General features: G+C 48.6%; 45 protein-coding genes and 4 pseudogenes (1 of these 49 running past the window's edge). 24 read left to right on the top strand and 25 right to left on the bottom strand.

From position 1 onward, the window contains the following. The 3 genes in view from B5D40_RS02475 to B5D40_RS02465 are tightly spaced (at most 15 nt apart) and all read right to left on the bottom strand, a layout consistent with a single transcriptional unit that may run on beyond the window. Positions 1-104, bottom strand: the 5' portion of a protein-coding gene (locus B5D40_RS02475) for a hypothetical protein (protein ID WP_078775637.1). Its footprint begins 832 nt before the window's first position; only the first 104 of its 936 coding nucleotides appear in the window; the start codon lies at positions 102-104; its stop codon lies beyond the left edge, outside the window. Then, positions 104-718, bottom strand: coding sequence for an STAS domain-containing protein (locus B5D40_RS02470; RefSeq protein ID WP_078775636.1), 615 nt, complete (start codon positions 716-718; stop codon positions 104-106). The genes B5D40_RS02475 and B5D40_RS02470 overlap by 1 nt, the downstream gene beginning before the upstream one ends. Before the next feature lie 15 nt (positions 719-733). Further along, the gene (locus B5D40_RS02465) at positions 734-1,915 is read right to left on the bottom strand and encodes a PorV/PorQ family protein (RefSeq protein ID WP_078775635.1); all 1,182 of its coding nucleotides are present in this window, start codon (positions 1,913-1,915) and stop codon (positions 734-736) included. 3 nt (positions 1,916-1,918) lie between these two features. Between B5D40_RS02465 and B5D40_RS02460 the strand changes: the two genes are divergently transcribed. Beyond that, positions 1,919-2,842, top strand: a complete 924-nt coding sequence (locus B5D40_RS02460; RefSeq protein WP_304529085.1) for a tyrosine-type recombinase/integrase — start codon at positions 1,919-1,921, stop codon at positions 2,840-2,842. A gap of 235 nt (positions 2,843-3,077) precedes the next feature. Here B5D40_RS02460 and guaB read toward each other — a convergent pair whose 3' ends face one another. The 4 genes from guaB to B5D40_RS02440 all read right to left on the bottom strand — a co-directional run bounded on the left by guaB (position 3,078) and on the right by B5D40_RS02440 (position 7,298). Beyond that, complete coding sequence (guaB, locus tag B5D40_RS02455; protein WP_078775634.1) at positions 3,078-4,529, bottom strand: IMP dehydrogenase; 1,452 nt, start codon at positions 4,527-4,529, stop codon at positions 3,078-3,080. Between the two features lie 108 nt (positions 4,530-4,637). Then, positions 4,638-5,360, bottom strand: a complete 723-nt coding sequence (locus B5D40_RS02450; RefSeq protein WP_078775633.1) for a hypothetical protein — start codon at positions 5,358-5,360, stop codon at positions 4,638-4,640. Positions 5,361-5,447: 87 nt separating this feature from the next. After that, positions 5,448-6,002 (bottom strand): aminoacyl-tRNA hydrolase, encoded by a 555-nt coding sequence (gene pth / locus B5D40_RS02445; RefSeq protein WP_078775632.1) that lies wholly within the window; start codon positions 6,000-6,002, stop codon positions 5,448-5,450. A gap of 12 nt (positions 6,003-6,014) precedes the next feature. After that, positions 6,015-7,298: a bifunctional folylpolyglutamate synthase/dihydrofolate synthase gene (locus B5D40_RS02440; RefSeq protein WP_078775631.1), complete on the bottom strand. Its 1,284-nt coding sequence runs from the start codon at positions 7,296-7,298 to the stop codon at positions 6,015-6,017. A gap of 30 nt (positions 7,299-7,328) precedes the next feature. On the opposite strand from B5D40_RS02440, the gene B5D40_RS02435 reads away from it, so the two are divergent. Next, complete coding sequence (locus tag B5D40_RS02435) at positions 7,329-8,192, top strand: radical SAM protein (protein WP_078775630.1); 864 nt, start codon at positions 7,329-7,331, stop codon at positions 8,190-8,192. Between the two features lie 9 nt (positions 8,193-8,201). Here the strand turns inward: B5D40_RS02435 and B5D40_RS02430 are convergent, their stop codons facing one another. After that, positions 8,202-9,707, bottom strand: coding sequence for a carbohydrate-binding domain-containing protein (locus B5D40_RS02430; RefSeq protein WP_078775629.1), 1,506 nt, complete (start codon positions 9,705-9,707; stop codon positions 8,202-8,204). Between the two features lie 386 nt (positions 9,708-10,093). Then, entirely contained in the window at positions 10,094-12,274 is a 2,181-nt protein-coding gene (locus B5D40_RS02425) for a carbohydrate-binding domain-containing protein (RefSeq protein ID WP_158222133.1), read from the bottom strand. Positions 12,275-12,481: 207 nt separating this feature from the next. Between B5D40_RS02425 and B5D40_RS02420 the strand changes: the two genes are divergently transcribed. Together B5D40_RS02420 and B5D40_RS02415 are read left to right on the top strand one after the other, a co-directional pair. Next, entirely contained in the window at positions 12,482-13,621 is a 1,140-nt protein-coding gene (locus B5D40_RS02420; RefSeq protein ID WP_073303293.1) for a glycosyltransferase, read from the top strand. 5 nt (positions 13,622-13,626) lie between these two features. Beyond that, positions 13,627-16,104: a DNA topoisomerase III gene (locus tag B5D40_RS02415; protein ID WP_078775627.1), complete on the top strand. Its 2,478-nt coding sequence runs from the start codon at positions 13,627-13,629 to the stop codon at positions 16,102-16,104. Positions 16,105-17,026: 922 nt separating this feature from the next. Here B5D40_RS02415 and B5D40_RS02405 read toward each other — a convergent pair. Continuing rightward, positions 17,027-18,118, bottom strand: coding sequence for a 3'-5' exonuclease (locus B5D40_RS02405; RefSeq protein ID WP_078775625.1), 1,092 nt, complete (start codon positions 18,116-18,118; stop codon positions 17,027-17,029). Between the two features lie 12 nt (positions 18,119-18,130). Further along, positions 18,131-18,685, bottom strand: a complete 555-nt coding sequence (locus B5D40_RS02400; RefSeq protein ID WP_078775624.1) for a hypothetical protein — start codon at positions 18,683-18,685, stop codon at positions 18,131-18,133. A 316-nt stretch (positions 18,686-19,001) separates the two neighbouring features. On the opposite strand from B5D40_RS02400, the gene B5D40_RS15850 reads away from it, so the two are divergent. The 3 genes and pseudogenes from B5D40_RS15850 to B5D40_RS02385 all read left to right on the top strand — a co-directional run bounded on the left by B5D40_RS15850 (position 19,002) and on the right by B5D40_RS02385 (position 21,746). After that, a complete protein-coding gene (locus B5D40_RS15850) occupies positions 19,002-20,273 on the top strand; it encodes a carboxymuconolactone decarboxylase family protein (RefSeq protein ID WP_095849545.1) in 1,272 nt (423 codons plus the stop codon). 61 nt (positions 20,274-20,334) lie between these two features. Beyond that, positions 20,335-21,154 (top strand): annotated as a pseudogene (locus B5D40_RS02390) (aldo/keto reductase). 31 nt (positions 21,155-21,185) lie between these two features. Then, positions 21,186-21,746 carry a flavodoxin gene (locus tag B5D40_RS02385; protein WP_143394428.1) on the top strand — a complete coding sequence of 187 codons (561 nt, stop codon included), beginning with the start codon at positions 21,186-21,188 and terminating at the stop codon, positions 21,744-21,746. 9 nt (positions 21,747-21,755) lie between these two features. Here B5D40_RS02385 and B5D40_RS15845 read toward each other — a convergent pair whose 3' ends face one another. Both B5D40_RS15845 and B5D40_RS15840 read right to left on the bottom strand, forming a co-directional pair. Next, entirely contained in the window at positions 21,756-22,118 is a 363-nt protein-coding gene (locus B5D40_RS15845; RefSeq protein ID WP_233134275.1) for a type 2 periplasmic-binding domain-containing protein, read from the bottom strand. Further along, complete coding sequence (locus tag B5D40_RS15840; RefSeq protein WP_198951031.1) at positions 22,115-22,645, bottom strand: LysR family transcriptional regulator; 531 nt, start codon at positions 22,643-22,645, stop codon at positions 22,115-22,117. Before B5D40_RS15840 ends, B5D40_RS15845 begins: the two co-directional genes overlap by 4 nt. Positions 22,646-22,758: 113 nt before the next feature. Here B5D40_RS15840 and B5D40_RS02375 point away from each other — a divergent pair, with 113 nt between their 5' ends. Both B5D40_RS02375 and B5D40_RS02370 read left to right on the top strand, forming a co-directional pair. Next, positions 22,759-23,637: a glutamate--tRNA ligase family protein gene (locus B5D40_RS02375; protein WP_078775622.1), complete on the top strand. Its 879-nt coding sequence runs from the start codon at positions 22,759-22,761 to the stop codon at positions 23,635-23,637. 17 nt (positions 23,638-23,654) lie between these two features. Beyond that, entirely contained in the window at positions 23,655-27,743 is a 4,089-nt protein-coding gene (locus B5D40_RS02370; RefSeq protein WP_078775621.1) for a DUF3320 domain-containing protein, read from the top strand. 319 nt (positions 27,744-28,062) lie between these two features. On the opposite strand, the gene B5D40_RS02365 is transcribed toward B5D40_RS02370, so the two are convergent. Beyond that, a complete protein-coding gene (locus B5D40_RS02365; RefSeq protein WP_143394429.1) occupies positions 28,063-32,388 on the bottom strand; it encodes a fibro-slime domain-containing protein in 4,326 nt (1,441 codons plus the stop codon). Positions 32,389-33,358: 970 nt separating this feature from the next. Here B5D40_RS02365 and B5D40_RS02355 point away from each other — a divergent pair. The 10 genes from B5D40_RS02355 to B5D40_RS02310 all read left to right on the top strand — a co-directional run bounded on the left by B5D40_RS02355 (position 33,359) and on the right by B5D40_RS02310 (position 42,145). Continuing rightward, positions 33,359-34,264, top strand: a complete 906-nt coding sequence (locus B5D40_RS02355; RefSeq protein ID WP_078775618.1) for a GGDEF domain-containing protein — start codon at positions 33,359-33,361, stop codon at positions 34,262-34,264. 33 nt (positions 34,265-34,297) lie between these two features. Then, positions 34,298-35,143, top strand: a complete 846-nt coding sequence (purU, locus tag B5D40_RS02350) for a formyltetrahydrofolate deformylase (protein WP_073303259.1) — start codon at positions 34,298-34,300, stop codon at positions 35,141-35,143. Positions 35,144-35,153: 10 nt separating this feature from the next. Then, on the top strand, positions 35,154-35,684 hold the full coding sequence (locus B5D40_RS02345; protein ID WP_078775617.1) for a hypothetical protein: 531 nt from the start codon (positions 35,154-35,156) through the stop codon (positions 35,682-35,684). A gap of 1 nt (position 35,685) precedes the next feature. Next, a complete protein-coding gene (gene pyrE, locus B5D40_RS02340; protein WP_078775616.1) occupies positions 35,686-36,354 on the top strand; it encodes an orotate phosphoribosyltransferase in 669 nt (222 codons plus the stop codon). Continuing rightward, complete coding sequence (locus B5D40_RS02335) at positions 36,355-37,041, top strand: hypothetical protein (protein ID WP_078775615.1); 687 nt, start codon at positions 36,355-36,357, stop codon at positions 37,039-37,041. Beyond that, positions 37,038-38,315 carry a hypothetical protein gene (locus B5D40_RS02330; RefSeq protein ID WP_078775614.1) on the top strand — a complete coding sequence of 426 codons (1,278 nt, stop codon included), beginning with the start codon at positions 37,038-37,040 and terminating at the stop codon, positions 38,313-38,315. The genes B5D40_RS02335 and B5D40_RS02330 overlap by 4 nt, the downstream gene beginning before the upstream one ends. A 120-nt stretch (positions 38,316-38,435) precedes the next feature. Next, positions 38,436-39,722 (top strand): serine--tRNA ligase, encoded by a 1,287-nt coding sequence (serS, locus tag B5D40_RS02325; protein ID WP_078775613.1) that lies wholly within the window; start codon positions 38,436-38,438, stop codon positions 39,720-39,722. A gap of 128 nt (positions 39,723-39,850) precedes the next feature. Continuing rightward, the gene (locus tag B5D40_RS02320) at positions 39,851-40,441 is read left to right on the top strand and encodes a DUF1007 family protein (protein WP_078775612.1); all 591 of its coding nucleotides are present in this window, start codon (positions 39,851-39,853) and stop codon (positions 40,439-40,441) included. 21 nt (positions 40,442-40,462) lie between these two features. Continuing rightward, positions 40,463-41,374, top strand: coding sequence for a nickel/cobalt transporter (locus B5D40_RS02315; RefSeq protein WP_078775611.1), 912 nt, complete (start codon positions 40,463-40,465; stop codon positions 41,372-41,374). A 30-nt stretch (positions 41,375-41,404) separates the two neighbouring features. Continuing rightward, positions 41,405-42,145, top strand: a complete 741-nt coding sequence (locus tag B5D40_RS02310; RefSeq protein WP_078775610.1) for a ZIP family metal transporter — start codon at positions 41,405-41,407, stop codon at positions 42,143-42,145. A 229-nt stretch (positions 42,146-42,374) separates the two neighbouring features. Here B5D40_RS02310 and putP read toward each other — a convergent pair whose 3' ends face one another. After that, entirely contained in the window at positions 42,375-43,907 is a 1,533-nt protein-coding gene (putP, locus tag B5D40_RS02300; protein WP_078775661.1) for a sodium/proline symporter PutP, read from the bottom strand. A 114-nt stretch (positions 43,908-44,021) separates the two neighbouring features. After that, positions 44,022-47,459: an SNF2-related protein gene (locus tag B5D40_RS02295; protein WP_078775608.1), complete on the bottom strand. Its 3,438-nt coding sequence runs from the start codon at positions 47,457-47,459 to the stop codon at positions 44,022-44,024. Between the two features lie 898 nt (positions 47,460-48,357). Between B5D40_RS02295 and B5D40_RS02290 the strand changes: the two genes are divergently transcribed. Beyond that, positions 48,358-49,899 carry a YDG domain-containing protein gene (locus B5D40_RS02290; RefSeq protein ID WP_078775607.1) on the top strand — a complete coding sequence of 514 codons (1,542 nt, stop codon included), beginning with the start codon at positions 48,358-48,360 and terminating at the stop codon, positions 49,897-49,899. A gap of 1 nt (position 49,900) precedes the next feature. Here the strand turns inward: B5D40_RS02290 and B5D40_RS02285 are convergent, their stop codons facing one another. The 4 genes and pseudogenes from B5D40_RS02285 to B5D40_RS16405 all read right to left on the bottom strand — a co-directional run. Further along, the gene (locus tag B5D40_RS02285) at positions 49,901-50,395 is read right to left on the bottom strand and encodes a DUF2798 domain-containing protein (RefSeq protein WP_198951032.1); all 495 of its coding nucleotides are present in this window, start codon (positions 50,393-50,395) and stop codon (positions 49,901-49,903) included. A 376-nt stretch (positions 50,396-50,771) separates the two neighbouring features. Next, on the bottom strand, positions 50,772-51,338 hold the full coding sequence (locus tag B5D40_RS16640; protein WP_233134278.1) for a hypothetical protein: 567 nt from the start codon (positions 51,336-51,338) through the stop codon (positions 50,772-50,774). Positions 51,339-51,453: 115 nt separating this feature from the next. Beyond that, complete coding sequence (locus B5D40_RS16635) at positions 51,454-51,606, bottom strand: hypothetical protein (RefSeq protein WP_233134361.1); 153 nt, start codon at positions 51,604-51,606, stop codon at positions 51,454-51,456. A gap of 192 nt (positions 51,607-51,798) precedes the next feature. Next, positions 51,799-52,439 (bottom strand): annotated as a pseudogene (locus tag B5D40_RS16405) (ATP-binding protein); the annotation flags it as partial. A gap of 557 nt (positions 52,440-52,996) precedes the next feature. On the opposite strand from B5D40_RS16405, the gene B5D40_RS02270 reads away from it, so the two are divergent. Both B5D40_RS02270 and B5D40_RS02265 read left to right on the top strand, forming a co-directional pair. Next, positions 52,997-53,269, top strand: coding sequence for a hypothetical protein (locus tag B5D40_RS02270; protein WP_073306446.1), 273 nt, complete (start codon positions 52,997-52,999; stop codon positions 53,267-53,269). Position 53,270: 1 nt separating this feature from the next. Continuing rightward, positions 53,271-53,699, top strand: coding sequence for a PIN domain-containing protein (locus B5D40_RS02265; RefSeq protein WP_159446917.1), 429 nt, complete (start codon positions 53,271-53,273; stop codon positions 53,697-53,699). A gap of 250 nt (positions 53,700-53,949) precedes the next feature. On the opposite strand, the gene B5D40_RS02260 is transcribed toward B5D40_RS02265, so the two are convergent. From B5D40_RS02260 to B5D40_RS02245, 5 genes and pseudogenes are all read right to left on the bottom strand, one after another. Further along, on the bottom strand, positions 53,950-54,189 hold the full coding sequence (locus B5D40_RS02260) for a hypothetical protein (RefSeq protein WP_078775604.1): 240 nt from the start codon (positions 54,187-54,189) through the stop codon (positions 53,950-53,952). Between the two features lie 147 nt (positions 54,190-54,336). Next, on the bottom strand, positions 54,337-55,065 hold the full coding sequence (locus tag B5D40_RS02255) for a metallophosphoesterase family protein (protein WP_078775603.1): 729 nt from the start codon (positions 55,063-55,065) through the stop codon (positions 54,337-54,339). A gap of 2 nt (positions 55,066-55,067) precedes the next feature. After that, positions 55,068-55,568, bottom strand: a pseudogene (locus B5D40_RS02250) (type II toxin-antitoxin system death-on-curing family toxin); the annotation flags it as partial. Between the two features lie 29 nt (positions 55,569-55,597). Continuing rightward, the gene (locus tag B5D40_RS15520; RefSeq protein ID WP_158222136.1) at positions 55,598-55,762 is read right to left on the bottom strand and encodes a hypothetical protein; all 165 of its coding nucleotides are present in this window, start codon (positions 55,760-55,762) and stop codon (positions 55,598-55,600) included. A 190-nt stretch (positions 55,763-55,952) separates the two neighbouring features. Next, the gene (locus B5D40_RS02245; protein WP_078775601.1) at positions 55,953-56,519 is read right to left on the bottom strand and encodes a hypothetical protein; all 567 of its coding nucleotides are present in this window, start codon (positions 56,517-56,519) and stop codon (positions 55,953-55,955) included. Between the two features lie 549 nt (positions 56,520-57,068). On the opposite strand from B5D40_RS02245, the gene B5D40_RS02240 reads away from it, so the two are divergent. After that, positions 57,069-57,392, top strand: coding sequence for a hypothetical protein (locus tag B5D40_RS02240; RefSeq protein ID WP_078775600.1), 324 nt, complete (start codon positions 57,069-57,071; stop codon positions 57,390-57,392). A gap of 76 nt (positions 57,393-57,468) precedes the next feature. After that, positions 57,469-57,671: pseudogene (locus B5D40_RS02235) on the top strand (hypothetical protein); the annotation flags it as partial.

The following is a 57,671-nucleotide window of genomic DNA, read 5'->3' as shown; positions in this document are numbered from 1 at the left end:
CCCGCATAAAGCAAAATCAAGACGAAAAGAACCCGCAAAATAGGGATCCGTTTTTTCGACTTCCATTCCGACTTAAAAGATTTGTATTCGCGAAACGAATCCATTAGCGCAGAACGATATAAACAACAACGGCAGCAACAGCCGCAATTCCCAGCAAAGTCCAAGTCCACACAGAAGAACCGCGTTTTTCTTCTTTGAACGGATTGTCCATACCCTTGATGGTCGTATCCTTATGAATCGCATTGAAACTTTTGGTGAAGCGTCCCGTCACACGGCGACGAACCGAATGCATCGATCCGGAAGGACGACGATTTTCGCTCTTGACCTCCGCAGCCATCTTCACTTCGCCTTCCTCATTTTTCAACATATCCTCTTTCATCGAGAACGCCATCATGTCGGCCTCTTTCCGAAAGATGGTCAAAGTCTTGTCCAAACCGGCTTTTCGCAAGCAATCTTCCACAATATCGTGATCGGTAAGAACCGCAAAAACGCCGTTTTTTTTGGCAAGTTCCTGACGGACAATGTTAAATGCACTGCAAGCGTCGCTGTAAAGAAAATCCAGGCCGCTCAAATCAACGGCAATAAAAGCCGATCCTTTTTCCAATAAAGGCTCCACATCTTTCTTGAATTGTTCCGCATCAAAAGCGCCGATAGGCGTAACAGGCGCAGAAAGCAGATCAAATAGACCGGCAGCACGATAATTATTCAATTCGCTCATAGTTCTAATATACCTCTATTCTTCCCAATAAATTCCACCAGCGGAATCTTCTTCTGGCGTTTCCTCTTCGGGAATCGGTTCCAATTCCGAAATCGCTTCCTTTTCTTCCATCGACTTTTCTTCTTGAACAGGCGCTTTCGCCGTTTTTTTCTTGGGGAAAAGAAACAGTCCCGGAGAAACTTCCAAACTGACGCGATGCACCGCGGAAAGTGTCGGATGGGATTCAAACGCATAATCTACGCGGAGCCAGTTCGACAAAGCAAATCCAGCGCCTGCAGTCCAACTTTCCCATTCCGAAAGGCTTGAAAGCCCTGCGCGAAGCGACAAACCAAAATCAAACCGGAATTCCAAACCGGCACGCCCTCCGCCCAACCAATCCAACGGATGTTCCCAAAATCTTCCGCCGCGAACGCCGCCATCCCAATCCTCGTCCCGATTTTCCCGATGCAAAATGCCGGCACTTTGCCAATAAGCACCAAAAGTCCCGTAAAAATAGGAGACGGGCTGCTCAAAGCGCAAGCCCAAATACCATTCGGGGGAGCTGTATTCAAACGTTCCTTCTTCCCAGGTCGTTGCCGACGAGGTCCAGCCTTTCAAAAAAGACGAAACGACAAATCTCGGTAAAATGCGATAGCTTGCGCCCAAATCTCCACGAAAGCCCCAACCGCTTTGATCCAGTTCCCGATAGAGCCCGTGAAAGCCCACGCCGACATTCAAGCGTCCATTCAAAAAATGCCGTCCCCACGCCAGCGAAAAAACATAATCGGCAATCGAAAGCGTCTTATAGTCCGAACCTTCGGGAATCGGATCGCCTTCCGCAATCCAAGGAATATCGTCCGCCCCGAATCGGGAAAACGCGATGCCCAAGCCGCCCAACTCCCCTAAAGGAAATTGCACCGCTCCATAATCATAGCGAGTATCTTCATAGTAAGCAACGTGGCTAAACGCTACCCAGGAATTTTCCGCATTCGAGAGCTGCTGCGGATTCGACGTCAGTTCCAGCAAATCCTCTTCCAAAGCGATGGAAGCCCCACCCAAAGCGGCAGAACGCGCGCCCGCATGAATGTCCAAAGAAGCATTCGCTCCAACGACACGATCCATGGACCACGCATCCAAAACAGCGAACAGGCAAGCAAGCAAAACCGTTTTCAAAATTTTGCGGAACATCTTCCACAAGATAAAATTTTCGTTAAACATGGAGTGAAAAAACTTGTAGATTTAAACGGAATGGCATTGCTTTCGGAACACGCAGAAAATTTCATCCGGTATATTTTGCTCGAACGCCGGTTTTCCCCTCGCACGGCAAACACCTATCGGGAATCCCTCGCCAAATTTCTTGTGACATTGCCCCCCAATGCCGATTTGCATTCCTTCACAGCCCATGCAATCCGCACTTATGTTTGGAATCTGCGGCAACAGGAAGCTCTGAAAATTTCCAGCATCGATTTGCACATCGCCTGCCTGAAGAGCTTTGGGCACTATCTGGTGCGCAAGCATCTTTTCGACAGCAATCCGGCAGAATCCGTTCCCATGCCCAAGCAGCCCAAGCGACTGGTTTCTTTCCTTTCTCAAAAAGATTTGGCCAAAATCAACTTTCAGGAGATTGAAAATCCACCACTACCGATAATCAGGGCGCGCGTTCTGCTGGAACTTATCTACGGTTCCGGACTGCGCATTTCGGAATGCCAGAGCCTTACTTGGTTGCGCTTGGATTTTCAAAATCGCACCGTCCGGGTTATCGGAAAAGGCAACAAAGAGCGGGAAGTTCCCCTGACGCGAGAATCCATCGACTGGTTTAATACGTACAAATTAAAACTTGCCGAAGCGGGTCGCCTTGTTTCCGCAAAAGGAGCCGTATTTTTGAATGAGCAGGGAGAAGCGCACAATGTCCGCACTCTGCGTCGGGACATTCACGATTTACTTCGGAGCATCGGTTGGGAGGGAAAAGCGAGTCCTCATGTACTGCGCCACAGCTTTGCTACGCACCTGCTCGAAAACGGAGCCGACCTGATGAGCGTCAAGGAGATGCTCGGGCACGAAAGCCTTGCCACCACGCAAATTTATACGCATATTTCCGCAGAACGACTCAAGGAAAGCTTTAAAAAGGCGCACCCGCGGGGGTGATGTTAGGGATTAGAGCCCTTCGATAAACTCAGGGACCGGTTGTCGAAGCACACTAACCGGCGGTCGCTGAGCTTGTCGAAGCGTGATTAGTCAGAACTGAAAACTGATAACTGAATTCCCCTTGTGAAAAAAATTCCCGCATTGAAAAAAACTTACGATGACTATGCCATTTCATACAAACAAAAACAGCCCGCATTGCTGCGAACTGTTTTAAATCCCGGCAGCTTCCCGCTGACTAGGCGTGATAGTTCGGAGCTTCCTTCGTAATCGTCACGTCATGCGGATGCGATTCCCGAAGACCCGCACCCGTAATGCGCACAAAGGTCGCCTTCTTATAAAGCTCGTCCAGATTTGCAGCTCCAGCGTAACCCATTGCCGAATGGATGCCACCGATCAACTGATAAATCGTATCGCGAAGCGGTCCCTTGTAAGGAACGCGGCCTTCAATGCCTTCGGGGACGAACTTCTTCTCCTCGGTCACGCTGCCCTGGAAATACCGGTCCGCAGAACCCGCTTTCATCGCGCCAAGAGAACCCATTCCGCGATAACTCTTGTAACTGCGTCCATCCGCCAGAATCACTTCACCCGGGCTTTCTTCAGTTCCGGCAAAGAGACTGCCGAGCATCACCGCATTACCGCCCGCCGCCAGAGCTTTCACGATATCGCCGGAATACTTGATCCCTCCGTCGGCGATAATTTTCACGCCCGCTTTGCGAGCCGCCTTAGCGCATTCCACGACCGCCGAGAACTGGGGGTAGCCCACTCCTGCCACAATGCGAGTCGTGCAAATGGAACCCGGACCGATTCCCACTTTAACCACATTGGCTCCACATTTGGCAAGTTCCATCACCGCTTCCGGTGTGCACACATTGCCCGCACAAATCGTGAGTTTCGGATATTTCTTGCGAACCGTTTTCACCATATTGCGAACGCCGATATGATGTCCATGGGCGGTATCGATAACCACCATGTCCACGCCCGCATCGACAAGAGCGTGAATGCGATCCAGCGTATTCGCCGATGTGCTGACCGCCGCCGCCACCAGAAGCTGTCCGTTTTTGTCTAAACTCGCATTCGGGTTGATTTCCCGTTTCTGAATATCCGTCATGGTGATAAGGCCTTTCAAAACGCCATTCGCATCGACCAGTGGAAGTTTTTCAATCCGGTTCTCGTTCAAAATTTCCTTCGCCTTGGCAAGACTGATTTTCGGCGAAGCGGTGATGGGATTTTTCGTCATCACATCTTTAATTTTAGCATTGCGGTCCGAAATCATGCGAAGATCCCGGCTCGTGAGCATACCGACGACCTTGCCCTTGGAAAGAATCGGAAATCCGCTTACCTTGGTTTCCAAACGTTTCTGATAGGCGTCGCTCAACGGCTGATCCGCATCGAGAGTCACCGGGTTCAAAACGATTCCGGACTGCCAGCGTTTCACTTTACGAACTTCTTCCGCCTGGGCGTCTATCGACATATTCTTGTGAATGACGCCCAAACCGCCCTGCAAGGCTATTGAAATGGCAAGGGGCGCCGTCGTTACCGTATCCATCGCGGCACTGATAATGGGAATATTCAATTTGATATTGGGCGCAAGCTGCGTCTTGATTTCCGTTTGGGTAGGCAAGACCGAGGATTCCGCAGGGACAAGAAGAACATCGTCAAATGTCAAAGCTTCGGGAAGTAGTTTCATAAGGACCTCTTTTTGCACAAAAAAGATAGAAAATTTTGTCGCTGGAAAAAAGTAAAACGAGGAACGCGGCCAAAAGGAAGCGGAATGTCTCGTTTCTGTGGGAAGGAATTACTGCATCACTTTGAAAATGCCCGAAGCCACATCGAGATAGCCACGATGATTCTCCAAAAGCGCAGAGCCCAAAATGCCGTTTACCGTTCCTGCCGGCAAATGATTCAGGCTTTCGATTTTTTTCCGCAAGGCATCGGACAATACGCTGTAGCGAATGGGAAATGTAAATCCCGCGATTTTTGAAAGAGCCCGATAAACGGAAGCCGTTTCATCGCCAGACAGCAAATGAAAATCCTGACGATCCGCTTTGCGTACACAAGCGTCCAACCATAAAGAATCCGCAAAAGAAGTCGGCGTTCCCGAATCCAGAAGAAGTTTACGAGGAACTCCATTCAGCCAAATCGAAACAAATAGGCATCCTCCCACCATTTCTATTTCCACAGAATGCCAGTCGTGGGAAAGCGATATTTCTTCGGTATCAAATTGAATGCGATGCGCCGATGCATCGACAATGATTTTAAAAGGAGAAAGCCCAGAAAGTCCCAAAATTCGATCTACCGCCACACCGTCTAAAATCCGAGAAACGATTTCCGGATTCCTTCCACAAAGCGGCAATTCCGAAAAATCACGTTGAAAAGGAACCGTCACACCGCAAATTTCCAGCGGCGCATTCGCTCCGCCAAAAGAATCCGCCAAACCCATATCAACCAAAATCGTCTGTCCGTCTTTCTGGAAAGCGATAAGTCCGTCCTTATTCGGCAAAAGCTTATAAATTTCCATGAAGATTCTCCTTTTTAAAGTTCGTCCTCATCCGTATTTATAAGCATACATCCTTTTTGACAAAAAAGGACAAATAGCACAAAAAAATCACTTTCCGTTATAGCGTTCCATGCACTTTCCCATGCCGAAACGGAAATAGCATTCCACAAGAGCGGGAACTTTTGAAATCGCTTCTTCAAAAATCGGTTTATCTTCGGGAGGAAATTTAGAGAGCACCCAATTCGCCAAATCCCATTTGGGCGGACACTTGCCCACTCCAAAACGCACTCGCGGAAACTTGTCGCCAATATGTTCAATGATATTTCGCAGTCCGTTTTGCCCGCCATGGCTGCCATTCGCGCGAATCCGAATCCGCCCCACATCCAAGTTCACGTCATCGCTAAAGACCAGCAGATTTTCGGGCTTGATTTTATACCAAGTCATCAAAGCCTGCACCGCTTCTCCCGATAGATTCATAAACGTCTGCGGCTTGGCAAGGATGACCTCTTCCCCCGCCACGAGCACTTTTTGCGTCAGTGATTTATGTTCCGATTTCCATTCCCTGCTGGCATCGGCCAATTTTTCAACAGCGGTGAAGCCCGCATTGTGATGCGTATTCAAGTATTGCGTTCCCGGGTTTCCTAATCCTAAAATCAGATACATATCAAATCCTTTTCAAAGTGCTTTCGTTTTTTGTTTTCCATGCGCTTCGCTTTCGGTCAGTTCCATTCCCCGAAAAAAGGAAAGATCTTCAAAATCATCCCTGAGTTGATATATTGCACTTCCAATCATATAAAGCGATCCCGTGATTAAAACGGGCCCATCTGAAATTTCTTGTACCTTGTCCAAAAAAGGACGGGACATCTCTCCCGAATATCCCACTTGGCAGCCTCGGGTTTGCAATTCCGACGATATATCCCCTACTTCGCGAAATCTTTCGTATGGCGTTCTGGTAACGTGCCAAACAGAAATATGGGGAGCAAGCAAATTCAGCATTTCATCCAAGTCTTTATCGCGGAGAGCACCGAAAACGCAAGCGAGTTTCTGCTTCGGGAATTCCAGTTCCAAAGTTTCCGCTAGCCGTTTTACCGCATGGGGATTGTGCGCCCCATCCAAAATCCAGCGCAGCTTTCCCTCTAGCGTCCGCAATTTTTGCATTCTGCCAACCCAAAGCGCATGGCGAAGCGCATCGCGAGCCTTTTCTTCATCAAAAGCGATGCCTAAAAAATCGCAGGCAACAGCCAAAGAAAGAGAAGCATTTTCCGCATAATGATGCCCGACATTCGGGACTTCCAAATTTTCGACAACCGGGGGAAACACAACTTTGGCAGAAAGCGATTTTGAAAAATTCTCGGCATCCCGCACAAGTTCTGGAGAAATTCCGCCGGCAAACAAAGTCGCCCCCGCAGAAAGGATTCCCATTTTTTCATGGAGAATTTCCCGTTCCGTGTTTCCCAAAATTTCCGTATGCTCCATCCCGATGCTCGTCAGCACAGCCCTTTTGCCGCAAGCCGTCCGAGTCGAATCCAGACGTCCGCCAAGCCCCGCTTCTATTACCGCGACTCCCACATTTTTTTCGGCAAAATACAGAAAGCTAGCCAGAGTCAGGGCTTCAAAAAAAGAAATCCGGGTTTGCGTTTGTTCGGCGACATCCCTTACCTGCAACAGCAAGCGGTTCAAATCCTCTTCAGAAATGGGCGCATTATCCAACCGGATGCGTTCCCGCACATTCACCAAATGCGGGCTCGTGTAAAGCCCCGCCGAAATGCCATGCGCAGAAAGAATCCGAGAAAGGTAAAAAGCCGTCGATCCCTTTCCATCCGTTCCGACAATATGAATGGTTTGAAATTTTCGCTCGGGATGTTCGAACACATCCAGCAGACGTTCCATATTCTTCAAATCTCCCGTCATCCCAAAGGGAGCGAGAGCTTGCAGGTATTTTAAACCGGCGCAATTCATGCTTCTAAATTAGTTAATATTTCCCTGCCTATGAATCAGAACGCTTTGGAAAAAGCCTGGAGCGAGCATTCCTTGCTCTGGGACAAAAACCTTTGGGTCTATCCCGTTATCAGCCGCCGTGCCGGCGGTCTTTCCATCGGCATCAATTTGAATCCCGATAAAAAGTGCACGTTCAACTGCGCCTATTGTCAAGTCGATCGTACCATTCCCGGTTCCCCGCAAGAAATCGATGTAAATACTATCGAAGCGGAAATCGTACGGATTTTTGCTGCTTACGAAAAAAATGGGCTTTCCGATTTTGCCTTATTTCGAGATGTCGCTCCCGAAAAACGCCGGATCAAAGACATTTGCCTTTCTGGCGACGGCGAAAGTACTCTTGCCACACCCTTTGCCGAAATTTGCCAAATGATGCGCCGTTTACAAGACAGATACTCTCGCTATCTATTGCAGCTGACCTTGATCACAAATGCCACTTGCTTGAACCGTCCCAACGTGCAAAAAGGACTGGAAGCTCTGACAGAAAAGCGAGGCGAAATCTGGGCGAAGCTCGATGCCGGAAGCGAACGCTGGTTTCAAAAAATCGACCGTTCCCGAATTTCGTTGGAACAGATTCAAAAAAATCTGGAAAGCGCCGTTCAAAAATTTCCTCTGCGCATACAGACCATGCTGTGCAAAATACAAAACGAATTTCCCGATGAAGAAGAAATCCGTTTGTATATCCAGCGTCTGCAAAAAATTTACGTTCAAAATCCCAGCAACTTTTTGGGCGTTCAACTTTATGGCGTAATCCGGCGAACGGCTATTCCCGAAGTATTTCCACTGGAAAAAGAATTCTTTGAAATGGTCGCTCAAAAAATCCGAGAAACCATTCCCGTCCACGTCGCCATTTTCTGAACAAAGCTTTTACTGAACAGCTTCGCAAGACGTTGCGATTTTATTTGCGGAATCCCAGCTGAACGAACATACAGCACTTTCTCCGGCATAAACCGTGTAAATTCCTGCGGAAAAATCAGGAGACGCTGCAAATAGCGACTGGATATTTTTTTCCGCTTCCAATGAGAACACCGAAGAACCTTCGGCATTGCGAATGGACACCATCGAACCTTCGATGATTTCTGTCGGAAGAATTGTTACAACCGCATAAATATCCGCATTTCGGGGAACCATGGTGGAATCATGCCCTCCACCCAGTCCTACCCAAGTTCCACCGGAAACCGACAGTTCCTGCGTTCCTATAAACGGTTTGGAGCTTTTGGTTATTTTCGCATTTCCATTTATCAGCTGCAATTTTTCCGTCGCGCAAAAGCCTTCATCCCCAGCGAGAATTTCAAAATTGCCGTCAAAGACTTGGAGAGTAGCCGCATGGAAAGCATCCCCGTTCACCGTCCGAATTTTAAAATTTCCGCCAGCAATGGAATCGACATAAGCCGCTTTGACTCCCGCATTCCCTACATCCATAGTAAATGTCCCCGCCGAAATGGCGACCCTGCCTTTGTCCAACGGACGCGTTGCCTTATCCGAAGAAATTCCCGACCCGTCCCCCGTGCGCAAGTAGTAATTGCCGCCATCTTTCACTCGGACGGAACCTTTGCCTTTAAGCGCGTTGTTCAGCGCATTCACATAAATCGTCGGCGAATCTTTAATCACAAGGTCCGCTTTTGTATGGATTCCGTTATTGTAATTTCCCGTAACATACAAAGTACCATTTCCTTCAATCGTCAAATCTTCACGAGCATACAGGCAAGCTTTGGGAACCGAATCCAATTCCGTATAAGTGCCGACAGTCATAAACGCATATTTTCGGGCATCCGAAAAGATGTTTGTCGAACCATCAGCCAGATGGATTTTCATCTTGTCGCCAGCGACAAAGAAAAGCGGCGCATTTTCGGAATGGTGCAATTTCACGCCATTGAGAACCAATTCCACAGTTGCCGTTTCCGGCACATTAATCAAAATCTGCGCATCCGAGCAAGAACCGCTCATCACATAAAGCCCGGCACTTCCGATGACAAGAATATTTTCCGAGACCGAAACGGATTTGGTTCCCGCGTTCAAAACCGAAATTCCCGCATCGCTAAAAGTCACCAGCACTGCCGAATCCGGAGCCGCATACACACCCGCCGAAGGCGCCTCGGGAACTTCCCACGAAAGCCAAGTACTTGTGCTCAACGTATCGGTGTCGGTATTTTCGACATCCGGATTATCGCCGTCCAAATCTCCCGATTCCGAAGAAGAAAGCGTGCTAAATTGAGAGGAAGAGCTTTCCGCCAAATTTTCGGAAGAAATCCCAGAAAATTCCGAACTGCTGGAATCCGTTTCCGACGCATTTGAAGAAGAATCCGAGGAACAAGCGACAAAAATCGCAGCCACTACACAAAACCATTTTAAAGTAAACGTAGAATGTTTCATCAATCAACCTCAACGTTTTGAATATATATTAAACGATTCAATTCCATTTGCAAAAAAAAACTCACAAGGGGGGGGGACTGTTTTTGCAACCCATGTTTCTTATTCGCAGAATCCCTGCTATTAGTGATTAGCGACTAGTGGCGAGTACCCTTCGATTAGTTCGGCAAACGGCTGCTGTGCTTCGACAGGCTCAGCAACCGGTTGGAAGTTGGAACTGAGAACTAATAACTGATAACTGATAACCGAGTTCATCTTGAGAAAAAGAGTTCTCAGTCACGAAAAAAGTTCGCACTTTGAAAAAATTTTAATTGCAAATTTATCGCCATTTCCGGCAAAAGAAGTCCCGCCGAAAAGCGGGACTCCCTGTTTTGGTTTGGAGGATACAGTTATTTGTAATAGTAGCTGAGACCGTTCAGGAACGTCACTGAATTCATTCCCGAAACATCCACCGTCGAAACGGAAGAAATCGATCCACCATAAAGAATCATGCTGCCAGAACCCTGCGGTTTGAATGCCGCATTTGACGAACCGTAATAATTCGTATTCGTGTAAGAAGTCGCCGTGCAATTCGGGTATTCCTCAGTCTGGCTGCCGAACGCCAGCATCACGCCGCCTGAAATCGTATAGCCGTTATCCGTGTCAATAAGACCGCCGGTAACATTTGTAGAACATCCTCCGCTGGAGCTTCCGCCACCCGGCCCGGCAAAAGGCATAGAACCGCCCCCAGAGCTGCTCGTCGGGATTTCCAGAATCAGAACGCCGCCCGTTTGCGTTGCGGTGCCGTTCGCATCTAATACGTCGATATCACCTCCCGAAGCGCTCACATAGTGATAGCCCCCACGAATGCAAAGATATCCGGTTGAATTAGACTGCATTCCCCCACCCGGACCGCCCCAACCCCCGGTATTCGTAGAACCCGAAGTCAGACCCGCCGCATTCCAGCCGTCGTCTGTCCCATAAGTCGATGTCACACCACCGTCGAAGTACATATATCCGGCTTCCATTCCTTCGACTGCTTTGACAACATTGATATAGCCGTTATTCACATGGAGAGCCGAATCCGCATGAATACCGTCATCGCCAGCGGAAACAGTCGTTTGCCCACCATTGAACACAATGCTTAAATTGGAATGGATGCCGTCATCGCTCGTTGAAGTCACGTTCAGGATGCCCGCATGAATAAACAGCATCGAATCCGAAACGATGCCCTTCCCTGCGGATGCGTTGACCGTAATCGAAGGAGTCGTTGCGCTATCGGCGATCACGATGTAATTGGAAGCCTGGATGCCATCATCTTTGGAAGTGATAGTAATCGTTCCGCCGAGAATCGCAATATAGCCCTTGCCTTCAGCGAGTTTTGTCGCATCATCTTCATCCGCCTTAATGCCGTCACCGCCCGCTGTCAAATTCAAGGTTCCGCCCTCGACTTCCACAGAACGCTTTCCCTTGATGGCGTGCTTTTTCGCCGAAATCGTAATGTTCGGAGCATCCTTGATTTTCAAATCCTTGGTCGTATGGATGCCGTTTCCGCAATAACTCGTATCTGCGCAGGAAGCGGTGACCGTCAATGCTCCCGAACCCTTGATGGTTAAATCCTTTTTGGAATAGACGGCCGCTTTGGTGGTATCTGTCTTGTATTCGCCATCATCGGTATAGCTCCACGTTTTGGTCCGGGAACTGGCATCGCCCAAAGTATTGCTTGTCCCGTCGACGAGCATTAGAAATACTTTGTCTGCATTTTGCGCATAAATGGCGGCATCGTCCGGGCTTGTCAAAGAAAGGTTGTTCAAATAGAGATAAACCTTGGCGGAAGTATCTGCGCTCACGAAAATTTCATAATTCGAAGTCGTTCCCGTCAAAGTGTATTCTCCGGCGCAAAGAATTTTCACCAATGTTCCCGCCGTGTCCACGCAATTATTGTTATTCTCCACCGTCAGCGCGCTGCCGTTAAAAGAGAGAAGGGGTGCGGAACCATTTGAAATAATCACTTCCACCGAAGAGGAGCTTCTCAAGACATCGGCAAAGCTTGACGAGGAGTTCAGAGGATTTTCTGCCGAAGAGGAAGAAGCGAAAACCGTATCCGATGGAAGTTCTACAGAGGAACTGGAAGAAACCGCGGCGCTAAGATAAATCTTGGTGCAGCTGGCATCGTTAATATCATAATAATACATGCCCAAGGCATCGCGATAGAAATACTTGCTACCCAAAACGTTCAAAGGTGCCGTCGTCTCACCGCAAATGTAAGTTTCAATCTCTCCGCTCGAAGAAGAAAGTGCCGGAAGCAGGGAGTCGCCCTCCACCGAACTGCTAGAAACCGCCGGCGTTTCCGGATAAAGAATCGTCCCATCCGCTGCAACGAAATAAACGAGATTGCCAAAATCGTCCAAACAATAGGTGTTGCCTAAACCGTCTTCTAAAGGTTGATAATCGCCGCAAACCGAATTCACCGGTTCCAGGATATCCGCCTCTTCGGGCCCGCTCGAAGAATCGCTGTCGCTACAGCCGAAAAGGACCACCGACCCCGTGCAAAGCAGCGGGAAACCGATTTTTTGGAAAAAAGATTTCATAGAGGACTCCTTTTTTGGAAAAAAATAGATGCCGAATCCTTTCTTTTTTCGTAAAAGCGGCATTTACAGTTTTCGTTTTTCGGGAAGAAAATTCCCAAAGCAAGCAAAATGGGAACAATCTTCTCCATATTTGATTTTTTGAAAAGGCGGCCTTTTTCCCGACAGACGGATAACCGTCAAAAGAATCTTGAATTACATTTACGGAGCATGATTTTGACCCTTTTGGAAACCGCCTTTGTTTCGCTACTCGTCGTCACGGCGTTTTTTTACGCGCTATTTGAATGGCGAATGTTCCGCGCTTTAGGGAAAGTCCATATCGGTCATTCCATCCGAAATCCGTTGCCATCCGTCAGCATCCTCGTTTCTGCCCGGAACGAAGAAGCGGGAATTTCGCAAACCCTTGATTCGCTGATGAAGCAGCTTTATAAAGGGCGATGGGACATTTGGGTGGCCGACGACCGTTCTACGGACCGCACCCCACAGATTCTCGCCGAATACGCCGAAAAATATCCCGATCGCATTCATATTTTGACCATTTCGGAACTTTCGCCGGGAGAAAGCGCCAAAAAGAACGCCATCGCCAAACTGGTCAAAGCTTCCGCCGGGGAAATTCTCCTTTTGACCGACGCCGACTGCATTGTTCCGCCGACCTGGATCCGCGCAATGATGCAAGAGTTCGAGCCGGGAATCGACTTTGTCGCCGGCCACTCCTATATTGAACTTCCAAAAGACCGATTCAACTGGCTTTTAAATATGCAAGCCGTCGAAACGATGGCCTATCGCATTGCCGGAACCGCGGCCCTCGCCATGGGAACGCCGATCACCAGCACCGGAAACAATCTGGCATATCGCCGTCGCTTTTTTGAAGAAGTGCACGGGTTTGAAGGCGTCTCTAAAATCCAGAGCGGCGACGATGACCTGCTGCTGCAGAAACTCGCCCGCGAAGCCCCCTGGAAAGCGCATTATTCCATCGACCCGGAAGCCTTTGTTTCAACGCAAGGCAAAGAAACTTTCCCCGAACTTTGGGAACAGCGCAAACGCTGGGCGTCCAAAACCACTTATTACGCTCCCAAAACGGTTGCCATTTTGACAATGGTCTTTCTCTTTTTCTGCCTGCTCTTTGCCGGCTACATTCTTTCCTTTTTCAGTTTTCCCATTTTTCTCGCCACCCTTTTCGGTTTCCTGATCAAACTGGTCGGCGACACCTGCGTGGAACTCCGCGGACTCCGCATCTTCCAGCAGCAAGAACTTTTCAAATGGTTCCTCCCCGTAGAAATCATTCACGCCCCATTTACTGTATTCGCCGTGCTTTTTGGAATAGCCGGTCATTTTAAGTGGAAAGGTTGAACTCCATGGTCAAAAAAACAGCAACAGACGAAAATAAATTAATTCTGGTCATCGCCGAAAAACCGAGCGTCGCCGCCGATTTGGCACGAGCAATCCCCGCCGGTGGTAAATTCAAAAAAGAAAAGAACTACTACGAAAACGACTGCTATATCATTTCCTGGGCGTTGGGTCATCTGGTCACTCTCTGCGACCCGAAAGAAATTAGCGACAAATACAAAAGCTGGGCAATGGAAACCCTTCCCATTTTGCCAAAGGAATTTGCGCTTAAAGCGATTCCCGAATCCAAATCCCAGCTGACCGCACTTGGCAAACTCATCCGCCGCAAAGACGTCGGCACCATCATCAACGCTTGCGATGCGGGTCGGGAAGGCGAACTGATTTTCCATTATATTCTGGAATTTGAAAAAGGAAAGACCGGACTCAAAGGGAAAAATATTCTGCGCCTATGGATGCAAAGTATGACCCAGGCTTCCATCCGAGACGCCTTCGAGCATCTGCGGACCCAAGAGGAAATGCGGAACCTGCTCGACGCCGCCCTTTCCCGTTCCGAAGCGGATTGGCTCGTGGGCATCAACGGTTCGCGCGGACTGACGGCCTACAACAACCGCTTTGGCGGATTCCAGCTGACTCCCTGCGGTCGCGTTCAAACGCCGACCCTTGCAATGATTGTAAACCGGGAAGAAGAACGGAACAACTTTGTTTCCAGGCCCTATTGGACAATCGAAGGAACGTTTCTGTCAGGGAAATCGGAATATAAGGGCAAATGGATTGACCCGGAACTGAAAGCGGACAAAGATCGAATCTGGGAAGAAGATCGGGCGCAAGAAATCGTCCAAAAATGCCAGAAAAAAACGGGAACCGTTTCCGAAACGACCAAACCCAGCTTTCAAAAATGCGGACCGCTTTACGACTTGACAACTCTCCAACGAGAAGCGAACAATCGCTTCGGATTCAGCGCCAAAACGACGCTTTCCATCGCCCAGGCGCTTTACGAGCGGCACAAGCTCACCTCTTATCCGCGAACCGACAGCCGCGCCCTCCCCGAAGATTACGTCGGCACCGTCAAAAAGACCCTCACCACGATGGAAGGGAATCTCGCTTCCTTTGCACACAAAGCGCTCGACAACAACTGGGTAAAAAAAGATCCGCGCATTTTCAACAATGCCAAAATTTCGGATCACTTCGCCATCATCCCGACGGGAAATAAAATGAAATCGCTCTCCGAAGCGGAACTTAAAATATACACGATGATTTGCCAGCGTTTCATCGCCGTATTCTACCCGCCCGCGGAATACCTGAACACGACCCGCATCACGGAAATCGAAGGCGAAAAATTCCTGACCGAAGGCAAAATCCTCAAAAATCCGGGATTCAAAGAAGTCTATGGAAAAACATCGGACGACGAAGCGAACATCTCGCCCATCGATTCGAGCGGCAAGGCGCAAGCCAAGGAATTCGAAATTTCCGCAGAGCACACCAATCCGCCGCCGCGCTACACCGAAAGCACATTGCTCTCCATGATGGAGAATGCGGGAAAATTCGTCAAAGACGACGAACTCGCCGATGCGATGAAAGACCGTGGCATGGGAACTCCAGCGACTCGGGCGGCCATCATCGAAAAGCTCATCTCGGACAAATACATGGTTCGGGACGGCAAAGAACTGATTCCGACCAGCAAGGCGTTTGGCCTGATTCAAATCGCCCGCGCGATGAAAATCGAGAACCTGACCAGTCCGGAACTTACCGGCGAATGGGAATACCAGCTTTCCCAAATTGAAAAAGGCAAGGAAACCCGTTCCGCTTTTATGCAGGGAATCGAAGAGCTGACGACCAAAATGGTGCACAACATCCGCAGCTTCAAGGAAGAGGACACGCGAAAAGAAGCGGCTTTCAGCCCGGTGAACGGCAAAAAAGTGTACGAAAGCGTTTCCCGCTTTGAAACCGAAGACGGCATTCTCATCCGCAAAATCCTAAGCGGACGTAAAATGAGCGACGAAGAAGCCGTGGAACTTTTGACCCAGCACAAAATCGGGCCCTTGACCGGATTCCGCTCCAAACGAGGCATGGAATTTTCAGCAGGACTCGCCATCGAAGAAGGCAAAGTCAAATTCGTCTTTGACAACGCCGAAAACGAAGAAATCGAATTAGGCGAAGAACTCGGCAAATCGCCCATCGACGGCAGCCCTGTTTTCGACACCTTGACCGCCTACGTTTCGCAAAGCTACGTCGATAAAAAAGAATCCGGATTTCACTTGAACAAAATCATCCTCGGCAAAGAAATCTCCACGGACAATCTAAAGCGACTGCTCACCGGTGAAAAAACGACGCTCATCCAAGGGTTCCGTTCCGCCAAAACACGCCGCCTCTTCGACGCCTATCTCATGCTCGAACCCAAAACGGGAAAAATCAAATTCGACTTCCCGCCGCGCGTGCCCGGCAAAGGTAAGCGATTCTTCAAAAAGAAAAAAGAAGAAACCGCTTAACGGCGAGCGTGCCCCGGCTAAACGGCAACGCCAAAAAGAATTTTCGCCGGGTCGGGCTATATTGCACTAGGCTGCAAAGCCGCAAAATAAGAGCGAAGCAGCTTTGCCGCCAAGAGCAACGGAGCCGCGCAAGCCGCGTCTCCGCCCGTTCGGGTCACTATCCCTCACGCCATTTCCAAAATTCCTCCCAATTCGCCCCTAATCGTTTTTCCAAGGCAGTCGAGTTTTGACACTTCGCGTCTCCCAAAGAGCGTGATAAGGCATCCCTAAAGCAAGGCCGTAATTAGCGGATAGTTGGAAGGGACAATTCGCCTAAAGGAGCGAAGCTCCCAAGACTCATGGGGCTTTGCACAATTCGTCTAAGGGAACAAGTTCCCAAGACTCATGGGTCGCTTTGTTCCTCGCTGGGACGGATTGTGTACAGGAGTCTGCTCGCTTGCGTTCCTTGAGCTGGCGGTTGTTTTTACGTCACCCCGAACCCCAAAGGGGTTATACGACACTTGTCAATTTATTGACTTAGTGGAGTTATCCTCTATGTGGATATACGACACTTGGTAACTTTGTTACCTTAGTGGAGTTATACTCGAAGTGTAGAAGCAATCCTTTTCACGCAGCCAAGATTGCTTCGCCTTGCTCGCAATGACGGGATGCCCACAAGGATTGCCACGGCTGCGCATCCCTGAAACTGGGAATCTCCGATTCCATAGTTGAAGTATCTCTGGAAGAGACAATTCGCCTAAAGGAAGCAGAGCTTCCAAGGCTCATGGGGCGAGCACCTCGCAGTCTGCGAGAAGAAATTCATCTTGTGAAAGAAAGTTCCCTCTTTGAAAAAAAGTTCACCCTTTGAAAAATTTTTCAATTGCGAATATCGAATGGAAGATACATACAATTCTTTCCTGCGCGGCCTGAAAAAACGCAGCATTCACGGCAAGAATTGCACCCGCACACCCCTGCGAAGCAACGCCTGCCGAAGAATCGGCACCAGATTTTCCGTTTGTTCAAACGGGATCAGATTTTCCAAAATGTCAAAAAGCCGCACCTCGCATTCTTCCCGCACAAACGTGAAGCCGCAAACCTTGCCGCCCTGCACAATCACCACGCCACATTCCCCATGGGAGCGCCCCGGCAAAAACATCGCCAAGTCGGGCAAGGGAGCGCCGACATCCGGCAATTTACGCACTACCGCATTGCACGGGAAACGCGTTTTCGCCAATTCCGATTCCAAATACAGTTTGGACAAAATTTCCGAGCCGAGTTCCTTCACCCGAATATCCCAAATTCCATCCGTCAATCCTTTAAGGGGCGACCTCCGCGTATTGGAAAGCAGTTCCAATGCCCGACTGCGAAGATTCCGCGCCGCCGTCGCATACAAGACCCCGCTTTTCCCCATAAAATAAAGAATTCCCGGATGCCGCGAAATCTGCATCACACGCTCTTCCGTCCAATTCTTCGGATAAAACAAGGGCTTTTTCCCGCCGCGCAACAACTCTTCTATTTGCGCAAATCCCCCGCTTTCATTCGCATGTATCAAAACCCGCGCCGCAGCCATCGCATCGTTCAAAGCGTGGTGCTGGTCAAAATCCGGAAGCCCCAATTCGGCGACCAGTTCATGCAGGCTGTATTTGGCAAGTCCCGGGAAAACCCGGCGGGACAATTTGACCGTACAAAGTCGTTCCGGCGAAAAATCCAACCCCGCCCGTTTCATTTCCGCTTCAAGAACTCCATAATCCGAAGCCACATTATGCGCGACAAAGACGCGCCCATCCAAAAGCGCATCGACCTTTTCCGCGATTTGTTCAAACTCCGGCGCATTCTTCAGTTTTTGCGGCGTAATTCCCGTTAAATTCTGAATAAAAGGCGACAGTTCTCCGTCCGTATGCACAAACGAGCTGAACGAATCCGTTATTTTCCAATCATCGACAAGGACAATTCCTATTTCGACAATGCGGGCATATTCCGGTTTACCGCCCGTCGTTTCTACATCGACAACCGCAAAATGGGGAGCTTTTTCCATGGCCCATTCCCGTCAGCGGACATCAAAATCCACGGAACTGTAGCCGTTTTCAATCCGAGCCTTGATCTTTTGCCCTTTCACTTTCATTTGCAAAGGTACCGACAAAAGGTAAGTCACGTTGGCGACATCGGAAAGTTGCGCTTCCGATTCCGAAACCGATGCCTTATAGACCTGCTTTTTCCCGACCCAAATCGTATAGGTGAAAGTTCTGGGATTGCCGCGATGCACCTGGCTTTCGTCCGCACAAAAATGGACGATGCCTCCCACAGGAAGAGTACGCAAACTGTCCCGAATTTTATCTTCGGGCTCGTCGTTCGCTTCCATGCGCATCCGCATATCCCCTTCCAATTTATCCAAAGGTTCGTATTCAATGGAAACATTCGTCTGCATATCTTTCGGGATCGCCGATTCCCGAATGTCACGGACGCGGGAATTGTTCTGGTAATACTCCCAACGGCCATTATCGTGCAAAATCACGATTCTCCCGCCCGACGTCGTCGCGGTCACATCTTCTGCAAATGCCGCAAGTGCGAGCGAGAGCACTCCAAAAATCCATTTTTTCATCATATCCAGAATCTAGTCTTTTTTATGCAAAAACGGAGAAATTTTGCGTTCCAACCGCAACAAAGCCACCGAGACGTATAAACTTTTCGTTCATACAATGACAACCGATTCAAGATTCTCAAAAAACACGGGCTTTGATATATTTTTTGAAGCCGCCATCTAAAAAGGCTTTGGCGAACGCTTCGGCAAGCTCAGCAACCATGCTTCGGTCCCTGAGTTTATCGAAGGGCGGTAACCGCCTGCCGAACTAGTCGAAGGGTGGTCCCTGAGCCTGTCGAAGGGCACCAATGAGGCCTTTAACCATTATTACGGAGAATTTATGCTGATGAAAAAAATCTTGCCTGGAATTTTTGCAGGAATTGTCGCGTGCTCCCCGCAAAACGGAGAAAAAAAAAATAGCGCCAAGCATTTTGACTCGTTCAAAAAAACAGACCCGGAACTTTTTGAAATCCTTTCCCATGTCGCCGATTCCGAAATTCAGCCGCTCTTGCCCGCCGAAAACCCGGCGGATATACCGACAGCCAAAGAAGCCTCGCTTTCCAAACTGGCGGTGCTCATGGGTTCACAAAGCGTAGAACTTTTCAAAGCGGAACTCCGGGCGGCTTTAGGGACATCGACAACTCCAGAGGAAGTTCGCGAACTGGTTTATCAGGGTGTCCCCTACTTGGGAATCGGGCGTGTGCTGCCCTTCATTTATGCCAAAAACGAAGTATTTGAAAGCATGGGCATTTCCATTCCGGAACCAAACAAAGATGCGGTCCATGTCAGTCGGCAAGAAAGCGGCACCCAAAAACAGGTAGAAATTTTCGGCGAACGGATGCGTGAATTTTACAAATCCGGACCGGAAGAAAGTCGGCACATCAATTATCTGCTTGCCGCCAACTGCTTCGGCGATTACTACACGCGCGCAGCACTCGATGCCAAAATGCGGGAACTTTTGACTTTCTGCTATCTTTACGCACAGGGCGATGCAGAACCGCAGTTCATTTCCCATGCGGCGGCGAATTTACGGATGGGACGCTCCAAACAATTCCTGATAAACATCATCTCTTTGAATATCCCCTATATGGGTTATCCCAGAACATTGAATGCTCTTCGCGGGATTCAAGAAGCGGCAAAGTCCTTTGAAAAAGCCGAAAATCAAAACAAAGAAAACGATCAAATGGCAAACCGGGCGGAATTTGACAAGCAGAACATTTTTGGAAAAGGAAAGCCCAACACCGCCTACGCCAAATACTTCATCGGCAATTCCTTCCTGAATCCGGTAACGAAGGCGGGCGAACCCATTTCAATTTCCAATGTCACTTTTGAACCGGGATGCCGAAACAACTGGCACATTCACCATGCGACAAAAGGCGGCGGACAAATTTTAATCGTCACAGCGGGAAGCGGGTGGTATCAAGAAGAAGGCAAAGATCCGCAATCCCTGAACCCGGGCGACATCGTGGAAATTCCCGCCAATGTCAAGCACTGGCACGGCGCAAAAGCCAATTCGTGGTTCAGCCATCTGGCTTTTGAAATTCCCGCCGAAAATCCGAGCAACGAATGGCTGGAACCCGTTAGCGATGCAGAATACGCCAAACTGAAATAAGCAAAGGCCCAACAAAAAAAGGACTCAATATGGATACGTGGAATTAAACAATCATGTAAAAATGCCCATCCTGGGTTACGGCGTTTACCAGACTCCGCCCGAAGAAACCGAGCGCTGCGTTCTGGACGCCATCGCTCTCGGCTATCGTTCCATCGATACGGCGCAGGCTTACGGCAACGAAGAAGGCGTCGGCGCGGCCATTCAAAAAAGCGGCGTCCCCCGTGAAGAGCTTTTCGTCACGTCCAAAATCTGGATTTCAAACGGCGGCTATGAAAAAGCGAAAGCTTCCATTGAAGAATCGCTTCGCAAATTGCGCACAAGCTATCTGGACTTGATGCTTATCCACCAGCCTTTCAACGATTACTATGGATCTTACCGGGCAATGGAAGAAGCTTACAAAAGCGGAAAAATCCGCGCTATCGGCGTGTCCAATTTTTACTCCGACAGGCTCATCGACATTTGCAACTTTGCCGACGTAATGCCCGCGGTAAACCAGATTGAAACCCACGTTTTCCAGCAGCAAAAGGAAGCGCGGAAATTTTTGAACAAATACAATGTCCGGCATGAAAGCTGGGGCCCGTTTGCCGAAGGCCGCAAAGACTTCTTTTCCAATCCCGTATTAAAATCCATCGGTGAAAAATACGGAAAAAGCGTTGCCCAAACGGCACTCCGTTTTTTAATCCAAAGCAGAGTTATCGTGATTCCCAAATCCACGCACGCCGAACGCATGGAAGAAAACTTCAGCGTCTTCGATTTTTCGTTGAGCGAGCAAGATATGCAGGACAATCGCCGCACTAGACGAAAAGGAAAGCGCATTCTTTTCGCATTACGATCCGAACACCGTAGAATGGCTGATTGCATTCAGCAAAGGCAAATCGTGAAAATTGCAAAAATGGCATTCGGATTTCTTCTATGGATTTTCTGCGGAATTCTTTTTGCCGCAGAGCCCGAAGGCATTCAGACAAAAGTGGCCGTCATCTATTTTTTCCGTGCGGGAGAAAACTACGCGTCGGCAACGTAAAAAAAGGCAACACCGAAATCCTTGCCGAAATCATCGCCAAGGAAACCGGCAGCAACCTGTTCAAAATCGAACCGGAAAAGCCCTATTCCGAAAAGTACGACGAATGCGTAAATCTCGCCAAAAAAGAACAACTCGACAAAGCTCGTCCGGCGTATAAAGGCGACATCGCCGATCTTTCAAAATATGAAACGATTTATTTGGGATATCCGAACTGGTGGGGCGACATGCCGATGATCGTGTATCATTTTTTGGAAAGCCACGATTTTTCGGGCAAAAAAATCTACCCGTTCTGCACACATGAAGGCAGCGGATTATCGGGCACCGTGCAAAATATTCAAAAAACCTGTCCCCAAGCAAAAGTGGAAAAAGGATTGGAAATGCACGGTTCCACAGCGCAAAACGACCCGAAAACAGCAGAGAAAAAAGTCCGCGAATGGCTGGGCAAAAAGTAGTCTGCCATTTCACACGATTTTTTTTACAGCATCCAAAAAGCGAAGCGTTCTGGCATCCGCCGACTTGGAATAGCAAAGCCCGTAGTCGATTTCATAATGCAAGTCCACAACGGGAAGCGTCACCAGTCCCGGATGCACGTCTTTCCAGCAATCCAGATTCAAAAGAAGGGTTCCCGATTCCGCACAGCGATTATAAACGTCAATGTCGTAAAAATAACCGATTTCTTTCAGGTGGATTTGCGGATGCTTCTTTTCGAGTTCTTCGTGCAGGCGATCGTTCGTCGGCGAATCTCCCCGACTGACCATCACCAGAGTTTCCCCATAAAGATCGGAAAGCTTCAACTCTTTTTTTGCCGCCAGCTTGTGCGTCACAGGAACAGCGACGCATTTCTTACAAGTCCCCAGTTTGTAAAAATTCGCCCGGGAAAGCCATTCTCGAGAATCGCAGGCGCCGACAAAAAATCAAAATGCCGTCCGAGGCCGCTTATCACAGAAAGGATATTCTGGTTTGCGTCTTCAAAAGGAACGATGCTGATTTTGAAAGAAGGAAATTGCGCGCTGACTCGCGGCCACAATTCCATAAACGCCTTGCAGGGATTTAAAATCGAAGAACCGATGCGTATCGTCTCTTCACCATTTTTCAGCTTGCCGCGGATTTTGGCCAACGCCTTATCGGCATAGTCGATGATGAACTTTGCTTCTTGATATAAAGCTTTGCCGCTTTCCGTCGCTTTCACCCCCTGCCGGTTGCGCTCAAACAAGGGAATCCCCAACTGGACTTCCAACTGGTTCATCTGTTTCATCACCGCCGTCGGCGTCAAATAAAGCACTTCCGCCGCCTGGGTAAAACTCTGCTGTTCCACGACAGCGACAAAGGTTTTTAATTCATAGCGATACATCGCCTAAATAGTAAAAAGTTTTTGAAAAGCTATCGGCATCCGGTAAAAATATTGTAGAGCATAAAAAGAGGTCTGATATAAAAATTTTTATTATTTTCATAGCGCATTTTTCTATGAACCCGTTCCCCTTTACACGCTTTGCCCCCAGTCCCACCGGTTATTTGCATCGAGGGCACGTCCTTTCGGCTTTATTCGTGTACGCCGCCGCCGAACATTTCGGATACCCGATTCGCCTGCGCATCGAAGACCACGACAAAAGCCGGGCTCGGCAAGCTTACATCGACGCCATCCGCGAAGATCTGGAATGGTTGGGATTTTCCTGGGAAGCGGAATCGATCCAAAGCGCCAACGAAAACCGCTACCTTCGATTTTTCCAAAAACTGAAGGAGGAAAACCGCATTTACGCCTGCGATTGTTCCCGAAAATTTACATTCGAGACGAATCCCACCAACAGCGAAGGCGAAGCCATTTACCAAGGCCACTGCCGCCATCTAGATTTGCCCTTTACGGAAAAAAATGCCGTCCGATTTAAAACCCCGAGCGCCACCATCGAATGGAACGATCTGCGACTGGGAAAATTTTTCGAAAATCCCGCCGAGCAATGCGGCGACTTTGCCATCAAAGACAGGGCGGGGCAATGGACTTACCAATTCGCCGTCGTCGCCGACGACCTGGAAGAAGGAATCGGCCTTGTCGTCCGCGGAGAAGACCTGCGCGCCTCTACCGCACGCCAAATCGCCCTGAGCCAAGCCCTCGGCAGAAAAACGCCGCCTCTTTTTTTGCACCATCCGCTCATCTGCGCCGAATCGGGGAAAAAACTTTCCAAAAGAGAGCACGCCGCAAGCATCCGGGGCGAGCGGGAACTCGGCATTTCCCCCGAAAAGCTTCTGGGAGAAGTCTGCGTTCAAGCCGGACTGCTTTCCTCGTTCAGGTTACTTTCTGTTAACGAATCCATTCTGCTGGCAAAAAAGCATCTATTTTCCAAAATTTGAAATATATTCCGGTATATATGGCGGACGACCTGTTTCATAAACTCTTAAATCTTCGCGAACCCTCTTTCGATTTGAATCATCAGAGCCGACTTTTGAATTTTGTCCCCCAGGCAAAATTCCAGACGCCGCTGATGTCCGAAGACGGCATTGCCTTTTTGGAAAAATGGATGCGCAAACCCGTCGCACTCCCATTGTCTTTGTTCGCTCCGGTGACTGCGGCTTTTTCGGATACAAGCCAGAGCAATCTCTTTGCCGACATCCGATACGCCATTCGTTCTTTGGAAGAGGGCACCGGGGAACAGAATGCGTTTTTATGCATCGGCTTTTTGAAATCCCAAGGGTTGGCCCCGCTCCTGCTCGTCCCCGTCCAAATCGACACGAAAAATCTGACGGTCTCCCTTTCGGCGAACCCACCCATAGAAAACATTCCCCTCCGCGTCAAGAACAAAGAAACGCTAAAATTTCCCGTGGCAAAAAATTTTGTCATAGGCGGAACGTTCCAGATTCGGAACTACTTTGACGCTGTTCAAGAAGCAATCGCCCCTTTCCCGGAATGGCGCAGTACTTCCCGCGGGCTATTTATCGGCTTTTACGATTCCGCAAGCCTTTACGCATTCAACGATATGGAATCCGAAAGCTGGAAACAATTTGATTTGACCGGTCATCTTTTATCCCAGCTGCTTTCTTCCGAAGGTTTCCACGTCGTCGAATCCGATTTGGATTCCAGCAATCCCAACGACATTTTCAACCCAACCGAGCATTTTTTCACGCACATTCTGGATTCCGAAGCGAACACGGCCTTATTGGAGTCCCTTTCTCCCGCAAACGATCTTTGCGTTGTCGAAACGCCTCCCGGTTCTTCTGGGGAAGAATTTTTGGCCAATTATATTTCCGAAAGCGTCTCCACCGGAAAAAAGGTGTTGCTGACCTACAAAAGAAAAACCTCCTTTGCCCGCTTTGAAAAAACGTGGAACCCGCAAAGGCCCGAGTACAAAGACACGACTTTGGAAAAAGCGCGCGAAGCTCTATCCCAAGCAAGGGCTGCGGTCGTCAATTACGACAAGGCGATAAACCAGCCGATTCCCATCGGAGGCTGCTCCTTGGCAGACGCTCTGGCGGCACTTGCCCAAAATACCAACCGCAAAAAAAACTGGCCCGATTCCACATTCAGCGGCTCCGAAAATTTAAGCAAAGAACAATTTCATTCCGCGCAAAGCAACCTGCAAGATCTTCTGGAAATTCTGGATCGCGACAATTCCCAAAAAGCCCTGGAAGCCTACGACGGCGGTCTTTTGGATTCCACAAACGAACTGCAAAAGAAAAGGCTTGCCGAAAAATTAAAAAGGGCGAACGAAAAATTTTCCACTCTATCCACTTTGGCGGAAAGCGTCTCCAACGTTCTCTTTTTCAATCAGAATATCGACATTCAAACCCTTTCGGATTTAGGAAACGCCATTTCCCCGGATTTCAACAATTCCACTCCTTCTTTTGACGGCTGGGCTTTGGAATCCAAAGACTGGACGACTTTCAAAGATTCCTTGCAAGCTCTTCCCAACGCCGGAACCATCTGGTCGGAATTTCGCAGAACAGGCTCGCCCATTTATGTAGATGGCGCCATTGACATGCAACTTGGCGTTGCCCGGGAAATTCTCAAGGACAATTTAGACCGCACGTTTAAAGCTTTCTCCGAATACTATCACAATGCGCGGAAAACCCTGCTGCGCACGCTGAAAGACCCGAAACAAGGCCGCAACGACGCCGACCTGCTCGCTCTTACAGACAAGCTCATCCAGCTGCAAGACAGCAAAAAACTCTACACGAACACTTCGGCTCTTGCCGGTCGGCTTTTCGGAAAGGATTGGCAATTTGAACACACCAACTGGATTGTTCTCGACGCCAAAATCCGCTGGTTCTACAATTTTCGGCAAAAGGCCGAAAAATCCGAGAACGCCTCTCTCGCTTATGCGATTCTCTCAAAATACAGCCAGATTAAAAATCAAATTAGCGATGCCCAGGCTCTGCGGAAATTGTGCCGCCAAGCGCAAGAAGATTTTGACGATCTTTGCCGCGAATTTCAATTCCAGAAAGCGGACGACTACAAAAGCGTCACCGAGCAAGCGGAACTTCTTCAAAAATGGGAAGCCGCCCTTCCGCTTTTACCCATCTTTACCCAAATCCAATCCAAGCGCAAAGAATTGCGAGAGCAAAAGCTGGACGAACTGGAAAAAGCCATTGTCTCTTCGCATCCGGGCAAAGAATTTCTGGCTGCCGAATTTTCCAGATTCTGGCATTCCCTGCAAATTCAAAGAGCGTGCAACATATTCCCGGAACTTTTTTCATCGACGCCCAAAATCCATACCAAACACGCACGCGATTTTCGAGAAGCCTCCGACGATCTTTGCACCATGAACCTGCGTTTTGCCAAAAACGTCGTTCAAAAAAATCCAAAGCTGCTGACCATTCTTCCCATCGGGCAGGTCGCAAGCAACCTTTCTAAAGAAGCTAGGCAATTCGATGTCGCCGTCATTCTCGATGCCGAAGCCATTCCGCCCAACCAGGCGATCCCTGCGCTTCTTCGTTCCCAACGCGCTATTCTTTTTGGCGATTCCAATTTACCGACACCGCCGTTTCCCAATGTTCTAGGCGAGGAACGCCTGCCTCCTTTTATCGCTTCACAATTTGAAAGCATCCTCTCCTATTCTTTATACAAAGGTGCCAAACTTTCGTTTTTAGCTTTAAATAGTTTGCACAAGCACCCTATCCTTATCGATTACGCCAACCGAAACATCTACAACCAAAAAATCAAAAAGCTGCCGCCGCCTAATGCCGAAATTCCAAACGACATTCAGGTCTCGATGGTTCAAGATACTTCGCTGGCAATCGCCGATGCAGCGGCAAAGCACGTCGAACAGCACCCGATGCAATCTCTCGGCATCATTGTATTCACCGAAGAACGTCGCAAAAGCGTCTTCCAGGCCATTCAGAAAAAAATCCATGAGCATCCCGATTTAGGATTTTTCCTTTCCCCGAAAGACGCCCTGCGCGACCCTTACGTCAGGTTGCCCGAAGAAGCTTCCGGAAATTTTCGCGATGTTCTTTTTATTTGCGCAGAACCCGTTGCGGCTATCGCCAATCAAGGATTCAACGCCAAATCCGTCCATGTCTGCGCAACTCACGCGCTTTCGTGCCTGCGCATCTTTACCAGCGAACCCTTTGAAAAAAGTTCCTCGGCAAATGCAGGCGTTCGCGCCTATGCGGATTTCCTGTCCTTTGTACAGACAGCAAAAGAAATTCCCTTGTTCAAAGCAAATCCCCTTTTGGCAACTCTCGAAGAACACATTTTCCAAAATTTGGATTCCGACCAATGCCAAATTGAAAAAAATTGGGGATACAACGGCGCATCGATTCAATTCGCGGTCCATGACAGCAACAATCCGGAACATTTTCTGCTGGGCGTGGAAACCGATTCTTCAAATGGTTATCTGCGGGAATCGGTAGAAGACAGGCTTTACTTGCGAAATAAAATTTTGGAACATCTGGGCTGGAAAATCATTCGGCTCTGGTGCCCCAACTGGTTCCGCTCTACCCATGACGAATGCGAACACGTCCTGACAACGATTGCCGTTGAACAGAGCGTCGCCCCGCCTCCGCGCGAAAAAAGCAGAGAAGAAGAGGAACCCGAATTTCACGTCGAACCTTATAAAATCATCAATCCCAAAATTGAAGGAAGCGTGCACGACGTCCCTATTCCGGAGCTTGCAGCCAAACTTTTGATTTTGCAAATGAAATTTTATATCGACGCGGAATCGCCGATTCACGAAAAAAGTCTCATCCGCCGAGTTTTGCATTTGCACGGTCTGCACAGAGCGGGCCCCGTCGTCGTCCGGGCGATTAAAAACGCCATCGTCCAAGGTCTCGCCAAAAAAGCGTTCATCAAAACGGGTCAATTCTTCTATACGACCAATAACAAGCCCGTTGTTTTGCGCGACCGCAGTGCCCTCCCCGAAGAGGAGCGCAAACTGGTTTTCGTCTCTCCCGAAGAGAAAGAACTTTTCCCGCCCGGAACAGACGAACAGACAATCAAAGAAACTCTAGGGCTGCTTTAAGGCCTTCTCTAAAAATGGCTTTAGTGGTCCAACGGGTTCACCAAGAGTGAACGGTGTTCCGTCCCCCCGTATCCCCGCTTTCCCGTCATTTTATATTAAACATTGCGAACCGTGCTACATCGTCACCCCGAACCGTGCTACATCGTCATTGCGAACCCTTTAGGGTGAAGCAATCTTCATGCGCGTCAGGATTGCCGCGCCTACGGCTCGCAATGACAGAGCGAAAAAACTCCTCGCAAGATGTAGCGCCACTGCTCATAAAAAAATTCCGCCCCAGTAGAGCGGAACCTTTGATTGCAAGAACTCGGTGTTAACGAACCTATTTTGTCGTGCGGCGAACGCCCCAAATTTCCGTTACATTGTGTTTGCCTTTCTTGCCCAAAACCGGAATAGTCGCATGAGTACTGAGTTTTGCAATATAGGCTCCTGTTCCAGCAAGACGTCCTTTGGAAGTCACCATATCCCAGGCGACATAAACATATCCGCGATTGTTACGGCAGTCTCCGCCAAAGAATTCCTGATCAGAACAAGCGATGGAACCCTTCTTATGCACCACAAAAGTGCCCAAATTGGTGAAAATATCCAGTTCATAATGCAATTTCACATCGTCAATGCTGACCTTTCCGGCTGCAATCAAGGAATCCAATTTCGGATCGGTAAGAATGTTGCCCATATCCGTTTTGATAATATAACCGAGAGTGTTCGGATATTTTTCAAGCAGCGTTCCTACAGAATCGTAAATGCCCAAGAAATAGGTCTGAACCGGAGGAGCCTTCAAGTCCGCTTCGGAATTGACCGTTCCCATCTTGATGCTCGCTATCGTCGATTGGGCGTCACCTTCCAGAAGCATCCACGGCGACGGCACAACGACATCGTAATCCGTAAGACCGTTTCCGTTAGCATCTGTCAGGATTCCGGGTTTGGCTCGGACAAAATCACCCGACTGCGGAATAGAACCAAGAGAAGCATTAAAGAACATCGTCACATTCGAATCCACGATATTGGCATTGGTCGCAGTGACTTCCGTATATTTTGCTGAACCCACCAAATCGGTAGCCGAGCGCAAATAATACATGAAGAGCGACTTGAGATCGGATTCCGCCGAAACGACCGGTTCCGAGAAAGTTACCCGAACTTGGAAAAGGCCTTCGGACATTTCCGAAATCGTTCCGCGGGTAATAATCGGAGCAACCTTGTCTTCAGCCGTTTTGCTGAATCCCTGGTGAGCGACAACGCCGTTCTTTTTGAAGCTCGCCCACGAATGAACCATAGCTCCGGAATGCGTGGTCTGCACTTCGGACGAAAGCGAAAGCCCACTAAAAGCCAGCACCGAGTCATAAAGGTCTCCGCTCGGCAGCAATTTTGCCGCCGCTTCAATCTGGGAGCGGGAGAGCGTTACCGCTTCTGTAGAATCCAGCGACCAGGTTACAATAATGGAATCCGGCAAAGAGTCCAATTTGAAAGGACGATGGTAACTAATCCAAAGCGAATCCGCAATGCCGTCCAGATATTCGTCCCGCGTAAAGTTCTGATCTAGACCCGCATAGGTTTTCGGCTCGCCCTTGGCGTCAAATACCATCACGGAATCGGGCAGAGGTACCGGAGGTTCACTAAAGACCAAGCCGCGGTAGGTCGCAAAAATCAGAGAGTTCTCCGTGGTCGTCACCGTGATAAACGCACTGTCCAAAGTCAAATCATCCGGATAGCGTTTCGACGAGCGGAAGCGGATTTCGGCCTTGCCTTCCACCATTTCCAGAGAAGTTCCCGTCAGGCCTTCCGAAGATTGTGCCGGATCCACCACCAAGCCATAGGAGCAACTGGTGCAAGGGGTTCCTGTCGTCGGATCGAACATAATGATATAAGCTTTGTATTCCGCACCGCGATACAAAATGGAATCCTCGCTGATATTCCAGTTGCCATAGGGCGGATTGATTTGTTCCGAGTAAGTGGAATCCACAAACGCAATTGCCGGGAGCGTAAACGTCAAAGCCAGCTTTTTATTGCGCACCCAAATTGACTTGGTAATGGACGAACTCGTCATCGCCGCAAGAGGAACCGTCGCCCACAGCGTATCTATGCCACGCGCACCGACTGTCTGGATATCGCTCGATGTCAGCGGAGTCTGAGACGAGCTGTCTGCAAAGACCATCAATCCATCATCAAAAGACGGCGTATAGCGTTCATCTACAGCACCTTCCAAGTCCACATCCAGATTGCCGTTTTCCAGAGCATCGCCAATGGCTCCGACAAACACAGGAATGCGAACGCCGGCCATTGCCGAGGTGACCACCTTGTAAACATGCCCCGTCGAATCCTGGCCATTTTCGGTCAGAACGTCCAGAGTTCCAGCAACACGAATTGTGGCTATCGTCGTCTTCTTGTTATTGACCGAAGCGATAAGTTTGTAAGTGCCGGAAGGAAGGCCCGCAACAGCGGCTTTGTTAATCACCGGCTGATACCAGCTTGAAGAGAAATCGATAGCACCAAAGAATACCTTTTGCCCACTCGCATAAGCAGAAGCGAAATAGGATTCGTCCAAAGTCGTTCCGCTTGCCGTCGTATAAGGGGAACTTCCCTTGTAAAGCGCATAGGTCAAAGTGACGATTCCCGCCATTGCGTCATTGCAATAAACCTTTGTTTCCGTTCCCGAAGCACCGGAAAGCGCCGCAGCGCAATCGCCCGCACCGGTTTCCTCGTAGCAGATATTATAACGGTCGCCTTCACCCACATAAGAGGTATCCTTCGTGCGATTGATACCCGTATTCTGCTGGATATACATGTTCGTGTTAATGCGGACATTACTCATCGTGGTTCTGCGGTCGCAGAAGAAGATGTCCAAATCGTAGGTTTCGCCTTCGACAAACGGATTGCCGTTCTTGTCGGTCAAGTTGTCCAGCACGGCGTAGCCTGGAGCGGCAAGGTGCGTTCCGCCCAAGTCCACAGCCAGTTTGCCACCAATGAAGACCCAAATGTCATCGTCGCCGCGGAAGTTGAAGCGAAGCCCCGGCTTATAAACGAATTGCGCATGGCTTTCAAAACAGAATTGCTGGTTGCGCGTACTCGTCCAACGATACGTTCCTCCTTCAAGCGGAGTATCCGTTCCGTCCTTAAAGCTCGGCCAACCTGCCGGTCTGCTGTCCTGGCAAGACCAACCCCACATGCACGCATCCGTAGCCCCCAACCAAGAGTTGACGGCAGCAATATCGTCATCCCCGTTGGCAAAACGACCGGAACAATCATCCATTCCTCCGAGCCAACCTGCTCCGTTGCAAAGCAAATCAAATTTTTGCGCATTTTCCACAGGGTCCACTTCACGAAGCAGCGGTCCCACAAATACGGGGCCTTCGGCGCCGCGTTTCGTTCTTGCTGCAGGAAGCGGGGAGGATCCGTAACTCGTCAAAACATCCGCGTCTGTCGTCTGTTCCGTCGGATAAAATCCGCCTTGGGCCGTCAAACCTTTGCTCGTATAGTAATCGGAATTGAATTCCCATTTACCATAAGAATCACGATTAAACGGAAGGTCAAAGCACGTCATTTCGTTCACACCCGTAGTCGGATGGAAAAGCTGATTGAAAAATGCTTCGCTAATAAAGCACGTTTCACCCATACCCCCCATCGCCGTCGTTTTCAGGAGAGGCTTTTTGTCCGGTCCAAGCGTATCTTGGACGATCCCATGCGTAACGCCGATACAGGCATTTACCGCTGCCTGAGCCTGAACAGCAGACACTCCCTGCGCACCATACTGGCATCCCTCGCCCCCAGCGGAGTAACAGCTAAACGCCGGATGCAAACTCGCATCGGAATCATAAATAATCGCCGCCAAATGGTATTCGCAATTGCCGTCCACCATCGGATCTGTAACGGCAAATCCCTTGTCCGCTTCCGGGAAATCGTCCGGCCACATACTCGGATCCGACATAAAGAAAATCATGTTCGTGCTGAAAGAAGAGAACAAATCATTCATCGGGATGGCTGTCGGCGCATCTCCTGCCCCATCGTAACCATCCCAGCCGATCAGTTCGCCGCGTTCCGTGTCGGAATCCCTGTAAATCGTGATCGATGCGGGAACTTCCTGATTGAACCATACATAATAGAACCAGCCGCAACGGGTCGGGTCCGTAGACATAGCGACCCCGGTTTTCCCGCCGTCTGTACTCAGCATGGGAATGGAGCTGTTCCAAAGCTGATCGTCCGGGGGAAGGAAATAAAAGTACTTGGCATTGGGAGGATCAGAGGAAATAACGGTCTTTCCCGCCGTCGTCGGATCTTCGTAAATATAAAGGCTTTCGGAAGTACCGAAGTCCGAACAACTGATTTTATCGCTCTGATTCCAGCCTGTTACATTATATTGGGATTTCGTAATTCCAAAGCCGTTCCAATCCGAAGCGGCAAAGAAAAAATCCTTGGCATATTGAGACCCCACGGAATTGGCTTTTATCACATACCATCCATCCGAAAGCGACGTGCTTGGAATTAAATTAAAACCACCATCCACCACCATTTGAAACGATGACCACCCCGGATCAGCGACATATATATTACCCGAACAGCTAAGAGCCCAAGTCTGAGCCGCCCCCAGCAAAAGCGAACAGCCGAAAACCGCTTTCGCGAGCCAGGACTTGACGTGTTTTCCATTTTCTTTCATAACATCTCCAAAACCAATCGCATCATCCCGTGCACAGGAGTCCGCAAATGACAGCCAAAAAACGGCTTTTGCCAAAAGTCGCTTTTATTCGCTTGAAAACTATCCTTTTTTTTGGGGAAAGGGTAGTTTTTTATTCGCTTACCCCCTATTTTTGCGTTTACATGTGATACCAAACGCCTTTTTTAGCAAAAAAGGGGCGGAGTGGGGAGTTGGTAGTTATCAGCTGCCAGCCGTTTTTCTCGTTTTCGGGCTTCAAGTAAATGAAAAAAGCCTATTTCGAAGCAATATCGGTCTTCGTCAAATGGAGCGCAAGTCATCGTCAGCGGTCCGTCATTGCGAGGAGCAGAGCGACGTGGCAATCTTGGCAGGCACCTCGTCATTGCGAGCAAGGCCCCATGAGCCTTGGAAGTTCTGCTTCCTTTAGGCGAATTGTCCCTTCCAGGGATACTTCAACTATGGAATCGGAGATTCCAAGTTTCAGGGATGCAAAGCCCCATGAGTCTTGGGAACTTGTTCCCTTAGACGAATTGTCCCTTCCAGGGATACTTCAACTATGGAATCGGAGATTCCTAGTTTCAGGGATGCAAAGCCCCATGAGTCTTGGGAACTTGTTCCCTTAGACGAATTGTCCCTTCCAGGGATACTTCAACTACGGAATCGGAGATTCCTAGTTTCAGGGATGCAAAGCCGAAGCAATCTTGTCTGGCATCTCGTCATTGCGAGGCGCGATAGCGCCGTGGCAATCCTATCTGCGGAAAAAGGATTGCTTCTACACTTCGAGTATAACTCCACTAAGTCAATAAATTGACAAGTGTCGTATAACCCCTTTGGGGTTCGGGGTGACGGTCGCGTTCAAATGTGACGGATTTTCTCCTTGGCAGATTCGCAATGACGGTTTTTCAGGCATTTTCGGCTTTTTGCTTTTGCCAAGTTCCCTGTTTTGATGAAAAAAACTAATATTTAAAGCGAAATGTCCGATTTAGGCTCCCATCTTGAAAAAACTATTGTCGCCAGCGGCCTTACCCGCCCGATGCCCGCCGCCGAGCCGCGGCCCCATCTGATTGTACTTTATCCGCAGGCGTCTTTCCGCCAGATTCCCGTGATGCAGGGGAAAACGGTTATCGGTCGGGGAACCGACGCCGACATCCGCTTGGAAGACGACATGATTTCCCGAAAGCATTGCGAACTTTCCTGGGACGGCAACCGTATGACGGTCCGCGATCTGGACTCCACGAACGGGACGTTTCTGGACGGAGTTACCGTCACCGCCCACCCGAAAGCGATTGAATCCGACAATCGGCTGCAAATCGGGAAAATGGTTCTGAAAATCGACTTTAAGGATCCCTGCGAAGAGGCCTTTGACCGGGAACTTTTTGAAGCCGCAACGACCGACCCGCTCACCAAGGTGCCGAACCGCAGAACATTTATGGATCGTTCCGTGGGGGAACTCGCCGCCGCCAGACGCAAAAATCTATATATGCACGCCTTTATGTGCGACGTGGACCATTTTAAAAAGGTGAACGACGAATGGGGACACCCCGCCGGCGATATGATTTTAAAAAACATCGCCCAGATTTTTACCCGGAACAAGCGCGAAAGCGACCTTTTTGCGCGCTACGGTGGCGAAGAATTTGTCTTTTTGCTCCCCGAAATGTCCAAAGCGGACGCCATTAAAAGTGCGGAACGCTTGCGTAAAGCCGTCGAAAGTTACAAGTTTTCCATTGACGACAAGATGATTCCCATTACCATTTCTCTTGGCGTTTCCAGTTACAGGGGAAAAGACATCCCGACCATCGAAACGATGATCGCCGCAGCCGACAAGGCTCTTTACTTTGCTAAAGAACACGGAAGAAACCAAGTAGCGAGTGCCGAATAAGACCCCACGATACAAGATTTGTATATTTAGGGCATGGCTATAACTCGTTACATTTTACAAATTCATTGCCCCGACCAGAAAGGACTTATCGCCGGAACCACCCAAGTTCTGGCCAAAGCGGGAGCCAATATCATCGACTTGACGCAGCACACGGCAAAAGATATCGGAACGTTTTTTCTCCGCGCCGTTTTTGAATGCGAACCGGAAGCGGCAGAAGAGATTTCAAGCCATTTGGAATCCATCGGGCCGCACCTTTCCCTCACCTGGAAACTTTACGACACATCCAAAGTCAAGCGGCTGGCGTTGTTCGTTTCCAAAACCGACCATTGCCTTTACGACCTGCTTTTAAAACACCGCGACGGCGACCTTCCCTGCGAATTTAGCTGCATCGTCAGCAATCACACGGAATTGGGGCCAGTCGGCGGCACCTTTGGCGTTCCCTTCTATTACGTTCCCAGCACGCAAGCCAAGTCCGTTTCCGAAAACCGCTTTCGCGAAATCATCCAGGAAACCAAAACGGACGGCATCGTCCTCGCCCGGTATATGCAAATCCTGTCGGCGGAATTTACAGAAGAGTTCAAATACAAAATCGTCAATATCCATCACGGATTCCTGCCCGCATTCAAAGGCGCCAAGCCCTATCACCAGGCATGGCACAAGGGCGTGAAAATCATCGGGGCAACCGCGCATTTCGCTACCGAAGATTTGGACCAGGGGCCCATCATCTGTCAAGATGTCCAGCGCGTTCCCGAGACCGCTTCCATCGACGAACTCGTCGAGCTGGGCAAAGACATTGAAAAACGCACGCTTTCTTCGGCCATCAAACTTTGGCTGGAGCACCGCGTTTTTGTTTACGAAGGGCGAACCTTTATTTTATAAGGACAAATTTATGGAAGAAGAAAAAATCCAGGACGCCGAAATCGTTTCGGCAACTCCCGAAGCGGCGAATAAAATCGAAACCGACGGAGCGGAAGTCGCCCAAGCGAAACCCGAACAAGAGCCCGCCAAACAGGAAAGCCCTGCGGAAAAGAACCCGCCCAAAGAATCCGAAAAAGCCGAAGCACCAGCCCCGCAGCCTCAAGTCATCATTCAAAAGGAACGCGGACTTGCGCACTATGTGGGCTTTGTCCTGCTGACCGTTCTTGCGATTGTGTTCTTTTTCATTCCGGGCATTACCGTCGTGTATTTGGTCAGCTGCATCGCCGCCATCACGGCTCCGATCGCCTGGATTTTCGGGACCATCCTTTCGGTCATCGTCTGGCTTATCTTCAAGCTCAAAATCAAAGGTTTCAAAAAATCTTTCCTGTGGTATATCGGGCTTTGCGTCATCGTGACCATCATTTTGACGGCCATCTCTGTCGCAACGAGCGCCAATGTCTGGGCAAAAATTTTCGCACTCCTTTTGGGAGGTTCCAACTGATATGATTCAAAAAGATGAATTTGTTCATTTTCTCGTGCAGACAGGCGCACTCAAATTCGGAGAGTTCGTCACCAAAAGCGGACGTCACACACCGTATTTTATCAACACGGGAGAATTTCGCACAGGCCAAGCGCTCTCCCGCCTCGCCGAATTTTACGCCCAAGCCTTTGTCGAACATTTTAAAGACAAGGCATCCAACCTTTTCGGCCCCGCTTACAAGGGAATTCCCCTTTGCGCAGCTACCGCTATGGCACTGTTTCAACATCACGGAATGGACCTGAGCTTTACCTACAACCGCAAAGAGGCAAAGGATCACGGCGAAGGCGGCAATCTTGTCGGCGATACTTACAAGGAACTCCGCAACGTCGTCATTATCGAAGACGTCATTACGGCGGGCACTTCCGTCAATGAAACGATGCAGACGATGAAAGCGTTTCCCCATGCGAAAATCAAAGGCCTCCTGATTTCCGTGGATCGCCGCGAACGCCTAGAAAACGGGAAATCCGCCCTGGCGACTGTCGAAGAAACCTACGGCATCGAAGCCCATTCCATCATCAGCATCGACGACATTATCGCCTTCTTGGAAAGCGAAGAGAATCGCCAAAAAATCGGAGCTCCCGAAAACATTTTGGAAAAGGTTCGCGCTTACCGACAAGAGTGGGGAGCCTAAATGAAAACGGCGCTTTTGCTTTTAACGCTGGTCCTTGCGGCCTGTTCGGGAAAGCAGTGGAGCGCCAGCCATCCGTATTATCGCGAATCCCCCGCCGCAAACGAAGAAATCGCCATGCTCGGGCTCCAGAATGCGATTGTCGTTACCCGGGACAAATGGTTCGCTAAAAATTTGGGCATCCCGCGGGATTCCGTCTATCGGATTTTAGGAAAGCAAATCGAGAATTCCTTTACGCAGGAACTTTTGCAAACCCGCTATCCAAAACTTGTGATCTGGCCGGATTCGCTCTATGAAAAGCAGCCGGAAGAATCGCAAAAACTCGATGAACGCATCTACATCAAAGGGCACTTCCCCCTCCAGGGAAAAGCGCTCGCAGGGCCTGACGGAAAACATCCGAAGCACTTGATTCTGATTCACGAGTGCACTTTCGGACTCGACTTGCAAAAAGACAATTTTTACGATTATGCGCTTACAGGAAACGAAGCTTCCGAAAAAAAGACCGCCGAAAAACTGACGATTCTTCTTTCCTATACTTTATGGGACAACGAAAAACAACGCGCCCTTTTTAGTGCAGTCGCTGAAATTCCGCACGCCATTCCTCAGGGCATTCAACCGGACGATATTCTAAAAATTTCTGCCTTAGCCGCCGACAGCCTGGTAGCCGGTATAGACGGAGGCCGCAGATGAAAATTTTCTCGCGAACTTTTCTATGGGCATTTTTTGTCGCCAACGCTTTTGCTGTCTACGCTTTTGCCGCCGGAAAAATGTTCTTCCGTTCGCCCTATATTCTTTGGCAAGATCCGGAAATTCTAGTCTGGTCGCCAGATTCCGCAGCTCCGATGGATTCACGGGAATTTGCACTATCGTTAAAGCGCACCAACGGAGGCATAGGAAATCCCTCAGTGCGAATCGCCGGAGAATGGGAACGGGATTCCAGCGCAGCCCTTTACGGAGCGTGGCTACGGAATAATTTGCTGCCAGAAATTCCTGCGGAACTTTTAAAAGCCCGCGCACAAGAAGTACAAAAAAAAATCGCCGGACTTGAAGACAAATATCTGCTTTACTTGAACAAAGACGGCAACACCTTGACATTCGCACTCTTTGATGAAAGCAGCTACTCGCCCAAAGCAGCGGGAACCGTCCCTTACACCGCCGACAAAGTCGCCCTAGGCGACGCCATTGCGGAAATGCTTTTTGAAGGCGGCACCCAGCGACGATTGACCGCCGAAGAACGCAAAAAGAAAGCCGTTGAGCCCAACGAATACTATTCCGAACTCCCGAAATTCCGGGCATGGGTCGGCATTGCCGGCGGTTACACGCAGGCGCGGGTTCCTTTCACGCCATACAGCTGGTATCGCCGCAAACTGAATAGCGAAATCAAAAATTACCGCAACACCCGCGACTCGCTTTCCGCCTGGAATTTTTTGGAAGACGGCTCTCCGCTTTTGAACGTCTATGTCGGCGGCACTTGGTATGATTTTATCGGAGCCGAAATTTTCTTCCGTTTTTCGGAGCACGATGCCAAAATCGACGAGCGGGACACCATCTACAACGAACTGGATTACTGGAAGTTCTACCGTTTTGAAATCGGCATCAGCCTGATGCTTTCCCACCGGATTCCCCTGCACAAGAACGTGACGCTGATTCCTCACGCTTCCGTCGGATTCTTATACAGCTTCTTTTCGGAATCTATCGATACCAAAAGCGGTTACAAGCCTTCGGGCGCTTACAAATCCCGAATCGAATTTGCCAATTTTTACAAGGGTGCCGTTCTGTCCATTGGAGCCAAAAGCATTTTTTATGACCACTACGGCATTGATTTGCGGGCGGGTTTGGCCGGGCGCGGGCGCATTTTGGACAGAGAACCTTCTGTCGATGCAGTGGCGGAACCCACGGAAATCGGCGGTTCCACGATAGACTGTTTTATCCAACTCGGTTTTGAATATCACTGGAGCCTGTGAAACGGCACAAGAAAAGGGGATGTCAGCAAGAGCCAACTTCCCGGACTTCTGACCTCTAGGCACGAAAATTTTCCCACTTTTTTCCTATATTTGTTGCGTATTATTTCAACGAGGCACATCATGCTTGACATTCGCAAAATCCGTGAAAATCCGGACTACTACATTGCAGAAACCGAGAAAAAGTACACGACAGTCAGTTTGAAAGACGTTCTTGCGGTAGATACGGAACGCCGCCCGCTTCTTACTGAAGTGGAAAAACTGAAAAGCGAGCGCAATGCAGAATCCAAGCGGATTGGCGAACTGAAAAAGAAAGGCGAAAATGCCGACGAAGCGGTAAAAGCCATGCGGGATCTCGGCGACAAAATTGACGGTCTCGATAAAAAGCTCAAGGAACTGGATTACAAGCAGACAGAAATGCTGATGCACGTTCCGAACATCGCCCCCCAAGCTCCGGAAGGCAAAGACTCTAGCGACAACGTGGTCGAAAAAGACGGGCCGATTCCCTTTGATTTCTACGCCAAAAATCGGGATTTTCAAGCCGTCGATCACAAGACTCTCGGCGAACGCCTGGGCATTTTTGATTTTGAACGCGGCGCCAAAATTTCCGGCAACGGCTTCCCTGTTTACCGCGGACTCGGCTCCCGCCTGGAACGCGCCCTGATCCAATGGTTCCTCGATGAACACATGGCGAACGGCTTTGAAGAGTTTACGCCGCCCTATCTGGTATCCCGCAATACGATGCGCGGCACTGGACAGCTTCCCAAATTTGAAGAAGACATGTATCGCTGCGACAAGGACGATGACCTGTTCCTGATTCCCACCGCCGAAGTTCCACTGACGAATCTGTATTCGAACGAAGTCATTTCCGCTGACCAGCTTCCCAAACGCATTTGCGCTTATTCCGCCTGTTTCCGCCGTGAAGCCGGCTCCTACGGCAAAGATACCCGAGGCCTTTTGCGGCTGCACCAATTCAACAAAGTGGAAATGGTGTATTTCTCTCGTCCGGACAACAGTTACGAGATGCACGAAGAACTGACCCGCTTTGGAGAATCCCTGCTCGAAAAACTTGAACTTCCGTATCATCGCCTTTGCCTTTGCAAGGGGGATTTGGGCTTTGGCGCCGCCAAGTGTTACGACCTCGAAGTCTATGCGCCCGTAGAGCAGAAATGGTTGGAAGTCAGCTCTTGCAGCAACTTTGAAGATTTCCAGGCGCGCCGCGCAGGGATTAAAACCAAGATCGACGGCAAGAATGTTTTTGTCCACACCCTGAACGGTTCCGGACTGGCGACGCCCCGCGTTATGGTTGGCATTTGCGACAATTATCAACAAAAAGATGGTTCTTTGCTCATTCCAAAAGTTCTGCGGCCTTATATGGGCGGACTTGAAGTCATCGAGCCCAAAAAATAATTTTCTCGGAAAATTTCAGAAAGCCGTCGCAAGGCGGCTTTTTTGCATGGCATTCGTCCGCCCAAATACAAAAAAAATCGCCGTCCATTTTTCCAGTCCTAACGTCGAAATAATTTATATTACAGGCAATGGCACGTTTGATATTCTTTATTCTCATCGCCGCTATCGCCCTCTATGCGCACCCGCATATTTTCGTTGACGCCCAAGCCAGTCTGATTTTTAACGCCGATGAATTTGTCGGCGTACAAAATCGTTGGGAATTTGACCTCATCTACAGCCAAGCGATGATTGCTTCCGCGGATAAAAATCAAAACGGTCATTTTGAAAAAAACGAACTGGACTTTTTGGAAGAAAAAAACATCAAACCATACCTAGCATTCAGCCGATTCAATTACTTAGGCGACGGCAATCAATTTTACAATCCCAAAGAAATTCAAAACCTGAAAGCATCCATTTCCGCAGAAGGCAAACTCGTTCTTGAATTTTTAAATGCTTTCCACATTCCGGGAATCTCCAACGATTACACGATGCTGGTACTGGTTGTCAATGATCCGTCGAATTATATATCCATCACGATCGATATGGAAAAAAGTACAGTCCAATCGCCCAAAGAAATGGACGTCGAATATTTTGTGGACGCTCTGGACGGTTTAACCCAATTCAAAAATTTTTCTCGACAAGTCAAAGGGGTTTATGTTCGCTATAAAAAAACAAATTAAAATTTTGTCCATTCTGTTCCTTTGTTTTTGCGGTGGAATTTCTTTTTCCTTTGCCGACGCCAGCATCAAAAATTTGAATTTAAAAAGGCAGAACCTACACAAGAGATCGCATCCGATGCGGACACGGCAACGGTGAAAACATCCAAACGCCAGATTTTTTTCGGTTCCGATAAAATGTTGCAGCAATTGACGGAATGGCAAAAAAGCCTTCGAGAAAATATCTCCGGCCAAATCCGCAAATTGAAAGCGGGACATTCGGGAAGCGTCTTCCTCTTTCTGCTCATCTGCTTTGCTTACGGCTTCATTCATGCGATAGGGCCCGGCCACGGAAAAACGATTGTCGTCAGTTATTTTTTGGCAAGGCGAGGAAATGTGGCGCAAGGCATCGGGCTTGGAACCGCCATCACCACGATTCATACCCTTTCAGCGGTTATTCTTCTGTTCATTCTTTACGGCATTGCTAAAACCGCGCTGTTCCCTATTTTTGACGCCAACCGAATCAACATCGAAAAGGTCAGCTACATCCTTATCGCTTTCACCGGAATCCTTTTGATTTTCATCGCCGTTCGAGAGTGGATTCACGGTCGCAAGAACGCCCCGGCGAATATGCACGCCAGTTGGAAAGAGCTGCTTTGGCTTGCGCTGATAACCGGAATCGTCCCCTGCCCTGCGGTCGCCCTGATCGTCTTTTTCTGCCTGCTCAACGACCTTCCCGGACTTGCCTTGCTGGGAGCCTTCGGCATTTGTCTTGGCATGGCTATCACCAATACCGCATTCGGATTCCTTGCTATCGCTACACGGCGAGGAATCGACAAAGGAATCCAGCGAGCAAAGCAACTGGAACGCTATGCGGTTTCCATCCATTCGTGCATCGCTCTTATCGGCGGACTGTGCATTTTTCTATTTGGCATCTTTCTTTTGCTCGGAGCATAACGTTTCCGCATCCTTTTACCCGGGTTAAATATGACATCGATTTTTCTCGCCCTGCTCATTCCTTTTTTAGGCACAACTCTCGGAGCCTTTTTGGTTTTCTTTTTAAAAGAAAAGCTCAACCGTTCCGCCGAACGGATGCTGACAGGCTTTGCCGGCGGCGTGATGATTGCGGCATCCATCTGGAGCCTGCTGATTCCCGCCATTGAAAATTCGGCGTATCTGCAAAAGTTCTCCTTCGTTCCCGCAGTCGTCGGCTTTTGGGCGGGCATTCTCTTTTTGCTGCTCCTCGACCACGTCATTCCGCATTTGCATCAATTCGCCAACAAACCCGAAGGGCTTCATTCCCATTTGCAACGTTCCACCATGCTTGTCCTCGCCGTCACACTGCACAACATCCCCGAAGGAATGGCGCTCGGTGCGGCACAAGGCGCATGGATTCTGGCCATCGGCATCGCCATTCAAAACATTCCCGAGGGACTCATCGTTTCCATGCCTTTGAAAAGCGCGGGATTCAAATCTTCAAAAGCGTTTGTATATGGAATGCTGTCGGGAATCGTGGAACCCATCGCCGGAGTCGCCATGCTGCTTTTGGCATCCTCCATTTCCCCGGCGATGCCTTATCTCTTGAGCTTTGCCGCGGGCGCCATGATTTATGTCGTTGTTGAAGAACTGGTTCCCAGTTCGGCAGCGGGCGAACATTCCGATTTGGGAACGCTCTTTTTTGCATTGGGATTCAGCCTGATGCTTGCGCTGGACGTGGCACTCGGATAGAATTGTTCCAAGGCCAGAGCGCAGCACCGATCAAAGGCTACCAACAGATGTGCAAAAGCAAGGCGATCCTTTGAGCCTTGCGAAGCTGTAGCCCGGAAATCGCCGACCTGCCAAAGGCAGGGCTCGCCCGGTAATTTTCCCCTCCATGTTTACGACCTGTGATTTTTTTATAGGAAGCTTCCCATTTCCGATTTTCCGAAGCTTCCCCAAAACGCACGATTTCAAAACATCAATGGATCAAATCGCTCAAACGGCTGGAATCGACCTGTTCGAATTCCCGGATGATTTCGTCCGAAGGCTTCCGCGTGCAAAGGCTCACGACGACAATCGTCACAAAGCTGACGACGAAACCAGGGACCAGTTCGTAAAGACCGAATATCGCATAGGAATCCGCAAAGCCCGAAAGGTAAAACTTCCAGACAAAGGCGAGGATTCCACCCGAAAGCATTCCGCAAATCGCGCCGGGCAAATTCGTCCGCTTCCAAAAGAGCGAGAGCAGAACGACGGGGCCGAATGTGGCGCCGAATCCCGCCCAGGCAAAACTCACCAGACTCATCACCACGTCTAAAAATCCGTGAGAAGCGTTCGGTCGTCCTTGATAAGCCAAAAATCCAGCGACAAGCGCAATCACAAGCACAATGGCTCGGCTCACAAGCATCAATTCCTTGTTCGAAGCCTTTTTGTGAATCAGGCGTTTATAAAGATCGTTGCTAAATGCCGAAGCCGAAACAAGAAGCTGCGAATCCGCCGTACTCATAATCGCTGCCAGTACCGCCGCCATAATGATCGCCGCAATCACCGTCGGGAAAAGATTTGTCGCCAAGACCATAAAGACTTTTTCGGGGTCATCCAGCGCGATGTTATGCTGCAACAGATAATAGCGTCCAAAAACCGCAATCAAAATGGATGCGCCGAGCGACAAAATCACCCAAGTCATGGCAATGCGGCGAGAATGCGTAATCTCGTCGGGGTTTTTAATCGACATAAAGCGCACTAAAATATGCGGCATTCCAAAATAGCCGAGTCCCCAGGCAAGCGAAGAGAGGAGCGAAATCACCGTAATCGCTTTCCCAGTCGAAGCATTCGTAAAAATGTTCATCAGATAGGGATTCACCTTATTCATTGCGTCGATGGTCGGAGCAAATCCATCGTTTAGCGTACAAATCGTGATGGGAATCATCAGCACGGCGATGAGCATTAAAATGCCCTGCACAAAATCCGTCCAGCTGACCGCCAGAAAACCGCCCAAGAAGGTGTAAGAAACCACGACGACAACGCCGACGAGCAATGCGGTCGTATATTCCCAGCCGAAAATCGTCGAGAAGAGTTTTCCGCAGCTGACAAATCCGGAAGTCGTATAAAACAGGAAAAATGCCAGAATAAACAGAGCCGAAATTACGCGGATAATTCCCCGCTTATCGCGGAAGCGATTGGCAAAAAAATCGGGCAAGGTTATTGAATCGTTGCAAAAATAGGTGTACTTGCGCAGCCGACGACCGACAATTTTCCAGTTGATGTAAGTACCGATGGCGAGCCCCACGCCAATCCACGCCTCCGAAAGCCCCGAAAGGTAAATGGCTCCGGGAAGCCCCATCAAAAGCCAGCCGCTCATGTCGGACGCCTGCGCGGACATCGCCACGACCCACTTGTTCATGTTTCGGTTGCCGAGATAGTAGGAATTCAAGCTATTCGCCTTTTTCGAAAAATAAAATCCCACGCCGAGCATCAGCAGCAAATAAAGAATAAAAACGACCATCGTCATCATGGAACATCCTCAGTTAATTTTTCCGCAATTTAAAAAATTTCTCCGAGGTGTCCGTTACCATTCCGTATTCAGAAAAGAATCCCGCCGCCATTTTGCGGGCTTTCAGAGAAATCAATTTTTTCCCAAAGTGAAGACCTGACGAAGTTCATCATCAGAGAGTTTCGTAATCCAGTTTTCGCCCGAAGCCACCGTCATCTCGGAAATTTTCTTTTTGCTTTCGAGCATATCGTTGATTTTTTCTTCAAACGTGTCCTTCGTAATCAAGCGGTGCACGACCACGCGACGGTTTTGGCCAATGCGATACGCGCGATCCGTCGCCTGCGCTTCTACAGCCGGATTCCACCACAAATCGTAGTGAATCACTTGAGATGCGACCGTCAAATTCAATCCCGTTCCGCCCGCTTTCAAAGAAAGAATCAAAATTCTTTTTTCCGGAGAGGTTTCAAATTCAGAAATGATCTGTTCCCGCGCAGAAACCGACAATCCGCCGTGATAGAAAAGAGATTCCGCTTTCAGTTCCTTTTTGAGGACATCCTGTAAAATTTCGCCCATTTCCGTAAACTGCGTAAAGACGAGCACCTTTTCGTCCGTCTCCAGAATTCCCCCGACAATATCCAAAAAGAGCTGCATTTTACCCGACTGCGCAGGATCCGGTTTTCCTTCTTTTAAATATTGCACCGGGTGATTGCAGATTTGTTTCAAAGCGACGATCAGCCGAAGCACGGCGGCACTACGTTCAAATTTTTCCTCGGCATTTTCCACATCGAAATCGGCAAGTTTCGACATGCACTCATCAAATGTCTTTTTGTACAGCGTCTCCTGCTCAGGAGAGAGGGTCGCCCAGTCGTTCTGCTCCAATTTTTCGGGAAGGTCGGCGATAATGGACTTGTCTGTTTTCAGGCGGCGAAGCAAAAACGGTGCTGAAATTTTTTTGAAAAGCTCCGCCCGATGTTTATTTCCGCGACCCTGAATGGGAAATTCAAATTCTTCATGAAAGGCTTTTGCGCTTCCCAAAAAACCGCGATTGCAAAAGTCCATGATGCTCCAGAATTCCAACAGGCGATTTTCCACCGGCGTTCCGCTCATCGCAATTTTAATCTTTGCCGAAACAGAGCGCACCACCCTGCTCTGCGAAGTCCCCGCATTCTTGATGTTCTGCGCCTCGTCAATCACGGCGACTTGCCAGCGCTTTTCTGTCAATTTATCCTTGTCCGATCGGAGAACGCCATAAGTCGTCACAAGAACGTCTTGATCCGTCATCTCCAACTGACGATGGGAACCGTGATAAATCCGAACATTCAACTCTGGAGCAAATTTGGAAAGTTCCTTTTTCCAGTTTTGCAAAAGTCCGGTAGGAACGATGACGATGGCCTTCTCGTTTTCCAATGCGCCGTCATTTTTCATCTGCTGCAAAAGCGTAATCACCTGCAACGTTTTTCCGAGTCCCATATCGTCGGCGATGATGCTCCCAAATCCGAGTTTGGAATTGCCAAGCATCCAAGCAAATCCGCGTTTCTGGTAAGGGCGAAGCGATGCCCGAATTTGCGGCGGGACAGGAATGTCCGATTCGTTTTCCGACTTCAACTTGTGGATTTCTTCCAACGCTTCAGGGGCAATATCTACCGAAAGCCCTTCAAATTCACCCGCAAGCGCAATCTGCAAAACCTTGATCGCCGGAATTTTAAATCGGTCGCGAAGTCCTTCCTTTATCGTTTTCACATCTTCCGGAAGCACATAAAAATACTGGCCTTCGTAATACAGCAAATCCTTGGATTCCGCATAAAGTTCCAAAAATTTTTTTCCGTCCATCCATTTGCCGGCAATTTCCAAAGACCAGTTCATCTGCAACAGATTTTCTAGTCGGCAAAATCCCGCCTGTTTCTTTTCGTCGGAGCGCACGATTTGCGGATGCGGAACTCCTCGGACAACACGTTCAATTCCTTGTGGCAAATCCATTTCGAGATTCAAAGCGCGGAAAAGCGGAACGGACTCGTTCAAAAAGCGAATCAGGTTTTCACCGGACAAATGGATATTGTCCATAGCCTTTGCCGAAACGTAATCGTCGTAGCCCGGAAGAAAATTCTGCAACGGCTGCAAAGAACGCAAAATCCTGGCCCGTTTTTCGCTAGGAAAATCGCGAATCCACAATTTGGAATAGGAATTGATTTCTCCGGTCGATTTGTCCAAAAAATCCAAATCCACATCCACTTTTCCAAACCCGGCATCCACCCCATTTATCACCGGCAAATACGGCGCATACGGCAAATTATAACCCGAAAGCCATTTTTCAAATTCTTCTATTCCATCGTTTTTCCCGGAATACGCCAAAGTCACATCGCCAAAAAAAGCGTACAAACGTTCATCCCGGAAAATTTTTTCCGAACCCACACGAAGATACGTATTCAGTATCGCCAGCACAAGCATCTCTGCCGCATTCTGCGTCATCAAATGAGGCGGTTCCATATCGCTCCGTACAAATTTTGCCGGAAGCCAAGCCTGCAAACGTTCTATCGCCCCGTGAACTTCGGGAATAAAATCCATCGGCTGCCAAAAAAATTGAGCATCCTTTTTATCGATAGCAAAAGGCTTCGGAAAAACGGCGCCCCGATGCAGAATTTCCAAAGCTGTTCTTCGGGCATAATCCAAAAGCCGAAAAGAAACATCCGCTTTTTCCATCCCCACAGAACCTTCCACCGAAACGGCATCCAATGCCCATTCCAACGGAACATTCCCAAACATCCAGCAAGAACCGCCCCGATAACGGACAATTCCCGGAACAGCCAAATCTACCGACTTCTCGGGATAGCGTTCAAAATTTTTGGCGAACATTTCCAAAAGGCATTCCCTGTAAGCGTCCACAAAATCGGCATGGAAAACAGCATTCGGCGAAACCAGATGCACAACCGCTTTCCGAACATCCACAATATCCGCCGATTCGTATTCCGGGACTTCGGAAATTTCTTCTGCTCCCGCCTTTGGAACCAGCGTAAATTTACCGGCAAAAAGCGGAAGCGAGTCTGCGCCTTCCAAAACAGGCAGATCTTCTTCCCAAGAAGCCTGCGTACACTGCTCCGCCAGCATTCCCACATTCATCCCTCGAATTTTAAAAAGGATAAACGGATCGCGGTCCACTTTTTTCCCTACCCCGTAAATCGCTGCGTAAGCGTGATGGCACATTCCCCGCATTCCACAGCTGCATTTTACCGAGAACTTCACCCCGCGTTCGGGAAAAAGCTTTATTCCCGAGCCTTCGGCGAGTTCCAAAGCTTCTTTCGGTTCCAGATGATGCGCAAGCGCTTCTGCCAACTGGGGATTTTTTTTGAAGGAATCCATCAACGCCGATTCTTCCTCTTCCGAAAAGCGGGAAAGAAGAAGAACCGTTTTTTGCGTACTCCACGAGCCATCGACAATACGCGCTTCAACAGTTCTGCCCGAAATTTTAATATCGGCAGCGCGAGCCTGAGAACGCGAATACACCGGAAAAGACTGCTCTACAGCGGCTCTCCACTTATCGCCCCACAAGGAATGTTTTATCGAATCCGCGGACATTGCTGCAAATATAGCAAAACATCTCTTTTCAGTGCTTAAATGTACAGTAAAATTTGAAAATCATATACAATCTTCCACCAAATACTCTCACTTAAAATTTTTTTCAAAGTGAGACGCACGGTGAATTTCTTCTCGCAGATTGTGAAATGCTCGCCTCATGAGTCTTAGGAGCTTTGCTCCTTTAGACGAATTGTGCAAAGCCTCATGAGCCTTGGAGACTTGTTCCGTAAAAGATTGCCGCGCTAACGCTCGCAATGACGGTCGCTTTCAAAAAGGAATGATTTTTCCTTGCAGAAGATGTCGAAAGGAGGTTCTCGGACGGACCGTTGGCATTATATCGCTTGCTTTTTTCACTGGTTGGCATTCGGCACGATGCCAAAATGGGCTTTGGGAACATTCCAAAGCGCATAGACGAAGCGAATTACAATTTATGATGGGGCTGCGCATCCCTGAAACTTGGAATCTCCGATTCCATAGTTGAAGTATCCCTGCAAGGGACAATTCGTCTAAGGGAACAAGTTCCCAAGACTCATAGGGCTTTGCTCCTCGCAATGACAATGCACACGCTTGGAAATGGATCTTTTCCCGTCATTGCGAGTGCAACGAAGCAATCCTTTTTCGCAGTAAGAACAAAAGCAAATATTTCTTCTGCTCACTCCGCTGGACTTTGAAAGCTTTGGAGAAATCGATTACGAGCCAATCGGGTGGAATTTTGTATATAATCCCCTAAAATTTAACCGAGGCGCACTGCATCATTTTATAAAGCAGCGAGATCACAGTATTCTAGGCGTAAGCTGACTGCGGTTTTGTGCGATTTGTACGCCGCATCGTACCACAAGCACCGACGACTTTTGCAAAATAATTACATTTGGAAGCAAATTTTATATGGAGAATGACGATGAAAAATTTATTTCCGTTACTGTTAGTGTTGCCTTTTGCAGTACATGCAGCCTGTGACCTCGTGTTGAATGAGGCGAGCGAATACGAAGTAAAATCCTTTGAAGATTTAACCAAGGTGGGAATCGAGGGTTGTGCATTGGATGCGAAATACCGTTTGACAGCCGACATCGTCGCACCCGAAAGTGATGACGAATGGCATGGTTTTGCACCTATTAACGATTTTTCGGGCGAATTCCACGGTGCGGGGCACAAAATAAAGAACTTGGAACTTTTCAACGACAATTTTGAAGGCCTGTTTGGGCGGGACATGAATGGGCTGGTCGATAGCCTCGGTCTTGAAGACATTTTTGTCAATGGTGGTTATTATACGGGAGCCGTTGTCGGACAAGGCGATTCGGGAATCATCCGAAACGTTTATGTTACCGGTAAAGTCCTGTATATGGGTCACAAACCCGAAGAATCCTACATTGGCGGCATTGCCGGAGTGTTTGGCGGGACAATCGAGAACTGCTACTTTGTTGGTAAAATCGGCGAAAATTATAACGTCGGCGGCATCATCGGCAAGAATCAAGGAACCGTTAAAACGAGTTACGCCATCAATGAAGGCTCGCTGCAAGGTACATACAAATACAAATATAATGTGGGGACCGTTGTCGGCGTAAACGAAGCCACGGGTTCTGTCGAAAATTCGTACGGAATGTCCTTCGCCGACTGCTATGAAAACAAGGTGATAGGTTCAAATCTTGGATTCATTGATACAAACAGCGCATCGGTCAAATGCTTTGACTATAATTATAATGGCGGCATGAAAGCGAAGGATTTTTTTGTCGGTTTTGACTTTGAAAAAACATGGGGGATTGCTGAAGGAGAAACAACTCCGTTCTTGAAAGCCAACTTAACGGTCGTCAAGGGAGTGAAGCCTGTTTGGTATGCAAAGGAATATTGCACGGGCAAGGTTTTAGGTATCGGCATGGCGCTGATGCCGGAAGGATTGGATGAACGGAACTACGATGGAATTTTCAACGTGGTAGAAATCGGAGACAAGATGGTAGTTGATTTTTCCGAGGTCTATGCGCTGAACCAGAATGGCTATGCATTTGTCAGCGATACGCTTGATATTCCAATTAAGCCCATAACTTTGAACGTAACAGGCCTTACCGCAGCAGACAAGAAGTACGATGGCACAGACGATGCGGTAATTTCTGGCGAGCCCAACATAGAAGGGATTTGTAAAGACGACAATGTGACTCTGAAGGGATCCCTTACGGCCAAGTTTGAAAACGCAGAAGTGGGAACGAACAAGAAGATCATTCTTTCCGGTTTGACACTCGAAGGCGATTCCGCCGTACTTGCAAATTATGTACTTGCGCTACCAGAATTGAAAGCGAATATCACACAAGAAAGCGCGTCAATTGGTTATCGCATTATTTCGCAAAAAAGCGTTTTGGAATACAAAGAAAAAATCCGCTTTGACGGCCATTCTGTGATAGCCGAAAAGAATGGCATGCGTTTTGATTTACTGGGCAATAAACTCAAGTAAATCAAGCGGCTGAAGCCGAAAGTGCTTTTCTCGCATCCAGATGCTTATGCAACATAAACATCACTTGGCGCGCAATCGGCTGCGCAATAAAAATTTCTACGGCCAAGGAAATCGCAAAATTGCGCGGCCACTTGTAAAAAAATCGAGAAATGGGATCCATCGAAATTTGCTGTGCGCCCACCCAGGAACCGACAACCGTCAAAATGATGGACATCAAAAATACAGTACAAAGAATGTTCAGCGTTACCTCGGCCCGAAAGCTGTCGCCGCGTACCGTCAATTTTTGAGTTAAAAATCCAGCGGGCTTATAAGTTATCAAAACCGTCGCCACCACACACGGCCAAAGCATCGGCATAATCCGAAACGTATGCGCCCAAGTTTGCAGACTGAAATTCACTTCAAAACAAGTGATCAGCGGCGCGATGATATTCATGGAAATCAAAGAAAGCACGAATAAAAATAAAGTGAATTCGCGTTTTCTGCGCGGAAGCTTCATATAAAAATCCATAGTGGACCTCTTTGTTGTGGGCTTCGCAAAAAATAAAGCGCAAAACCCGGTGGATTTCACGCTGAACTATTATACGCAGTGAAAATTGTGCTTCGCAAAATAGAAAAATCCCAAAAAATGTCAAGAATTTTGGAAATAGAATTTGTTCATTTCGCTAAATGTAAAAGCCAAACCACCTCTAAAAATGACCTTGGTAAAGCGGTTCGGCTAGTTCGACAAACGGCTCAGGGACCTTCAGCGCTTACACCTTTTCAATCGTCGCGTGATATTGATGCCTACGGCGTCAGCGGCTCCGGCTCAGCCATGCCAGAGAACTCTCTGACACGCCATTCGCCTTGCAAGCCATACCTGCAGAGACTTCCTGTTAAATCTCTTCAATGGTCGCATGGTATTCCTGGAGGCTCTTCACAGCACCATGTCCGTTCCTTGCGGCGGCGATTCCCTTGACAGTGTTGTAGGCACCGGCGAGGGTCGTGATGTAGGGAACCTTGTAGTTGACGCTTCGCGTCCGTGGCTTCGGTTCGGTCATACAAAAATGCAAGCATTTTTGTGCGACACTCACCTTGCACACTTTTGATGGCGGCCTTGCGGATGGCACTTTGGATCCTTCGGCTCCCAAATGCTGGGTTCGGAAATAGGCTTGCAAGCAATCCTGCTTCACTCGCCCTTGGCATTTGTCGTCCTTGATGGCGTCGCGCTTTGCCCACGGCGTGTTGATGATGAGGTTCACCTGCTTGTTCAGGATGATGTCGAGGACGTTCGGGCGGCCTTCAGCAATCTTGTTCACCACTTCGCACTTCACGTCGGCCTTCTCATAGAACTTGGCGGTGCCTTCGGTAGCGTAGATCTTGAAGCCGAGCTTCTGGAATTCCTTACCGATTTCGATAGCCTGTTCGGAGAGGTTCACCTTGTCGGAAAGGCTGATGAGCACAGCGCCTTCGTTCGGGAGGAAGGAATCGGCGGCTTCCTGGCTCTTGTAGTAAGCGAGGGCGTAGTCGTCGGAGAGGCCGAGGACTTCGATTATGACGACCGTTCCGCTTACAGCCTCACTCTCGCCTCCGACGACTCGTTATGACGAGTCGCCTACGGCTCACGGGCGTGTTACAAACCTTGGAGACCAGCGGCACCGTGCGGCTTGCGCGCGGGTTGGCTTCGAGGACGAACACCTTGCCGTCTTCGATGGCATACTGCATGTTCATGAGGCCGCACACGTGGAGGGCTTCAGCGATCTTGCGCGTGTAATCTTTGATGGTGGCGAGGTTTTGACGCCTTTTCCCCAAAGGGGATACTCAACTAAGCCACTAAAGTGGCTAGTTTCGTATAGGCGTCCGCGGCGGCGCTCGGTCATGCCGAAATGCGAGCATTTCGTCGCGACACTCGCTTGCACGCTATTCCTTAGTGATGGTCACCGGCGGGATAATGCAGGCGGAGTCACCGGAGTGGACACCGGCAAGTTCCACGTGTTCCATCACGGACGGGATGTAAACGTGTTCGCCGTCAGAGAGGGCGTCAGCTTCGCCTATGGAGACCGTTCCGCTCACGCTCCACTCTCGCCTTCGACGACTAGTTATGACGAGTCGCCTACGGCTCACAGGAGAGCGTTGTGGAGGAAGCGGTCGATGAGCCGTGAACAAAGAAGCACTCAAGCGCAAGCTGAGTGCGTTTGCGAGAGTGAGGCTTGTAAAGCCGAACGGTCTTGTGAATGACGGTCCGGGGTCACGCCGACAGCCTTGGCAACGTATTCGCGGAGCATGTTCTCGTCGTAGATGACTTCCATGCCGCGGCCACCGAGAACGAAGCTCGGGCGGATCATCACCGGGTAGCCGCCAATCTGCTTGACGCAAGCGAGGGCTTCGTCGATGTTCGTGGCCATGCCGCTTTCCGGCATCGGGATGCCGAGGTTATCCATCATCTTGCGGAACAGGTCGCGGTCTTCGGCGATGTCGATGGAGTCGATGCTCGTGCCGAGAATCTTGACGCCTTCGTCGGAGAGGGCGCGGGCGATGTTCAGCGGGGTCTGGCCACCGAACTGTCGTGACACTCGCCAGCTATGCTGGCGTGCATTCCTATTTGAACGATAAAGCCCAACGGGCTGAATCAATTCCAGTGGAACGATGCCAGCCTTTAGTCTGGCCACGATCACGCCAGCCGGCGTTTCCAGAAACCTTTGCGGCTCGGATATGACCGTTCAAACAAGTTTGACGTTCGCATCACTCGCCTTACAAAGTTTTGACGCCTTCGGCGTCCGCCGCTTCGCCTCGGTCATATATACGAAACTCGAAACTTTAGTTTCGTTGTTGAGTTATCCTCTTTGAGGAAAAATATGCAAGCATATTTTTGCGACACTCGGCTTGCAGGCTTTTCCTTGTGGTAAATCTGGAGCACGCAGCCTAATCGTTTGGGCGTTCCCGCACATATATGTGCGGTCGGGCTATATTTTAGGGGCAGTCGCCATCGCTCCGCTCGTCGACCGCCGCCTAAAACGGCACCATAGTGCCGCCCCAAGGGGTCACTATCCCTAACGCGAATGCGGCTAGGCTTGCTTTTTTTACTCAAAAAAGATAGATTATTGGAAAAGAGGACAAAAAAATGACTACGGATGTTTTGAATAAAGAAATTCGAGCCCTGCCTAGCGAGTACATTTCGCAGGTAGAGAAGTTTGTTCTCTACCTGAAACTAAAAATGGAATTTGGGAAGATTGAGCGCGATATGAACGAGACTCTCAACCGCAAAGAGTCTTTTCTTGACGCACTCAAAGGCTGGCGTCAGGGTTGTTCGCCTGATGACGATTTTTCCAAGGACCTTGAGGCTGGACGTGTCGTAGAATATCCCGATGCAAGCAAGGCTAATATCTGGGGGTAAGATGGACAAGAGATTCTTGCTGGATTCCAACCTTATTTCCGAACTTTCCAAACCACAGCCAAATACCAACGTTTTAACAAACATACAAAGATTTGAGCCTTTGTGTGCAATCTCGGCAATAACCTTGCAAGAGGCTCTCTTTGGCATTGAACTTCTGCCAGACGGCTCTCGAAAGAATAAACTGAAGGAATATGTTGAAATCGTAAAACAGAAATTTGATGTCTTTCCGTATGACGCAACTGCGGCGGCTTATTACGCCGAAGTAGTCGCCAAATGCAACAAGGCCGGGCAACCAAGACCGATATGCGACTCTCAAATCGCAGCAACAGCCTTGACTAACGATTTGATCCTTGTAACGCGGAATTCAAAAGATTTCGAACCTATCGCAAAAATCACTCCCCTAAAATTGGAGAATTGGTTCGAAGCCTAAACATATTATCGTGAGCTGGTCGAAAGACCCAGGTTCAACCTAATCAGGCGGGCAAACTGTCCCGCCATTTTCATAGCGACAAATCCCATATGACCAATAAAAGCAAAAAAACTTTGACGACAAGCACTCAACCTGAAGATGACGTCCAGAAAGAAGCTGACGCGTTGTGGGAAAGCGGCGTATTAGGAGCTGACGCTATTGAGCAAATTGGCAAGGAGCATTGGCGAACACCGTATTTAGCCTAACCTCCCTATATATTCTTCCCTGTTATACGGAAAAAAGATTGTTCGGGAGTTAAGGAATCAACTTCTACAGACGCTTTTACGTCAAGAAATTTCAAAGAATCCATAATAGGATCCAGCGTTATCAAATAGGAACGACCATCGCATTCTACCGACATTTTCGAGTTTGAGCCGTCGCACATTCGCGTTTTAATGTCGGCAGCTTTTAAGAGATTGCCAAGATAAGTCAATTCGTCCAACAAAACCATTGAAAACTTCGCTCCTACAATACTTTATCCTAATATAACCAAAACTCTAATCGGAGTCAATACTTGTTATGTTTTCGCTGTTTTGAGGATGAAAATGGGAATACTGGCAGACTGTCCGCCATTTTTTTTGGGCTTTCCCGTACATACTCAACAAATCTGCGTCATTTCTGCAATATCTAGGCAGCGATAGTGCGTTCCTTGAAAATTGCCTTCGAAATGACAATGATAATGCCCGTAAAACCATCGTGGAGGCAAGACCGCCTTCAAAACATCATCAAGGTAGCGGCGGGATTCAACGACCTTTTGCCATGTATCATCACGAACATGGGCTTCCCGCGTAAGCGAAGGTTCAAACGATAGCGGCGCCTCATGAGAAACAATGATGTCAGTGGTTTTGGGAATATTTTCAAGAGCCTTAGAAGGAGCTTCGTCCGGCCACCAAATTCGTTTTGACGAACCAAATTTGACAAGAGCATCATTCTGCATCCGGCGTGATTTTCGAGTCAACGGATCGACCAAATCAATATCCGTAGAAACCGCCCCACCGATGGGATAAATTTTCTTGCCACAAAGCTCTACGATCCGATGGTCCGGCAAAAAATGAAGACGTTCGTAATCGTGCGAACCATCGAAAAACGACGGGTCATCATGATTGCCACGAATTGTGTACAAACAAATATCATTTTCTACAAGAGTTGTACAAATCTTAGCATAAGCAACATCCATGGATTTGGGGCGACCAAAACCAGCACCAAAATCACCGACAACCAAAATATCGGCATTCCTGATTTTTAATTGATGCGAGGCCTTCCAAACGAGATTAGACAACTCGCCATGAATATCCCCACAAATCCAAAGATGATGTTTAGTGCACATTATTACCCCATCAGATTCACCACCACTTTTACCATCATTTCCATATCTTCAGGTCGGCTTTCGGCAATCATCAGTGTTATCGCCACAAGAGACGCATCCGCAATTCGTTTGCAGCCATTACTATTATACAAGATTCCGTTGTTCTGCATGAACCACAAAAACAACGTTGCCGCAATACGCTTGTTTCCGTCGCTGAACGAATGATTTTTCACGACTAGATAAAGGAGCATCGCCGCTTTTTGTTCTACGGACGAATAAAGCTCCACGCCGTCGAAAGTCTGGTAAATTTGTCCAATGCTACTCCTGAATGAATTGTCTTTTTCGTGACCGAACAAATCTCTGCCGCCAAACTTTTCCTTGAGTCCCTGAATCGCCGCCATCGCATTTTCATAAGTAGCCTTGAAACGCTCCTGCTTTTGCGATTTCGGGAACACAAGCCGCTGGTGATCGTAATCGTCAAGAGTATTAAGTGCAAACGAGTAGTCCGAAACTACATCCACAAGCGAACGAGTATCCGAATCCAAAGATTCATTTATAAACATTCTGCCTCCCTAGACCATTGTTCATCCAAATCAGGATTTTCTTTACGAAACTTCCTTATAGCCTTGTGTACTTCCCAAGCCAGATTCAGCCCTTCCTTTTCGCACTTCGGCTTTAGTTCATAATACAGTTCATGCATTTTTTCATCAAGAGTCATGGTTCGCTCCTTTAATTTTATCTCTTACTTTTTCACAGGTTTTGTGAAAACCGAGTTCATTCATTATATCTTTAGTTGCCATCGACACGCCGCACTTGCCCATGTTATTGCAACCACTCCAAGAATCCAATTCTCACAAAAAGTTCCTTTTTTCTCACTACAATATACAATCCATATACGACAAATACAGTCATATAGAAAACTTAGGCAGAAGCATAATTTCGCCCGACAAAGTGCGCCGCATGAGTTCGCTATATGTGGTTGGAAACGGATTTGCAAAATAAGTTTCTTTCTTAAGGTGGTTCAAACCACATTCTTGCGACTTCGTTAAAAATGGAGTCAGGCTGAATTCGCTGCACCGTTCTAAGATGAATTCGCTAAAATTCTGAAAGTTGTCATAGTCTTCCTTGATTGCATTCCCTGTATTGATTCGTGGAAAGACCGCAAAGAATGGGAAAAAGCCTTCAAATCCAGAATCATCACGCAAAAATTTATACAGGGGCAAGAATCTATACTTACTCTTCTGCAATATTTTTATGAAATTTTTCACCAATTCATCACAATCTATTTCTTCCTTAAAAGAGAACAAAGCGGGAATGATTGCGCATCCCTGCTTTCCATACCTTTCGAAAACAACTTCCTTGTTCGTCAAAATCAAATAAATCGGCTTGTATTCATTCGCAAACACGCCATAAAAGCGAGACATCACTTTCTCATTGTCATTTGTTGCATGCTGCCATAGATATTCGCTCCACATAATTTACCTCTCACTGCAATATACAATCACTATGCGACAAATACGAACGCATAAAGATACGAACTCAAATTTTCAGCCCATCTAGCAACAAAAGACAATATTTGCTTGAAGGACAAAATTTTAGAAGTCAGCTGTGCCTGGGGCGGAGAACTCCCAGAATATGCCAGAACACCGTTTTTCAACAAGTATTACGACACGAACCACCGAAAATGAACGGAGATGCGAACGAAGCGAAGAAATCCAACCCCTAATTTGTCATGCCCGCGTAGGCGGGCATCTCCTTTTTTAACTTCGTATAAGGTCACTGAGCTTGCCGAAGTGACAAAATAATCTACATTTCCCTATGACATAGCCCCGTACCGAATGGTGCGGAGCGACCGGAAATTTTGAGATTCGTCTCTTATTCTCGTTACTGAAACTACCACTTTCAACTGACTCAATAAGCAATGCGACTCCACGCCTTTTTTTTTGAAATCGAGTAGAGCCAAAGCTTTTGGAATAATGCCGAATCTCGCTTCCTCTGAGTTAAAAAAAGCGAGTATTCTTTAAATGTCTGAACAAACGATTCAAAACGAGCTATACTCAAATCCCGTACAATTTGGGAAATTTACATGTAGGAGCCTTGGTGCCACCACAATAAAGGATTTAGTCCAATCAAAAGAAGTTACAGGACTAAATATAAAACAATGTGAGAAAATATCCGCTAAGAAACCTGACGTTCTTGTTTTGAATCAGAATAAAGAAATAATCGTGTTTATCGAAATGAAAACACCCAAGGAATTTACTTCATCCCCTAAAAAGAAAAAAGCAATAGGGCAGGAATTATCTGTAGCAAAAAAAGTCAAAGCCAAAATATATATAGTCCTCCCTTAAAATCTCGTCCAGCCCGCATAACTATTGGGAAAAACTGATTTCTACCCTGTGAAAATATTGCAAGGATTTCTAAAATATGATTGAAAACCTTGCATTTTTTATGTACAGACCGCCAAAATCCCACGCACAGACAAGCCTTTTCTGCTCCCTTGAGGAGCAGTTGAACCACAAGCACCCCCTCTACGTTCTCGCGAACAAGATTGACTGGAACAAGTTCGAGACCGAGTTTTCCAAATTGTTCGACGAAAAGATGGGTGCGCCAAACAAGCCGATCCGTCT

This window comes from Fibrobacter intestinalis (genome assembly GCF_900167415.1).
Taxonomy (GTDB): Bacteria; Fibrobacterota; Fibrobacteria; order Fibrobacterales; family Fibrobacteraceae; genus Hallerella; species Hallerella intestinalis.
This window is presented reverse-complemented; position numbering and strand designations above follow the sequence as displayed.

Bases quoted from the DNA above. Each gene is read 5' to 3' on its own strand.
- B5D40_RS02470 (WP_078775636.1), bottom strand. From the start codon at position 718: ATGAGCGAATTGAATAATTATCGTGCTGCCGGTCTATTTGATCTGCTT.
- B5D40_RS02465 (WP_078775635.1), bottom strand. From the start codon at position 1,915: ATGTTTAACGAAAATTTTATCTTGTGGAAGATGTTCCGCAAAATTTTG.
- guaB (WP_078775634.1), bottom strand. From the start codon at position 4,529: ATGAAACTACTTCCCGAAGCTTTGACATTTGACGATGTTCTTCTTGTC.
- B5D40_RS02450 (WP_078775633.1), bottom strand. From the start codon at position 5,360: ATGGAAATTTATAAGCTTTTGCCGAATAAGGACGGACTTATCGCTTTC.
- pth (WP_078775632.1), bottom strand. From the start codon at position 6,002: ATGTATCTGATTTTAGGATTAGGAAACCCGGGAACGCAATACTTGAAT.
- B5D40_RS02440 (WP_078775631.1), bottom strand. From the start codon at position 7,298: ATGAATTGCGCCGGTTTAAAATACCTGCAAGCTCTCGCTCCCTTTGGG.
- B5D40_RS02435 (WP_078775630.1), top strand. From the start codon at position 7,329: ATGAATCAGAACGCTTTGGAAAAAGCCTGGAGCGAGCATTCCTTGCTC.
- B5D40_RS02430 (WP_078775629.1), bottom strand. From the start codon at position 9,707: ATGAAACATTCTACGTTTACTTTAAAATGGTTTTGTGTAGTGGCTGCG.
- B5D40_RS02425 (WP_158222133.1), bottom strand. From the start codon at position 12,274: ATGAAATCTTTTTTCCAAAAAATCGGTTTCCCGCTGCTTTGCACGGGG.
- B5D40_RS02420 (WP_073303293.1), top strand. From the start codon at position 12,482: ATGATTTTGACCCTTTTGGAAACCGCCTTTGTTTCGCTACTCGTCGTC.
- B5D40_RS02415 (WP_078775627.1), top strand. From the start codon at position 13,627: ATGGTCAAAAAAACAGCAACAGACGAAAATAAATTAATTCTGGTCATC.
- B5D40_RS02405 (WP_078775625.1), bottom strand. From the start codon at position 18,118: ATGGAAAAAGCTCCCCATTTTGCGGTTGTCGATGTAGAAACGACGGGC.
- B5D40_RS02400 (WP_078775624.1), bottom strand. From the start codon at position 18,685: ATGATGAAAAAATGGATTTTTGGAGTGCTCTCGCTCGCACTTGCGGCA.
- B5D40_RS15850 (WP_095849545.1), top strand. From the start codon at position 19,002: ATGCTGATGAAAAAAATCTTGCCTGGAATTTTTGCAGGAATTGTCGCG.
- B5D40_RS02385 (WP_143394428.1), top strand. From the start codon at position 21,186: ATGGATTTTCTGCGGAATTCTTTTTGCCGCAGAGCCCGAAGGCATTCA.
- B5D40_RS15840 (WP_198951031.1), bottom strand. From the start codon at position 22,645: ATGTATCGCTATGAATTAAAAACCTTTGTCGCTGTCGTGGAACAGCAG.
- B5D40_RS02375 (WP_078775622.1), top strand. From the start codon at position 22,759: ATGAACCCGTTCCCCTTTACACGCTTTGCCCCCAGTCCCACCGGTTAT.
- B5D40_RS02370 (WP_078775621.1), top strand. From the start codon at position 23,655: ATGGCGGACGACCTGTTTCATAAACTCTTAAATCTTCGCGAACCCTCT.
- B5D40_RS02365 (WP_143394429.1), bottom strand. From the start codon at position 32,388: ATGAAAGAAAATGGAAAACACGTCAAGTCCTGGCTCGCGAAAGCGGTT.
- B5D40_RS02355 (WP_078775618.1), top strand. From the start codon at position 33,359: ATGTCCGATTTAGGCTCCCATCTTGAAAAAACTATTGTCGCCAGCGGC.
- purU (WP_073303259.1), top strand. From the start codon at position 34,298: ATGGCTATAACTCGTTACATTTTACAAATTCATTGCCCCGACCAGAAA.
- B5D40_RS02345 (WP_078775617.1), top strand. From the start codon at position 35,154: ATGGAAGAAGAAAAAATCCAGGACGCCGAAATCGTTTCGGCAACTCCC.
- pyrE (WP_078775616.1), top strand. From the start codon at position 35,686: ATGATTCAAAAAGATGAATTTGTTCATTTTCTCGTGCAGACAGGCGCA.
- B5D40_RS02335 (WP_078775615.1), top strand. From the start codon at position 36,355: ATGAAAACGGCGCTTTTGCTTTTAACGCTGGTCCTTGCGGCCTGTTCG.
- B5D40_RS02330 (WP_078775614.1), top strand. From the start codon at position 37,038: ATGAAAATTTTCTCGCGAACTTTTCTATGGGCATTTTTTGTCGCCAAC.
- serS (WP_078775613.1), top strand. From the start codon at position 38,436: ATGCTTGACATTCGCAAAATCCGTGAAAATCCGGACTACTACATTGCA.
- B5D40_RS02320 (WP_078775612.1), top strand. From the start codon at position 39,851: ATGGCACGTTTGATATTCTTTATTCTCATCGCCGCTATCGCCCTCTAT.
- B5D40_RS02310 (WP_078775610.1), top strand. From the start codon at position 41,405: ATGACATCGATTTTTCTCGCCCTGCTCATTCCTTTTTTAGGCACAACT.
- putP (WP_078775661.1), bottom strand. From the start codon at position 43,907: ATGACGATGGTCGTTTTTATTCTTTATTTGCTGCTGATGCTCGGCGTG.
- B5D40_RS02295 (WP_078775608.1), bottom strand. From the start codon at position 47,459: ATGTCCGCGGATTCGATAAAACATTCCTTGTGGGGCGATAAGTGGAGA.
- B5D40_RS02290 (WP_078775607.1), top strand. From the start codon at position 48,358: ATGAAAAATTTATTTCCGTTACTGTTAGTGTTGCCTTTTGCAGTACAT.
- B5D40_RS02285 (WP_198951032.1), bottom strand. From the start codon at position 50,395: ATGAAGCTTCCGCGCAGAAAACGCGAATTCACTTTATTTTTATTCGTG.
- B5D40_RS16635 (WP_233134361.1), bottom strand. From the start codon at position 51,606: ATGAACATGCAGTATGCCATCGAAGACGGCAAGGTGTTCGTCCTCGAA.
- B5D40_RS02270 (WP_073306446.1), top strand. From the start codon at position 52,997: ATGACTACGGATGTTTTGAATAAAGAAATTCGAGCCCTGCCTAGCGAG.
- B5D40_RS02265 (WP_159446917.1), top strand. From the start codon at position 53,271: ATGGACAAGAGATTCTTGCTGGATTCCAACCTTATTTCCGAACTTTCC.
- B5D40_RS02260 (WP_078775604.1), bottom strand. From the start codon at position 54,189: ATGGTTTTGTTGGACGAATTGACTTATCTTGGCAATCTCTTAAAAGCT.
- B5D40_RS02255 (WP_078775603.1), bottom strand. From the start codon at position 55,065: ATGTGCACTAAACATCATCTTTGGATTTGTGGGGATATTCATGGCGAG.
- B5D40_RS15520 (WP_158222136.1), bottom strand. From the start codon at position 55,762: ATGACTCTTGATGAAAAAATGCATGAACTGTATTATGAACTAAAGCCG.
- B5D40_RS02245 (WP_078775601.1), bottom strand. From the start codon at position 56,519: ATGTGGAGCGAATATCTATGGCAGCATGCAACAAATGACAATGAGAAA.
- B5D40_RS02240 (WP_078775600.1), top strand. From the start codon at position 57,069: ATGTCTGAACAAACGATTCAAAACGAGCTATACTCAAATCCCGTACAA.